This is a genomic window from Portibacter lacus, from assembly GCF_021533215.1.
Classification (GTDB): Bacteria; Bacteroidota; Bacteroidia; order Chitinophagales; family Saprospiraceae; genus Portibacter; species Portibacter lacus.
This window is the reverse complement of the sequence record NZ_JAJNKA010000017.1, coordinates 57,672-110,952: the sequence shown is the minus strand read 5'-3', so window position 1 is coordinate 110,952 and position 53,281 is coordinate 57,672. Positions and strand designations below refer to the sequence as shown.

At 36.3% G+C, this 53,281-nt stretch carries 40 protein-coding genes (1 of these 40 running past the window's edge); 20 read left to right on the top strand and 20 right to left on the bottom strand.

Annotation, left to right across the window (positions count from 1 at the left end):
- Positions 1-314 precede the first annotated feature (314 nt).
- The 16 genes from L2586_RS21940 to L2586_RS21865 all read right to left on the bottom strand — a co-directional run bounded on the left by L2586_RS21940 (position 315) and on the right by L2586_RS21865 (position 19,744).
- On the bottom strand, positions 315-866 hold the full coding sequence (locus L2586_RS21940) for a DUF420 domain-containing protein (RefSeq protein ID WP_235295108.1): 552 nt from the start codon (positions 864-866) through the stop codon (positions 315-317).
- Positions 856-1,368: a hypothetical protein gene (locus L2586_RS21935; RefSeq protein ID WP_235295107.1), complete on the bottom strand. Its 513-nt coding sequence runs from the start codon at positions 1,366-1,368 to the stop codon at positions 856-858. The genes L2586_RS21940 and L2586_RS21935 overlap by 11 nt, the downstream gene beginning before the upstream one ends.
- A gap of 199 nt (positions 1,369-1,567) precedes the next feature.
- Positions 1,568-1,999 carry a cytochrome C oxidase subunit IV family protein gene (locus L2586_RS21930; RefSeq protein WP_235295106.1) on the bottom strand — a complete coding sequence of 144 codons (432 nt, stop codon included), beginning with the start codon at positions 1,997-1,999 and terminating at the stop codon, positions 1,568-1,570.
- Between the two features lie 26 nt (positions 2,000-2,025).
- Positions 2,026-3,051 (bottom strand): cytochrome c oxidase subunit 3, encoded by a 1,026-nt coding sequence (locus L2586_RS21925; RefSeq protein WP_235295105.1) that lies wholly within the window; start codon positions 3,049-3,051, stop codon positions 2,026-2,028.
- A 16-nt stretch (positions 3,052-3,067) separates the two neighbouring features.
- The gene (locus tag L2586_RS21920) at positions 3,068-3,631 is read right to left on the bottom strand and encodes a cytochrome c oxidase subunit 3 (protein ID WP_235295104.1); all 564 of its coding nucleotides are present in this window, start codon (positions 3,629-3,631) and stop codon (positions 3,068-3,070) included.
- 4 nt (positions 3,632-3,635) lie between these two features.
- Positions 3,636-4,526 (bottom strand): heme o synthase, encoded by an 891-nt coding sequence (gene cyoE / locus L2586_RS21915; protein ID WP_235295103.1) that lies wholly within the window; start codon positions 4,524-4,526, stop codon positions 3,636-3,638.
- Positions 4,526-6,382, bottom strand: a complete 1,857-nt coding sequence (locus L2586_RS21910; protein WP_235295102.1) for a cytochrome c oxidase subunit I — start codon at positions 6,380-6,382, stop codon at positions 4,526-4,528. Before L2586_RS21910 ends, cyoE begins: the two co-directional genes overlap by 1 nt.
- A gap of 16 nt (positions 6,383-6,398) precedes the next feature.
- A complete protein-coding gene (locus tag L2586_RS21905) occupies positions 6,399-7,898 on the bottom strand; it encodes an OmpA family protein (protein ID WP_235295101.1) in 1,500 nt (499 codons plus the stop codon).
- 23 nt (positions 7,899-7,921) lie between these two features.
- On the bottom strand, positions 7,922-9,196 hold the full coding sequence (locus L2586_RS21900; protein ID WP_235295100.1) for a hypothetical protein: 1,275 nt from the start codon (positions 9,194-9,196) through the stop codon (positions 7,922-7,924).
- 9 nt (positions 9,197-9,205) lie between these two features.
- Positions 9,206-10,036, bottom strand: a complete 831-nt coding sequence (locus tag L2586_RS21895) for a c-type cytochrome (RefSeq protein ID WP_235295099.1) — start codon at positions 10,034-10,036, stop codon at positions 9,206-9,208.
- A gap of 41 nt (positions 10,037-10,077) precedes the next feature.
- Positions 10,078-10,599, bottom strand: a complete 522-nt coding sequence (locus L2586_RS21890; RefSeq protein ID WP_235295098.1) for a DUF3341 domain-containing protein — start codon at positions 10,597-10,599, stop codon at positions 10,078-10,080.
- Positions 10,599-12,425, bottom strand: a complete 1,827-nt coding sequence (nrfD, locus tag L2586_RS21885; RefSeq protein WP_235295097.1) for an NrfD/PsrC family molybdoenzyme membrane anchor subunit — start codon at positions 12,423-12,425, stop codon at positions 10,599-10,601. Before nrfD ends, L2586_RS21890 begins: the two co-directional genes overlap by 1 nt.
- A gap of 11 nt (positions 12,426-12,436) precedes the next feature.
- Positions 12,437-15,616, bottom strand: coding sequence for a TAT-variant-translocated molybdopterin oxidoreductase (locus L2586_RS21880; RefSeq protein ID WP_235295096.1), 3,180 nt, complete (start codon positions 15,614-15,616; stop codon positions 12,437-12,439).
- 39 nt (positions 15,617-15,655) lie between these two features.
- Positions 15,656-17,062: a c-type cytochrome gene (locus L2586_RS21875; RefSeq protein WP_235295095.1), complete on the bottom strand. Its 1,407-nt coding sequence runs from the start codon at positions 17,060-17,062 to the stop codon at positions 15,656-15,658.
- Between the two features lie 152 nt (positions 17,063-17,214).
- Positions 17,215-18,009: a thymidylate synthase gene (locus L2586_RS21870; RefSeq protein WP_235295094.1), complete on the bottom strand. Its 795-nt coding sequence runs from the start codon at positions 18,007-18,009 to the stop codon at positions 17,215-17,217.
- A 145-nt stretch (positions 18,010-18,154) separates the two neighbouring features.
- Positions 18,155-19,744 carry an alanine/glycine:cation symporter family protein gene (locus L2586_RS21865; RefSeq protein WP_235295093.1) on the bottom strand — a complete coding sequence of 530 codons (1,590 nt, stop codon included), beginning with the start codon at positions 19,742-19,744 and terminating at the stop codon, positions 18,155-18,157.
- 283 nt (positions 19,745-20,027) lie between these two features.
- On the opposite strand from L2586_RS21865, the gene folK reads away from it, so the two are divergent.
- On the top strand, positions 20,028-20,504 hold the full coding sequence (folK, locus tag L2586_RS21860) for a 2-amino-4-hydroxy-6-hydroxymethyldihydropteridine diphosphokinase (protein WP_235295110.1): 477 nt from the start codon (positions 20,028-20,030) through the stop codon (positions 20,502-20,504).
- Positions 20,491-21,132: a deoxynucleoside kinase gene (locus tag L2586_RS21855; RefSeq protein WP_235295092.1), complete on the top strand. Its 642-nt coding sequence runs from the start codon at positions 20,491-20,493 to the stop codon at positions 21,130-21,132. Before folK ends, L2586_RS21855 begins: the two co-directional genes overlap by 14 nt.
- A gap of 60 nt (positions 21,133-21,192) precedes the next feature.
- On the opposite strand, the gene L2586_RS21850 is transcribed toward L2586_RS21855, so the two are convergent.
- Together L2586_RS21850 and L2586_RS21845 are read right to left on the bottom strand one after the other, a co-directional pair.
- A complete protein-coding gene (locus L2586_RS21850; RefSeq protein ID WP_235295091.1) occupies positions 21,193-22,275 on the bottom strand; it encodes a PorP/SprF family type IX secretion system membrane protein in 1,083 nt (360 codons plus the stop codon).
- Positions 22,272-27,770, bottom strand: a complete 5,499-nt coding sequence (locus tag L2586_RS21845) for a choice-of-anchor L domain-containing protein (RefSeq protein WP_235295090.1) — start codon at positions 27,768-27,770, stop codon at positions 22,272-22,274. Before L2586_RS21845 ends, L2586_RS21850 begins: the two co-directional genes overlap by 4 nt.
- 171 nt (positions 27,771-27,941) lie before the next feature.
- Here L2586_RS21845 and sppA point away from each other — a divergent pair, with 171 nt between their 5' ends.
- Together sppA and L2586_RS21835 are read left to right on the top strand one after the other, a co-directional pair.
- The gene (gene sppA, locus L2586_RS21840) at positions 27,942-29,654 is read left to right on the top strand and encodes a signal peptide peptidase SppA (protein ID WP_235295089.1); all 1,713 of its coding nucleotides are present in this window, start codon (positions 27,942-27,944) and stop codon (positions 29,652-29,654) included.
- 323 nt (positions 29,655-29,977) lie between these two features.
- A complete protein-coding gene (locus tag L2586_RS21835) occupies positions 29,978-30,262 on the top strand; it encodes a hypothetical protein (protein WP_235295088.1) in 285 nt (94 codons plus the stop codon).
- A 129-nt stretch (positions 30,263-30,391) separates the two neighbouring features.
- Here the strand turns inward: L2586_RS21835 and L2586_RS21830 are convergent, their stop codons facing one another.
- Positions 30,392-31,687 (bottom strand): NAD(P)/FAD-dependent oxidoreductase, encoded by a 1,296-nt coding sequence (locus tag L2586_RS21830; protein ID WP_235295087.1) that lies wholly within the window; start codon positions 31,685-31,687, stop codon positions 30,392-30,394.
- A gap of 40 nt (positions 31,688-31,727) precedes the next feature.
- Here L2586_RS21830 and L2586_RS21825 point away from each other — a divergent pair, with 40 nt between their 5' ends.
- Positions 31,728-32,411, top strand: a complete 684-nt coding sequence (locus L2586_RS21825) for an LON peptidase substrate-binding domain-containing protein (RefSeq protein WP_235295086.1) — start codon at positions 31,728-31,730, stop codon at positions 32,409-32,411.
- Here L2586_RS21825 and L2586_RS21820 read toward each other — a convergent pair.
- Positions 32,401-33,489 carry a putative type IX sorting system protein PorV2 gene (locus tag L2586_RS21820; protein WP_235295085.1) on the bottom strand — a complete coding sequence of 363 codons (1,089 nt, stop codon included), beginning with the start codon at positions 33,487-33,489 and terminating at the stop codon, positions 32,401-32,403. The genes L2586_RS21825 and L2586_RS21820 overlap by 11 nt on opposite strands.
- A 95-nt stretch (positions 33,490-33,584) precedes the next feature.
- Here L2586_RS21820 and ggt point away from each other — a divergent pair, with 95 nt between their 5' ends.
- From ggt to L2586_RS21745, 15 genes are all read left to right on the top strand, one after another.
- The gene (gene ggt, locus L2586_RS21815) at positions 33,585-35,297 is read left to right on the top strand and encodes a gamma-glutamyltransferase (protein WP_235295084.1); all 1,713 of its coding nucleotides are present in this window, start codon (positions 33,585-33,587) and stop codon (positions 35,295-35,297) included.
- A gap of 124 nt (positions 35,298-35,421) precedes the next feature.
- Positions 35,422-36,249, top strand: coding sequence for an ion transporter (locus L2586_RS21810; protein WP_235295083.1), 828 nt, complete (start codon positions 35,422-35,424; stop codon positions 36,247-36,249).
- Positions 36,249-36,851, top strand: coding sequence for an HAD family hydrolase (locus L2586_RS21805; RefSeq protein WP_235295082.1), 603 nt, complete (start codon positions 36,249-36,251; stop codon positions 36,849-36,851). The genes L2586_RS21810 and L2586_RS21805 overlap by 1 nt, the downstream gene beginning before the upstream one ends.
- Before the next feature lie 40 nt (positions 36,852-36,891).
- Positions 36,892-37,422: a peptide-methionine (S)-S-oxide reductase MsrA gene (msrA, locus tag L2586_RS21800; protein ID WP_235295081.1), complete on the top strand. Its 531-nt coding sequence runs from the start codon at positions 36,892-36,894 to the stop codon at positions 37,420-37,422.
- Positions 37,422-37,784: a methionine-R-sulfoxide reductase gene (locus L2586_RS21795; RefSeq protein WP_235295080.1), complete on the top strand. Its 363-nt coding sequence runs from the start codon at positions 37,422-37,424 to the stop codon at positions 37,782-37,784. The genes msrA and L2586_RS21795 overlap by 1 nt, the downstream gene beginning before the upstream one ends.
- 322 nt (positions 37,785-38,106) lie before the next feature.
- On the top strand, positions 38,107-39,888 hold the full coding sequence (locus L2586_RS21790) for a histidine kinase dimerization/phosphoacceptor domain -containing protein (protein WP_235295079.1): 1,782 nt from the start codon (positions 38,107-38,109) through the stop codon (positions 39,886-39,888).
- Positions 39,889-39,894: 6 nt separating this feature from the next.
- Positions 39,895-40,650, top strand: a complete 756-nt coding sequence (locus L2586_RS21785) for a LytR/AlgR family response regulator transcription factor (RefSeq protein ID WP_235295078.1) — start codon at positions 39,895-39,897, stop codon at positions 40,648-40,650.
- Between the two features lie 187 nt (positions 40,651-40,837).
- Positions 40,838-41,266 carry a response regulator gene (locus tag L2586_RS21780; protein WP_235295077.1) on the top strand — a complete coding sequence of 143 codons (429 nt, stop codon included), beginning with the start codon at positions 40,838-40,840 and terminating at the stop codon, positions 41,264-41,266.
- Between the two features lie 87 nt (positions 41,267-41,353).
- Entirely contained in the window at positions 41,354-41,848 is a 495-nt protein-coding gene (locus tag L2586_RS21775) for an eCIS core domain-containing protein (RefSeq protein ID WP_235295076.1), read from the top strand.
- Positions 41,849-41,874: 26 nt separating this feature from the next.
- Positions 41,875-42,480 (top strand): hypothetical protein, encoded by a 606-nt coding sequence (locus tag L2586_RS21770; RefSeq protein WP_235295075.1) that lies wholly within the window; start codon positions 41,875-41,877, stop codon positions 42,478-42,480.
- A 131-nt stretch (positions 42,481-42,611) separates the two neighbouring features.
- Positions 42,612-42,836: a hypothetical protein gene (locus L2586_RS21765; protein WP_235295074.1), complete on the top strand. Its 225-nt coding sequence runs from the start codon at positions 42,612-42,614 to the stop codon at positions 42,834-42,836.
- A 208-nt stretch (positions 42,837-43,044) separates the two neighbouring features.
- The gene (locus L2586_RS21760) at positions 43,045-47,070 is read left to right on the top strand and encodes a T9SS type A sorting domain-containing protein (protein WP_235295073.1); all 4,026 of its coding nucleotides are present in this window, start codon (positions 43,045-43,047) and stop codon (positions 47,068-47,070) included.
- A 245-nt stretch (positions 47,071-47,315) separates the two neighbouring features.
- Complete coding sequence (locus tag L2586_RS21755) at positions 47,316-50,381, top strand: SusC/RagA family TonB-linked outer membrane protein (protein WP_235295072.1); 3,066 nt, start codon at positions 47,316-47,318, stop codon at positions 50,379-50,381.
- 39 nt (positions 50,382-50,420) lie between these two features.
- Entirely contained in the window at positions 50,421-51,989 is a 1,569-nt protein-coding gene (locus L2586_RS21750; RefSeq protein WP_235295071.1) for a RagB/SusD family nutrient uptake outer membrane protein, read from the top strand.
- Positions 51,990-52,076: 87 nt separating this feature from the next.
- Positions 52,077-53,281, top strand: the 5' portion of a protein-coding gene (locus tag L2586_RS21745) for a cytochrome-c peroxidase (protein WP_235295070.1). 163 nt of this gene lie beyond the right edge of the window; 1,205 of the gene's 1,368 nt are visible here — the first part of the coding sequence; its start codon is at positions 52,077-52,079; its stop codon lies off the right edge, out of view.

Below are 53,281 nucleotides of genomic sequence, written 5' to 3'. Positions count from 1 at the left end.
TGATAAGAGCCCGATAGAATTTTCAAGCCGCCAACAGCCCCTTATTGGGGTTTTAAAACCCCAATAAGGGGCTGTACTAGAAATAGTATTTAAATTATAAACTGTATTAAGAAAGGTAAGTCTACAATATAGTTTCGATTTGCATTTGTTGCATAGATAACATTTGCACCCAGTATTTTTACCTCTTTGTAGGTGAGTTTTTGTGCCTTCCATATTGTCTTTTGTAACCGGGTTTTCTTTTGTATTAGGACAATACTTAATGTGTTGATTATAAAGAATTTAAAATTACAATTATTAATACTGAAGTAATCTATCTATAATCCATAACACGGTCTTAGCATTAGATATAGGATAGGTCCCGTAATTGCTACATATAACCACATTGGGTATACCCATCTAGCCATTTTCTTGTGTTTTTCTACTTGGTCTGTATAACCTCTAATCAGCGTAAATAGTATAAATGGAAAAATTACACCCGCCAAGATAACATGTGATATAAGCAAGATAAAATAAACAATTCTTATGTTTCCTTCTTTACAAAAGTTAGTTTCCGGTGTTGTAAAATGATACAATACGTAGGACAGAAGAAACAGCGCTGATGTAATCACTGCAGCAAACATCATGTTTCGATGTGCCGTAATCTTTTTCTGTTTAATAAAAACGAGTGCGATGATCAAGAGAACTGCTGTCACGGCATTCATTGAACTATGAAACGCAGGTAAGAAACTAAAGTCAATTCCAATATCGAATTTAACTCGTCTCATTAACAATACCAGGCCGATAACAATAATAGAAACGATATAGGCAAGTATATTTAATTTCCTTGCTAATTGAACTTTAGGATTGGTAGTATTACTATTTTTCATCTTCTCTTTTTAAAACTATATCTTGTTCTTTTTCTCTAGGGATAATAATCGGTATATGTTGTATCAAGGCTTTAAAGGATATACTATCTAAGTCATAAAAATTCCTAATCACTCCTCCAGTATCTATTAAAGCAATCTCTTTCTCATAAGGAAAATCTCCTAGTAAAGTCATCCATTGCTTAGTGTTTTTATATAATCGGAGTGCTGCTGAGTCCGCTACAAATCCAATCATCTGAAATTCCTCCCTATGAGAAAATTCATCATACACTGGCTCTAATAATGACTTAGCTTTCATATTGTGTCCATCGAATATTAAAGTAGCCTTACCTTTTAAATCATTCAGGGAAACATTCGGATAATCAAAAGCTTCTAACTGCTCTTTAGGTTCTAGATCCTTTAAAGCATCCATTCTAAAGTTAAACCCTTTTATAAGATATAAATAACTGATAGCGGGAAATAAAACCAATAAAGCTAAAATTGAAATAATTCTTAATGCCTTCATCCTTGATTTTGATTAAGTAAATTGTTGACCATTTTATATAAAATATCTATAAATGTATCCCATTATACAATGCCCTAAATAGATAAAGGTTTACAAAATGCATCCCTTATATCTAAGAGATAGTAGACTATATAATTCTATTTCCAAAATTAAAAATTCAACTAATAAAAAAGCCATTCTTTTCAGAATGGCTTATATTTTATTGAAAATCTTCTTCTTTTAATATCCTGACATCCATACCCATTTGTTTCTGGCTGGAATCATCTATTTGCTCATTATTCTTATTCTTGATCAGTGTTCGTCTTTTATTCCAATCATTTCCTTCCCAAAAGAAAGCTATAATTGCCCACACCAATAAAAACATTGGCAGTAAAACTGTTTTTGACAAACCTGGAGCTTCATACTTCATGTGCATAAATTCATAAATAATGAAGTATGCTTTGTAGACCGATAGTACTAATATGATAACTGCAGTTAAAATAATTAACCATTTATAGTCTTCTGCACCACTAATAATATGCCCTTTACCTAATAAAGAAAAGAAAACTTCTATTAATGTAACAACTGCTAATAGTACTAATCCTTTTATAAACCGCCTTAATTGATTCTTCGTAACTTCTGGATCACTCATAATATATTATTCTTCTAATTGATCTTTTATAATAAGTAAAATACTAGGAAAACAAACACCCAGACTAAATCGACAAAGTGCCAATACAATCCTATTTTCTCAACCATCTCATATCCGTTCTTCCTTTTTTCATATAAACCACTTGCTGAATTAAGCATAATGATGATAAGGAAAACTACACCTGACAATACGTGAAATCCGTGGAATCCTGTTATAAAGAAAAATAAACCACCGAACGCCTTAGGACCAAACGCTTGCGTCTCTGTCTGTCCAGCCATATCGCCGTCAAGTATTCTGAATTTTCGCTGTATATAGCCCTTTTCTGAAATTTCATATCCAGCATAATCCCCAGCTGCCGTTTCGGAAGGTACGAATCCGTGAGATTCTCCGTGATCTTCATCAGCATGACTATCAGAAGCACCGTGTCCGTCATCTGCACCATGTGCGTCGTGTCCTCCGTGTTCATCACCATGTCCATGAGAAGCTACTTTATGTAATAGATAGCTATCACCTGCATCGAATGTTTCATCTGAAACAGATCCATCTTCATTCAGGTAAGCACCACTATATTCATGAGTTCCGAATGGATTCGTTGTTACGGTCATATGTTCCGTTCCTATAAGGTTCGTCCACTCCCAAGCTTGACAGCCTAAGAATCCTATTCCACCAAAAACGGTTAATAACATCCAAAAAACAACACCGTTCTTATTTTCTCTGTGACCTTCTTGTACCGCTCTAACCATAGTTACAGAACTTATGATCAAGAGAAATGACATAAACGTTACGAAAATAAGTGGTAAGTCCACTCCGTGTCCTAGTCCAACATTGTTGAAAGGCGCGGTTTTGAAAACAAAATCCGGAACAGGCCAAGTAGGCATACTAAACCTTAGTGCTCCATATGCAATCAAAAATCCTGAGAAAGTAAATGCATCTGAAAGCAAGAAATACCACATCATCAGTTTTCCATAACTGACTTTAAATGGTTGTTTTCCTCCATCCCAAGAATCTTCGTCGTTTTCGACATCGTGATGTACAGCTGCTTCTGTTGCCATATTAAATATCTAAAATTTATCTCGTCATTAATAAAAATACAAATAAATAGACCCATAACAGATCTACAAAATGCCAGTAATGCAATACCAACTGAAATCTATTCTTCCTTTTGTCTGAATATTCAAATGGTAAAGTAAAGGCATGAAGAAGGGCAACTATCAAAGCTGTAATTCCTCCTAATATATGTCCTGCATGAACTCCAGTTATAACATATAAAAATGAGCCTGAAGGATTAATCTTCATGTCCACTCCCATATTAAATAACATCATCCAAGCATTATATTGTAATATTAAGAAAGCTAATCCAAGTATAAAACTTAGCACTAGACCTCCTTTATATAATCCTTCTTTCTGGTTCTTGTAACCATTATATGCAACTTGTAAAGTCACACTGCTTAATAGAATGACAACCGTACTTACGATAAATAAATCCGGCATTCTAAACTCTAACCAATTACCTGCTGCCTGTCTTACAATGTACGCACTTGTTAAGGCACCGAACATCATAGTTATGCTGGCTAATGCTGTCCATAAGCCAAATAATTGTGGATTGATTCTATTCTTTATGCTTATTTCCATAACACTATATGATTGAACCGATATAATATGAAAACAATATTACCGGTAAGTAGATAAATGAACTAAACATCAAACGTAATGCTGATTTCCTATCAGCCATTTTATAAAATTTCCAAGCTACTCCTGCATATAAGATACCTGAAAAGGCAACAATAATAGATGGTATCATTCCCATTTCTCCTAAATAGAACGGTAGCATACCTAATGCTATTAGTGGTAATGCAGCGAAAAACGAGTACAAACCAATTTTAGGATCTAAACTCTGATCTTTAACCGGTAATAATTTAAAACCTGCTTTCTGATAATCTTCGAAGCCAATCCATCCTATCGCCCAGAAATGAGGTAATTGCCACAAAACTTGAATTCCAAATATGATTAAAGCTAAAGTACTAATGTGTCCTTCTATTGCGGCACCTCCAATAAGTATAGGCAATGCACCAGGCAGAGTTCCTATCCATACAGATACAGGTGAAAACCTTTTTAACGGTGTATATAAGAAAGCATATAATACCAATGATAACATTCCTAAAAATGCGGTCAGTGGATTAAACATTCCTAATATCGTAATTCCTACTAAACTCATCAAACCAGCAGCTAATACTGCTTCAGGTGATGTAATCCTTCCCATAACAACTGGGCGATCCTTAGTACGATCCATTAGTCTATCAAAATCTTTCTCTAGAACTTGGTTCAAAGCATTTGCTGCACCGGTGACTAACATGCCTCCGATAAAAAGCCCAAAAGCTCCGATCCACGAACGACCTCCTAGAATCAAATAAGCCATGACAGCTGAGAATACAACTGTTAAGCTCAATTTGAACTTTATAAGCAAACCGTAATCAACGATTTTGCCGCCTAGTGAAAAAGAATTATATGTAGTCTTGACTTGTGTCATTAATGTGATCCTTCTTGTGCTTTTTCTTCTTCTGTTAAAGGTATATGTTGTGGTACATAATCGATACCATCTTTACCATAATCATATGCCCATCTGTGTACTACAGGTAAGTTACCTTCCCAGTTGCCATGACCTGTATGTATCGGTGTAGTCCACTCAAGTGTAGTTGCTTTCCAAGGATTCTTAGTTGTCATTTTCTTACCCTTCCAAATACTGTAGAAGAAGTTAATCACAAATAATACTTGAGCTGCAAATACTACAATCGCTGCTATCGTTATAAATTGGTTCAATGCTGTAAAATCATCAAATGAATTAAACGTATTGAAACTATAATATCTTCTTGGTACTCCTGCTATTCCTAAATAGTGCATAGGCCAGAATACTGCATAAGCACCGATCATTGTAATCCAGAAGTGAATCTTACCCAATGTCTCATTCATGAATCTTGCATACATCTTAGGGAACCAGTGATAAATACCGGCAAACATTCCAAAAAACGCTGCAACTCCCATTACAATGTGAAAGTGAGCAACGACAAAATAGGTATCGTGCATCTGAATGTCAATAGCTGAGTTACCTAAGAAAATCCCAGTTAAACCACCAGATATAAACATTGATACGAATCCGATCGCAAATAGCATAGGCGTATTAAGCCGTATATTCCCCTTATACAAGGTCGTAATCCAGTTAAACACTTTCACCGCAGACGGTACCGCAATAATTAATGTAAAGACTACAAAGAAATTAGAAATAAATGGATTCACACCGGACATAAACATGTGGTGCGCCCATACAATGAAGGACAGAAATCCAATGGCCAGGATGGAAAAGACCATCGCTTTATAACCAAAGATTGGTTTTCTTGCATGTACTGACAAAACTTCAGAAACGATACCCATTGCAGGAAGTATAATAATGTACACTTCAGGGTGACCAAGGAACCAGAATAAATGCTGGTAAAGAATTGGACTACCACCTACATTAGGTAAAGCTGCTCCTTCTATAAATATTTCACTTAGAAAGAAACTCGTTCCTAACATTCTATCACAAATCAACATGAAGAATCCAGAAACTAAAACTGGGAATGATAACAATCCTAAAATTGCAGTTACAAAAAACGCCCATATGGTTAATGGCATTCTCCATAAACTCATTCCTTTTGTTCTTAAGTTTAGTACTGTTGTTATATAGTTAATACCTCCTAATAAAACGGAGACTACAAAAAATGTCAAACTCATTAACCACAACGTCATTCCTGTTCCAGATCCTGTAGATGCTTGTGGCAATGCACTCAATGGCGGATATGCCGTCCATCCTCCTGAGAATGGTCCTGTACTTAGAAACAAAGAGTAAAACATAATTACACTGGCTAAGAAAAAGAACCAGTAACTTAACATGTTCAAAAACGGTGAGGCCATATCCCGGGCTCCCAATTGTAGTGGTATTAATAAATTACTAAACGTTCCACTCAGACCTGCCGTCAGTACGAAGAATACAATGATCGTACCGTGCATGGTTACTAATGCGTAATAAAATTCAGGCATTAATGTACCAATACCTGTTGTTGCATCAACTGCGATCCATTTCCCTAAGAGTGGCTTAATCCATGTTAAACTTTCCTCAGGAAATCCTAATTGCAATCTGAATATAATAGACATTCCAGCTCCTATCAAAGCCCATACCATTCCTGTAATCAAGAATTGACGAGCAATGATCTTGTGATCCATGCTGAAAACGTAGTGATTTACAAAGTTGGATTTAAAATGGTCACCATGCTCATGTTCATGAAAATGATCATCAAATCCTTGCTCTTCTAATATGACTTCATCGTCATATGTTAAAACATCATTAGCCATCTCTATCTATCTTTAGCTATTGCGAAATAATTTTAAATTCTGTCCTTCTGTTCTGCTGACGTCCCTCTTCAGTCTCATTGTCTGCTACTGGTCGTGTCTGACCATATCCCTTAGCATTCATTCTTGAAGAATCTATACCATTATCTAAAAGATACTGCATTACTGCCATAGCTCTAGCTTGTGAAAGCTCCATGTTCTTAGCAGCATCTCCTGTATTATCAGTGTGACCTGATACTTCTGTAGTTATTGTTGTATTTTCCTTTAATGCTTTTATTACATTATCCAATTCGTATTTCGAATCTGCTGTCAAATTAGGAGATCCAGTCTCGAATGTTACATAATCAAGTCTTACGATTCTATCATCTGCATCTTCAGCTTTTAATGCTTCAATAAATTTAGCATCAAATTCTTTAGATCTATTAGCGATATCAATATCAAGTAATTGTCCTTTATAAGGATCTACATCTGAATTCCTAGCACTTGAGAAATAAAATGAATTCTGTTGTGCTTTCCACGCATCATATTCTTCCTGAGAAACGATTTCAACAACCTTTCTCATCGAATAGTGTCCTTTTCCACATAACTCAGCACAAGCCAACTCAAAATCGAAATTTTCCCATCTTGTTCCCGCTTCAGGATCCGCTGGATCTTGATCAACATTCCATTCTGGATATTCTCTTAATTGTTGTCTGTAATCGGCTGTTGTTATAGTAGGTGTAAATATGAAATAAGTAGGTAGTCCTGGTATTGCATCCATTTTAACTCTAAAGTGAGGCAAAAAGAAATTATGCAGAACATCTTTAGAAGTAATTCTAACTCTTACTTTTTTATCTACAGGTAGAACAATTTTATCAGCGATAAAATCATCGTGCGTCTTCACATCTGTAAAATCTAATCCTAGTGGATTTAAACCTGGATTAATCAATTGGTAATCTTTAGTACCAATCTTACCATCTGGACCAGGATATCTGATATCCCATGCAAACTGGTAACCTGTAGCTTCTATTTCTATAACATCTTCTGATGGATCAACATCAGGCATAACATCATTCCAAACAATTAATCCTTTAACAACAAGGAATGTCATGACTAAAGCTGGTATTGCTGTCCACACAACCTCTATCGTATTGTTGTGAGATACGAATGCTCCTACTCTGTTCTTATTATGTCTGTACTTGTAAGAATACCAGAAAAGTAAGATCTGAGTTAGAACGAAAACTATTCCCGTTAAAACCAATGTTACATTAAATAGATTATCTAAAGCCCAACCATGCTCAGAAGCACTTGTTAATGGCCCATATCCCAACATAGAATTTCTATAATAATATGCTGAACCTATACAAAATACTAGAAAAGCAATCATGAATATTACTAACCATAATGCAGTCCTATTATTTCCTTGTTCTTCAGCATCTTCTTCACCTCTGATTTTCGCTGAAAGTTCTGTAACCCGCCCTAGTTGAACTAGGATGATGAAGAGTAAAAGAACTATTAAAAATATTACTAAAGCAGTCATTTATATATTTTTTCTAACTTTAATTAAACGTGGTGATGTAAACTCTCCTCAAGAAAAGGATCATTTTTCGCCAATAAAGTATTCTTCGACAATACGGTCAGAGCTACAAATAAAAACAAACTCAAGAACCCTATCATTGTACCTATTTCTATTAAACCAGGAAGTGAAAACCCTGCTACAAATCCAGCATGATGTGCACCTTCGACTGTACTTTGTGCAGTATGAAGAATACCTGGTTTCAACATTAAGAAGAAATCCCACCAGTGTCCGAATATTAATATAATCGATACAAATACTAATGTTCCAAATTTTCTCTTCGTATCGTTTCTCATTAAAATGAAGAACGGTACTAAAAAGTTGATGATCAAGTTACCATAAAACATTACAGGATAATTATCTATTCTGTGTTTAAAGTAAATTGTTTCCTCTCCAACATTCGCATACCAAATCAACATATACTGTGAGAACCATAGGTAAGTCCAGAATATACTAAACGCAAACATAAACTTACCAAGATCATGAAAGTGCTCTGCACTAACATTTGCAAAATATCCTTTACCTTTTAAGTAAACTAATACAAGTATTGTTAAGGCAAGCATAGAAACAAACCAACTTGTTGCTGTGTACCATGCAAAAAGAGTACTATACCAGTGTGGATCTACGGACATTACCCATAACCATATTATTGCTGCACTTGAAAATCCAGCTATTGGTAGAAATGCAGCAGCCCAAAATCTCATTTTTCTGTGATGCTTAAATTCTGCATCTCCTCCATTTACATCTTCGTCTAATGAAAGTGATCTTAACTTGTATGCAAAAAATACCCAAGCTGCAACGATTAATCCTCCGATTACAACATACCAGAATGGATTCAAGAATGCTGATTTTCCATCTAATACTTCATCATAAGAAGCGGTATTACTAGGATCTAATAAACTAGTATCAGACCAGTGATATAGATGATGCCAATCAGCATAAATTCCTATTCCAATGATTAACATTAGGACTAAGCCTACTATTATAAATTGGGAGAATGCTTCCCATACTCTTTTAAAAACAGTGTACCATCCAGCCCAAGCCGTAATACAAACACTAATAAAGAATACAGCCATAAATGCTATTCCAGTAAAGAATACCGAATTATGGAGAAGATTTGACCAAAAACGTGGATGATGATCAAAGCCATCCATAAAAAATGATAGTGCCAAACATAATAAACCCAATCCCATTCCTATCATTAGGACAAGTCTAGATTTACCTGTAAATGTATATTCGTTCATTGTATCTACCTTATTCATATTTATTCATTAATGGTCTCCATTATGATTGCCTTCACTTTCATGATCTGTTCCTTCTGCGTGATCAGATTCATGTGCATCATGTGTTTCCATAATAGCATCAGCAATATGCTCTCCCGCAGGAATATCCACGGAGTTCAATGTATTTTCTAATTGCGAGTACTTCAGTTTCAGGTTTTTTGCTTGAAGAGACCTGATATAATGAATGACTTGCCATCTTTCTTCATAAGATAATTTATCCTTATAACTTCCCATCAGATTCTTACCATATTCGATAGCGTGATAGTATCTTCCATTACTTGCAGCTACAAATTCTTCTAATAAAAAATTAGCTGGTTGTACTGGGTACTTTCCTCCTTCATCTCCTGCAGCTGGGTTAGCATCTCTTACAAGATATCCACCTCCATCTCCAGCAGCACCGTGACAGATTCCGCAAAAAATATCGTATAATTCTTTCCCTTGAGCTAGACCTGCATCTGTAATCTTATAAGGATTATTGATAAGTTCATTACTTGCTCGAGTTCTTTCCTCTTCCGTATTACCATAATAGTAAGGAACTGCTCCATTTGCAGGAACTGAGATTTCATTATTTGAAGCAGTCATTGCTGTGCTACTAGCAGCACCTCTTGCGATGGTTCCTTTCACAGGAACACGAGGCTGAGCCATTTCATAATAATCTTCTTTACTTCCCCACGTATTATTATAGTAGTAAGCATACGTATTTGCTTCATATGCAATAGAGTGTGCCATATCAGGCATATACTCACTACCAGTATCCACATTACTAGGTTGCTGGCATGCATTTATAGAAATAAGCATGACTGCTATAACTAAAACCAAATATATTTTTTTGATATCCTTCATTTTAATTTCTTCTATCGTTATAGTGTTTTAGCATTTACCTCAGCAGCACCCGTTTCATTAAGTAACGCTTCTGCTTCTGCTTGATTTACTTCATGTATATCAAATGCTAGGCAAAACTTATCATCAGTAATTCTTGGATCAATGTAAGGATTCTCTACACCAGGTCCTAAGCCATTAATGATATAGTAAGTAACTACCATTCCTATGGCAGCAAACAATACTGTTAACTCAAATGTAATCGGAATAAATGCTGGAACAGCCCAATGTGGCTTACCACCATATATCTGAGGCCAGTCCTTAGTAAAGATCCAAGTCATTCCCAAAAATGCTGTTAATGTTCCAAGTGATCCAAATATGAATCCACCAATGTGCAATCTAGACTCTTCTAAACCCAATAATGGATCTAAGCCGTGAATTGGAAATGGTGTAAAAACATCCATAATTTTTAGATGTTTTTTATTGGCTTCTTTTACAGCACTTAGAAGCTCTGTTTCATCATTGTATAAACCGTATACGATAGATCTATTTTTATAACTCATTACTTCTTAGTTTTACCGCCATCTAATTCATCTTGCAATTTTTTAAGCTCATCCCATTTGCCTTCCGCTGCAAGTTTTGCCTGCGAAGACCATGTTGTAGGATCGTGTTGCTTAAAATTATTACCAGCATTTTCTAATATTGCCTTTAATCTTCCAACATCTGTATTAACTAAATCGATGAAAGTTGAAATGGCACTATTGTTTAATACTTCTTCTATCTTAGGACCTATGCCTTCTATCTTTTTCAAATCATCTTTTACAGAATCTTCTTTTCTAGATGAAGGAACATAAGTATTAGAAACTTTTGTCTTTTTGGCTTTTTCACCGCTATCCGCAACCTTCGTTACCGCAGCTGGAACATCCTCTACCGGATCTTCAGCATGTCCGTGATGATCTGCCTGAATATCATCTGAATGAATAGGATCATCATGACTATGTCCATGATCTGTATGAATTGCATTCGGTCCACAGTATTGATCTCCTGAAGATTTCAATATTGTTTTAACCTCTGCAATCGCTACTACTGGTGCTACTCTTACAAATATCAAATACATTGTAAAGAACATTCCCATTGTTCCGATGAAAATACCGATCTCAACCCAAGATGGAACATAAAAACTCCATGATGATGGCAAATAATCTCTTGCTAATGTTGTTGCAATAATTACAAATCGCTCGAACCACATTCCTATATTGATGATGATCGATAAAAAGAATGTCAGCCCAATATTTCTCCTCAGTTTCTTAGACCAGAAGAATTGAGGTGTAATTACATTACAGAACATCATTCCGAAATATGACCACCAATAAGGCCCTAGTGCTCTATTGAAGAATGCAAATTGCTCATATGGATATTGAGAATACCAAGCAATAAATAACTCAGTCAAATAAGCAACTCCTACGATCGTTCCAGTAACAAGGATTACCTTATTCATGGATTCGATATGCTCAATCGTAATATAGTCTTGAAGATTCAATACTTTTCTAGTAATGATCATCAAGGTCAATACCATCGCAAATCCAGAAAATATCGCACCTGCCACAAAGTATGGAGGGAATATCGTTGTATGCCAACCTGGAATCACTGATGTTGCGAAATCAAAACTTACTATCGTATGCACTGAAAGTACAAGTGGCGTCGCGATACCAGCTAATATTAATGACAATGATTCAAATCGTTGCCAGTGTTTAGCGGAACCTGTCCAACCGAACGATAATGTATTGTATATCTTTTTTCTAAAACCTTTCGCTCTATCTCTAACTGTTGCAAAATCAGGAACTAAACCTGTGTACCAGAATAATAATGATACGGTAAAGTAAGTACTAATCGCAAATAAATCCCACAATAGTGGAGAATCAAAGTTAGGCCATAATGGTCCTCTTGTATTAGGATACGGGAAGAAGTAGAAAACTACCCATGCACGTCCTACGTGTATCCCTGGGAAAAGTGCGGCACATAAAACGGCAAATATCGTCATCGCCTCCGCTGCTCTGTTTACTCCTGTTCTCCATTTCTGTCTGAATAAAAGTAAGATCGCAGAGATCAATGTACCGGCGTGTCCTATTCCGATCCACCAAACGAAATTAGTGATATCCCATCCCCAACCAATTGTTCGGTTAAGATTCCATGTTCCGATCCCATGCCATATAGTCCATGTGATGCAAAACAAACCAAAAGCAAATACACTAACTGATGTAATAAAAGCTATAACCCACGCTGGGCCTGGTGTTTTCTCTGTGGGAGAAACCAAATCTTCGGTAATGTCATGATACGACTTATGACCGGTAATTAATGGCTCCCTGATTCTTGATACAACTGAACTCATAAGTTAATTTATTAAGCGTCTAAAGATTCATCTCTGTTATGAACTTTCATCGTGTAGTTCACTGATGATCTTACATTTACTTCTTCTAATACGATATAATTAAGCGGAGATTCTAATTTTTTATTCAATGCTCCATCTTTATTATTGAAATCTCCAAATGTGATTGCTCCTGTAGGACATGACGTCTGACAAGCAGTCTTAACATCACTATCTACCAATCTTCTACTTTCTTTCTTCGCAGTCAACTTACCTTCCTGGATACGTTGTACACAGAAAGAACATTTTTCAATAACTCCTCTTGATCTAACTGTAACATCTGGATTTAATACCATTCTTGTTAAGTTATCAGCTCCAAATGGTACTTCTTCACCATTTAAACTTGGTTGATTAGCAGGGAATATATCCGCTGTAGTGTAATCTAACCAGTTAAACCTTCTTACTTTATAAGGACAGTTATTTGCACAATATCTAGTACCGACACATCTGTTATAAGCCATTTGATTAAGACCTTCTGAACTGTGGTTCGTCGCATTTACTGGACATACATTTTCACAAGGTGCATTATCACAATGCTGACACATCATTGGTTGATAAACTGCATTTGGGTTTTCTAAGTCTCCGTAGAAATATCTATCAATTCTTAACCATGTCATTTCATGGTGTCGAGTTACTTCTTTCTTTCCTACAACTGGAACATTATTCTCAGCCATACAAGCAACAGTACAAGCTCCACAACCGATACATGCATTCAAGTCTACGTGCATTCCCCAGTGGTGGCCTCTTGCATATAAGTCATCATGACCAGCGTAGATTTGCTCACTATTTAGGTGCTGAGCATGTTCTCTCTTATGGTGTAGTTCACTTAAGTTTTCCTTAAGATCATCTACGTGAGAATTATAAATAATAGACCTATCTGTTAAAGCGCCTTGGTAACCTTGCTTTACGATTCCATAATTAAAGGCAACTAATGCAGCTTCATCAGCATTTATAGTCTCTCCTGTATCTTTATCTTCTGCAGTTACACCCATTGTATGGTGGTACTGAACACATGAGAAGTGATCTTCTTTTCCTATTTTATCAGAAACTGAAACATCTGTTGCGTAGTAAGTTGCATAGTCCTCAGATAACCCGACTGCATCATTAATATCAACTCCTACTCCAGTTCCACATTTTCCTGCTACTGTTCTTCCATATCCTAATGCTAAACCAACAGTTCCTGGCATTTGCCCGAATTGTTGAATAACAGGAACTGTATATTCTTTTCCATTAACTGTTAAGGTAGCTAGATCTCCATCTTTAAGACCATTAAGACCTACCATTTTTCTTACTCCGTCAAAGTTAACAGGAACAGCAAGGTAATTCCCCCAAGAACATCTTGTAATTGGATTAGGCATTTCCATCAACCATGGATTACTTGCAAACTGTCCGTTTCCGATATTAACCGTTTCAAAAAGAACGATTTCCATTTCGCTGCCAGATGGTTTCGTGATACCATTAACTGCTGCTGATGCATTTCCTATAAAGCTAACTTCACCTGCTTGAGTATCGGCTACTGTTGTAACACCATCCGCTAGTAAGTTGTCTCTGAAACTATTGAAACCTAAATATTTAGATTGTGCTGCAAAAGCTGTTTTCTTCCAATTTGCCTGAACATATTCCATATAAGGTTGCTCAGAAGCTGCATTGTAATTTGGACTTTCTGACCAAACTAAAATCGAAGCTTCAGCTTGTCTTGTATCAAAAATAGGTGATATCGTTGGCTGAACTGAATTAATAATTCCTCTTTTCGCTTCTACATCTCCCCAGCTCTCTAATATGTGATTAACTGGAGCTACATAGTTACACAGTGACGAAGTTTCATTATGATCATACGATAATGCTATCGTATTAGAAACTTTAGCTAAAGCATCTGCAAATTGTCCTTTGCTAGCAGCATCATATGCAGGATTCGCTTGATTGACAATTAAAGTGTCAACTGATCCTGATTTCATTTCTCTTAATAATTCAGCAAATGCTTTATCATCACCCTGTCTTTGTAGAGACGCATTTTCGAATGATACTGTATTGCCAATATTTCCAAGAGATTGATTTATTGCGTTAACCAAAGTTTGCTCTGCTACATTATTACTAGCACTGATCACTATTGATTTACCTTGAGCACGTTTTAGCTCAGCAGCAACTTTAGTTAAAGCGGCTTGAGCTTTCGGATTTAATCCTGCTACTTTCCCTCCACTTCCTGTTACGGCATTATATAAAGCCAAGATTGCAACACCTTGTTCAGAAGGCTTTACTAAAATCCTATTATCTGCATTAGACCCTGAAAGAGACATGTGTCCCTCTACTTGGATATGTCGAGACATCGTAGGATTATTGGTATCTTGTATTTTTCTTTTCTTAGCGTATCCTGAAGCATATTCCACCGGTGAAATCCATGTTCCTAGGAAATCAGCATTGAAACTTACAACAACGTCAGCTTCTTCAAATTTATAATTTGGTATTACTCTTTGCCCGAATGATTGCTCGTTAGCATCTAGTAATGCAGAGCTTGAAACTGGATCATAAGTAACCACCTTAGCACTTGGGAATTTTGTTTTAAATTCCTCCAATGCCATTTTTGCAGATGGACTTAGTATCGTATTCGTCAAAATTCTGATGCTAGAAGAAGCATTTAATTTTGCTTTTACAGCACTGTCTAATTCAGACCATGAAACATCTTCACCATTAATAGTAGGCTTACGCAATCTGTTCAGATCATATAGATCTAGTACCATTGCTTGAGCTCTTGCTGATGTACCACCTTTAGTGATTGTAGAAAGACTATTTCCTTCAACCTTGATAGGTCTACCCTCTCTAGTTTTTACTAGAACAGAACAAAAATCACCACCTTTCACATAACTAGTTGCGTAATAATTCGCAATACCAGGAACGATTTCATCAGGTTTTATAACATATGGAATAGCCCGTTTTACTGGAATTTCACAACTAGCTGCAAGTGTAGCAGCTCCTAGCCCAAATCCTAAATACTTTAAAAAGTCTCTTCGAGTACTTTCTAAGTTAACAGCCTCAGGCTTGCTTCCCATTGTTTCTAATAGGTTTTCACCTGCGAACTCCTGTGATGCAGCTTTTATGAATTCAGGATCTTGCGTAAGATCTTTCTCACCAATCCATATTCCCTGTTTATCTTGCTTCATTTAGCTAAATATTTATATTGAGTATTACTCTATTTGCAATTAATAATGACATTTCTGGCATTCTAGCCCACCTATGTCTTCTACTGTTACACGGTCTCTGTCTCCACTTTTCAATTCATCATGGTACTGTTCGTATGCTTGATAATATTCGTTATCCATAAACTTCACCTCTGTCTGTCTGTGACAGTTGATACACCAGCCCATCGATAATGGTGAATACTGTTCTAGTACTTCCATTTCTTCTACCGTACCGTGACATTGCTGACAATCTACTTTTCCTATAGAAACATGTTGTGCATGATTAAAATATACATGATCAGGAAGATTGTGTATTCTTACCCATGGAATAGGTCCGTAAATTTTATCTTTTACATCATTAGTTAAAGAACTCTTGATATTTTCCCATTGCTCTTTCACTACCTTTTCACCTTCTCTATTAATTTCAGTCAAATCATTTTCTGAAACATAATTATCAGCTATCCAATCTGTAAATATCTCTTTGATACTATCTTCAGGCATTTCACTGTAATTATTAATATAAGTCCCTGAAGAAGGATTAAATCCTATAGAAGCATAAATTTTAGAAAGCTCTGCTGTTCCATAAGTTGAACCCACTTTAATAGCTGAATGACAATTCATACATGTATTAGCCGCTGGTATAACAGAGTGCTTAGATCTACGTGCTCCATCGTGGCAATATTGACAATCGATTTGATTGATACCAGCATGTGTTTCGTGTGAAAATTTAATAGGTTGCTCTGGTGCGTAACCTTGCTGACGACCTAAATTCACCGCTGTATTTACTGTTTTATAGCCACCTATAACAACTAAGGCAAATAAAACAAATGTAATAACACCTTTAGAGGTCAATGTTTCTACTATTGATTTTCTTTCTACAATTGCATCAGGATCATCACTCTTCGTAGCAATTACTCTAAGGTTACTTATTATTCTTGTAAGGATAAGCGCTAAAAATCCAAGCGCTGCAGCTAGTATATAATATATAGTATTCGATGACTTCTCTTCTACTACAACACCTGCACTAGGACCAGCTCCACCTGTTGCAGCAACAGGATTAGCAGCAACATTGATATAAGCCAATATAGACTCAATGTTATCATCAGTAAGATTAGGAAAGGCTGTCATAATAGCCTTGTTGTTTTCATTGTAAACTTCATTGGCTCTTGGATGCCCTGAAGCTATCAACGCTTGAGAATTTCTGATCCAACTATATAGATCCTCTCTTTCATAGTCTGCCCATCGTACTTCTACGTCGGCAAGTGCTGGGCCTGTTGCATCTGAACGCATATTTTTAGCGTGACATGATGCACAGTAATTCTTAAAGAGTGTTTTCCCCTCTTCAGCCGAACCCTGCGAAAAACCGTTAAACTGCATTGTCAGCAGAATAAAGGCAAGCAAAAATTTGATTTTCAATATATTACGCATAGCACTAATTTAGCCAGTATATTTTTTATTCTTATTATTGGTATATGGAACCTTATCTTGTGCGCAAAAATAGAATTAGTGTCTATTAAATGGTACTAAATCTATAATATTCGCTTTTATTTAGATACTTTCTAAATAAAGCATACAAGTCATCACACAGACACTTTTGCCTTTATATGTGGATCCGGATGATAATCAAGCAATGTAAAATCTTCAAATTTGAAATCAAAAATGGATTTTACATCTTCATTCAAAATTAATCTTGGTAATTTCTTCGGCTCTCGCAATAATTGGACAGCCGCTTGTTCTAGGTGATTGTTATATAAATGTACATCACCGAAATGATGAACAAATTCTCCATATTCTAATCCACATTCATGCGCCATCATCATTGTCAATAATGCATAAGAAGCAATATTAAATGGTACGCCTAAAAACGTATCCGCTGATCGTTGGTACAATAAACATGATAATTTTCCATCAGCAACATAAAACTGGAATAAACAATGACATGGAGTAAGCGCCATTTCATCTAATTCACCAACATTCCATGCATTGACGATTATTCTACGTGAGTCCGGATTATTCTTTATAAGGTCTATTGCCCTCTTGATTTGATCGACGGTCTCTCCATCCTTCTTTTCCCAACTTCTCCACTGTTTACCATATACTGGTCCTAGATCACCATTCTCATCTGCCCACTCATTCCATATGCGGACGCCATTTTCTTGCAAGTACTTAACGTTTGTATCTCCTGCTAAAAACCAAAGTAACTCGTGAATAATAGACTTAAGATGTAATTTTTTAGTGGTAAGCATTGGGAAGCCTTCCTGAAGGTCAAATCTCATCTGATAACCAAAACAAGACTTAGTACCTGTTCCAGTGCGATCAGATTTATCATTCCCATTTTCGAGAATGTGTTTCAATAGTTGGTGGTATTGCCTCATTCAGCAGCTCAAGTTAGTTGATGCACAAAAGTATGAAATAAATACAAATATGAAATTATTAAATATGAAGATTTTAATTATTAACTAAATCCATATTCAAATAAAAAAAGCAAGCTAATTGATTAGCCTGCTTTTTTATATATTTTTATGCTTTTTTTATCGCTTTCATATACCTCGCGAGCTCATCTCTGACTTTAGGTGCTAGGATTACTAATCCTATCATATTCGGTATCATCATTGCAAATATCATTGCATCTGAGAATCCAATTACAGAACCTAAACTAGCTGCTGCTCCTATGATTACAAATATACAGAACATGATCTTATAAATATATTCCATATTCTTAGATCTTCCAAATAAGTAAGCCCATCCTTGGTATCCATAGTATGACCAAGAGATCATGGTACTAAATGCAAATAGTACAACTGCTACCGTTAATACATATGGGAACCATGAAATTGCAGATTCGAAAGCGCCAGAAGTTAATAAAATTGCTTGTGCATCACTTAAACCAGCATTTTCTGCAGCTACATTTCCAGTAATAATCAATACTAAAGCTGTCATAGTACACACCAAAACAGTATCAATAAATGGCTCTAACAATGCAACCATTCCTTCACTTGCTGCATACTTCGTCTTAACTGCTGAGTGTGCGATAGAAGCTGAACCAATTCCCGCTTCATTAGAAAATGCCGCTCTTCTAAATCCTTGAACTAGAACTCCAACTGCACCACCTAATACACCTTCCGGACTAAAAGCTCCCTGGAATATCTGTACAAATGCATCACCTACCATGTTAAAATTGACAAAGATCACAAAGAGTGAAGCGATTACATATATAACTACCATAAATGGTACAATCTTCTCTGTTACTTTAGCGATTGACTTAATTCCACCGATAATAACAACACCTACTAAAATCGCCATTACTAACCCAAATAACCACCCTTTGCCATAAAGAAAAGAAGCTTCACCTCCTGTAATATTCTCAATTAACTGAAATGCTTGATTCACCTGAAACATATTTCCACCTCCAAGCGAGCCTCCTATTACAAAAATTGCAAAGACAACAGCTAAAACTTTTCCTAATCCTCCAAGTCCTACGCTATTAAGTCCCTTTTTCAAATAATACATTGGCCCACCATAAACTGTACCATCAGCTTCTATATCTCTATATTTTACACCTAGTGTACATTCTACGAATTTACTTGCCATTCCTAATAGCCCTGCAACAATCATCCAAAAGGTAGCTCCAGCACCACCAATTGAAACCGCAATAGCTACACCTGCAATGTTTCCTAAACCAACTGTTGCGGATAATGCAGCGGTCAATGCCTGAAAATGTGAAACTTCACCAGTTGAATTTTCTACGGCAATTGTTTCTATACTATCTCCACCGGGTGTCGGATCACCAGCTACATCATACGTTTCATGATGATCTAACTCATCATACTTTCCTCTTACAATATTAATAGAAGTAAAGAACCCTCTGACATTTATCAACTTAAAGTATATGGTAAAGTAGGTCGCTCCTAAAATAAGAGGGAATAAAACCCAAGGAATGTTCACATTTTCTGAAAACGGGATTTGATAAAATATCCCTTGTACAAACCAACCAGTTGCCCAACCAAAAGCTGCATCTATTTTCTCATCTATTCCTTGCTCTGCGGCTTCTTGACCTAGCAACATTAACGGTGCTAAAAGTAAGAACAATGCGGATAATTTCTTCTTCATAATTAATTAGAGGTTTTGTGAACAATTCCGCAATATCAAAAAAAAAAGCAATAATTTTATTATAAATCGGAATAATCTTCGGGTAATCAAATACATTGGTTCGATCTTTGAATATTAAAATTATGACCGCTTAAATGAAAATCAAATAATTAACAATGGGTTGAATTTTATTCAGCCCTTTGTTAATTATACCTATCATTTTATTTAGATCCCATCTAAAAAATAATTTTATTCTTTTTTATTTATAAAATATAAGGATTTCGTAAATATGTTATTTTTGGGGATGCATAAAGCTATACTTCATATAGGATCTAACATTGGGAACCGGCTGAAACACCTAGGTCTATGTAAGAAATTCATAGAAGATAAAGCAGGAAATGTCACTAAGACTTCTGCTATATATGAAACAGAAGCTTGGGGTTTAAAAGATCAAAAATCGTTTCTCAACCAAGCATTTGAAATAGAAACTGAATTAGATATCTACGAACTTTTAAGCAGTTGCCAAGAAATTGAAGTATTATTGCATCGAAAAAGAGATATAAGGTGGGGGCCAAGAACAATTGATATCGATATTATTTTTTACGACGACTTAATTCTTAAAAATGAAATCATAGATTTGCCTCATCCAAGAATGCATGAAAGAAATTTTGTGCTTTTTCCATTATCGGAAATTGTACCTGAATGGCATCACCCAATATTAAAAAAGTCAGTGGCAGAATTAAAAAATAATACTCAAGACGATTCTTATGTTTCCTTATAATTATATAACGATAGAAGGCAACATTGGCTCAGGTAAGACATCTTTCTGTAAGATGATGCATGAAGAGTATTCTTGCCGATTAATCCTAGAGCAATTCGATGATAATCCCTTTCTTCCTTTCTTTTATGAGGATATGAATCGCTTCGCACTTACGGTCGAATTGTTTTTCATGACAGAGAGAATGAAACAATTGCAAAAACATCTCTTATACCAAGACTTGTTCCATGATTTCACCCTAGCTGACTACACCTTTGTTAAGACACTTTTATTTGCACGTAAAAATCTAGCAGATGATGAATACAGGATTTTCCAGAAGTTATTTAATACGCTGAATAATTCTTTTCCGAATCCAGACCTGCTCGTTTACTTCCACAGAAGTGTCGACATTTTGCAAAAGAACATAAGTAAGAGAGGACGTGAGTATGAAAAGAATATTTCTGATGAATACTTGCTAAAAATTCAAAACTCCTATTTCGAATATTTCAGAAATATCCTGACATTTCCGGTTCTTATTATCGACTTGAATGATATTGACTTCGTTGCAAATAAGAAGAATTATGAGCACATAAAGAATTTACTAAAAAAGGAATATCTACCTGGTGTACATAGAATTTCACTGATTCTATAGCCTTAACTTTGCGAAAACATTTTTAAAGATTACTCGTTTCTCCTACTTTATCATTGGATATTAGAAAGTATGAAACTTATTTCCGTTGGTAATCTTACTGCTCTTATTTCTTAAATGAGGAATGGTATACCCTAACCTAAACTCCCACGCCCCCTTACTATTATTATATTTTGCCAATGATGAAACCGTGATATCGTAAGCTAATCCGAACCTGAAATTATTATAATCCGAATTTAATGTTAGAAATAATGATTCCATTCCTACTCCACCTTCATTAGATACCATTCTTGCAAAAAATCCAAAATCTATTGCAAATTCATAATCATCTTCATTATCCATCCCTATTCCTGAACCTAACAAAAACTGCAAAGATTTGCCTTGTCGGATGAAAATCGCCGATGGAGAAATCGAAAGCAAATCAGAGACTTTACTATGGAGGCTTCCATGCATATTATATCTTAAGGTCAAAGGCTCATTCCCATTCTCGAATAGGGAGATGTTCGGTTGTGTAAGGTGATAAATAGAAAAACCCAAATCAGCTGAAAGGCCTTCTTTCAAATTAGCATACCAAGTTAATCCCGCATTTAGATCAGCGAACATACCTGAACGACCATTTGTATTCGCCAAAATTTCGTCTTCCCTTGGATCTTTTGTTTCATCTACTGTATTAAATGCAGTATCAAATTGATTTCCAAACCAAAATCTACTCCAGTTCACACTCTTCTGTCCGCCTCCAAAAGCTGCACCTATTCCTATATAGTGCTCCCCTATTTTACTGTATTTGTCTGTTAATTTTTTCAAATAGCCAATGTTAAGGTGAGCCATATTACTTCCAACATGCCCCGTACCTCCTTTATCGCTTAGAATAGACAAACCATAGGTGAATTGGTCCGACTTGAATGAATGAGATCTGAAATTGGCTAGAACTTGAAACGTTCTTATCGGAAGTCCACCAGAAACAGAAGCCCCTTGCTCCCTAAAATTTAAATCGATATCTAAATCATTATTTTGAAGCGCCAGTAACGCAGGATTCAAAAGGTTCCTACTTTTATTCATCTGTGAGAATAACGCATCTTGTGCATGAAGATCTGATAAGATTGTCAATCCAAGTAAAATCAATGTATATTTTATTAGATGACTCATTTCATTAAGGTTGTGTTTCCTTCTAATGTATCATTAAATCCATTCTGATAGGTCACTTCTGCAAACCAATAATATAATCCAGATGGTAAAATTTCTCCTTTATAAACACCATCCCAACTTACATCCGATATAGATTCGCCTTCAGCTTCTGCAGTATAGACTAATTCACCCCAACGATTGTATATCTGAAATGAGTTTATCTCTTGAACACCTGCTGAAAAAACTTTTAGCTCATCATTTTCTCCATCGCCATTAGGAGTGAAAGCAGTAGGCACGAAAAATGGGCTATAATTTTCAAGCCGAATGGTAATAAAATCATTCCCACTACATCCATTCTCATCGGTTACAGCAAACTCAAAACTAGCTTCTCGTTCCCCTGTAAATATTGGATTAATACAAGTATTGCAACTCAACAAATCTATATTAGCAGACTTCCATAGCGCATCTAACTGACCAATATGATTATAGACTTCTGGCATAATCTGCACATTCTCACCAAAAGGAATCACGAGATCAGGGCCTAAAATAACAATAATTGGATCTGGTTCCGTGATAATAGTCTCTGGAAAAGTATCTACACATCCTTTAAAATCACTCACATACACCGTATAATTTCCTGCTTCTAAACTCGTAAATACATTGGTAGATTGAAATGCCTCTCCATCTATGCTATATCTATAAAATCCTGAACCGCCTTCAGCTTGGATTTCAATCTTTCCATTATTGCCATTATTGCAATTAACATCTTCGAATGTTAGCTCAACTCTGATAGGCTCATCTGGCTCATTGACTCTGGTGGAGTCGGTTAAAGTACAACCATTCGCATCAGTAACCGTAACATTATATTGCTCTGAAACAACATTCTCGATTGCTTTTCCACTTGCTTCATTGGTCCACATAAAAGTATAAGGTCCTGTACCACCTTGAACCACTGATTCCGCTCGTCCATCACTGCCTCCATAACAACTCACATCGATTACTCTAAAGTCCATATTTAAGGGCCTTGGTTCTTCTATAGCGAAACTGCTAAATCCGGTACATCCATTGCTATCCGTTATAGTCACCTGATAATTAGAACTAGTTAATCCATCAATTATACTTGATGTAGAGAAATCAACTTGACCATCCCATTGATAGGAAAAATTCCCACTACCTCCTACTCCCTCTATCTCTAAGACTCCATCTTGCTCACCAAAGCAACTTACGTTTGAAATATTCACCAGCCTTGCATCTACTGATTCAGGTGTACTAATTTCAATCACTTCTTGACCTGTGCACCCGAATTTATCTGTTAAAATAACTGAATAACTATTGCCACCTACTAAATTAAAAGCCTGAGTGGTCGTCTGTACAGGATTGGTATTCCACTTATATGTGAAGTTACTTATATCAGCAGAATTACTTCCATAAAACGCTTCTATAACTTGAGCACTTCCGTCATTGGTCTGAAAACACAACGATGGTGTATCTGAAAGATTAACAGAAATATTTTCAAGTTCTGAGACCGAAGATGAGGCAATAATCGTACAACTTCTTGAATCTGTTACCGTAACATTATAAACCCCTTTCGCTAAACTAACATTATTAGCTTGAGTAAAACCATTACTCCATTCAATAGTATAAGGAGCAGTCCCACCACTTGGTGCAACTGATAATTTCCCATTCGTGGTACCAAAACATATCGTATCAGGAATAGATATATTAGCTGAGAGCGCTTGAGATGGCTGCTCAATAAAGAAATCAAATGTTTCAGAGCAACCAGCTAAATCCGTATAAGTAACAAAGTAGTTTCCTGCAGGTACACCCATAATATTATTGGTATTCGCAGTAAAACCATTAGGCCCAGTCCAATTATATGTAAATGGAGGTCGTCCTCCAGATGCCGCGAAGAAAATCTGTCCTTTAGATTCTCCGAAACATGAGATCGGGAAAACAGTAAAATCTACCTCTATTTTCTTAGCTGGCTGTACCGTGAAGCTTGCAACTTTATTACAAGCATTACCATCTGTAATGGTAACAAAATATTCACCAGAACTTAAATTTTCGATGTTCGCATCTGAACTCATCATTCCATCAGGGCCATTCCATGAAAAGGAGTAAGGGATTGTGCCGCCTGAAATAACTAATTCAATTTTTGCATCCGTAGACCCTAAACAAGTAGGACCAAAGATTTTTTCTTCTATCAGAATCTCATCTGGAGATCCTATCTGGATACAAGAATCTAATTCACAAGATGTTCCGTCATTCAAGATAAAACAGTAAGTTGAATTAGGCAATCCCATCCTAGTAAAGGAAGTCGATCCATCATCCCACAAAATGGTCACATCACCATTAGGACTACTCACTCCATTTATTTCTATTTCACCAGCAGAACCATCATAGCAGATATTATCCACTTGAACGATAGAATAAACCATACCTAGAGGTTCTTCAATATTAAAAGTGCTAGTTTCTGAACAATTATTTCCATCGGTAACCATTAGAGTGTGTTCACCTTTAGTCAAGCCATCCACTGTTGAATTGCTGGATGAAACTCCATCCCATATGTAAGTATAAGGTCCTTCACCTCCTGTTACAGTTGCTGTCGCTCGTCCATCTGTCATTCCTAAACAAGAAATATCTTCTGGAGAAATGTCCAAAGTTAGCACTGCTCCTTCATCGATTGTAAATGGTTTGGGGATCTCGCAACCAAGAGCATCTGTAACAGTGACTACATAGAATCCTTCTGAAAGATTTTCATTAGAACTTTCTGTTGTTCCATCTTCCCACAAATAGGTAAATGGTCCATTACCAGAAACGATATTTATTTCAGCTTTCCCATTATTCCCATCTTTGCATAAAGGAGCAGTCACATCAACATCATATAAAAATTGCTCTAACATAGGAATATCCAATGTTCCGAAAGCTTCGCAATTGTTATCATCGGTGACTGTAACAAAATAAGTCCCTGGTGATAAATCTACGGCTACTTGGTCGGTCGTCAAATTAGACCATAAATAGGTGTATGGAGGAGTACCTCCGCTGACATTAAATGAACCTGTAATTTCACTTACCACATTACAAGCTTGACTCAACTTATAGCCGCCATTCAGAAAAAATTCATCAGGACCAGTCATAGTGAATTCTTCAGATCGCACACACCCTGTATTGTCAGTAACTGTATATTCATTTACCCCAATGGGTATATTCGTAAAATCTCCAGTTGTGTTGCTGACACCATTTATCTCGAAATTAAATGGTCCAGACCCCGTTGCTACAAGATTCACTTCTCCATCATTTCCACCTGGACACGTTACTTCATTAACTATATTAACAACAACAGTTGGTTTCGCACAAGCATCTGTTTCGCACTGAACCAGTGCTATTGAAGAATTGCAATCTTCACTAACTGCCATTATTTCTATATCGAAGGTCGTGCTACTAGATAAGGAGGTAAAAGTATAGTCCGTTTCAGAAGTCTGCATCCATGCGCCTCCGTCAATTCTGATTTCGTATCCCGTTGCATTTGCAATATCATTCCAGATCACCTCTATAGAATTTTGGCTAACTTGATTACAACTTATTATGGGTTCGTCTAAATTCTGAGCGACAAAAATCATCATAGACTCCTCTCTTTCACATCCATACGAATCAATAATCTTCAACGTAAATTCAGTGTCTTCTTCGGGCTCAACGGTTATATCCTCACAACTTCCACATAGCGTGGTGCTTGGGTTAGCTGTCCACTCATACGTTAAATCATAAAAAGACTTAAAGGTTATCGACCAGCCATCTAATATACCAGTAGCACCTTCAAAATCATCCAGAACTAATAATCTCCATGTCCCATTTGTTGGATTATCACCATCCCAAAGATCTGCCCATTCTCCCTCAGGCTTAAAATCTCCTGTATATCTTTCATTACTCGAAAAGATAGGGCCCACTAAGTTTTGCCCATTATTGATCTCAGTTATCGCATCTGGAGTAAAGCAAGTATTCTTAAAACTATCAACATCTGCAAAATTATTCGCTTTAAAACCATTATCGGTGCTAAGTTCTAAAAACTGCCCACCTGGGGAAATCAAATAAATATCTAAGTCCGTTAGATCTCGATGCTCGATCCCTTTAATACAAACCCGTTCAATACTATTAGCTGTGAGGATAGTCGGAATTACTCCTGAAACTTGAATATCTGAATAAACGGGTTCTAACTCAGGATCTATGTCAATTTTTGTTAGGTTTTCAAAATATGGTGATGGAGGCAATGTAAACCCTGGGTCTAATTCTGATTCTATCAAGTATGAATCTCCGCTGCAGATCGTAACGTCATCAGGAAGAATTGGTGCAAATAAGTCATCATCCCGAATCATAATTTCAAATCTTTTTCGATTGCAAAGATCTACTTGGATTTCAAAAACAATAACCTCATCACCTTCTGATGTCCCGTCTAAGTATGCTTCCAAAGGAACTGATACTGATTTAGATCCCGCTGGAATAATCAATTGATCAGGAATAGCAGGATAATCCACATCTGGGGTAGCCGAATTTGGCTCCGTAAAGAAATCAATATCAATAATATAATCTTCTTTAACTGTTTCAGGAAGGACAAATTCAAGTTCTCCTGAGCCACATCCTTCTGCCAAGCTACCATCTACGCTTAAGGAATTAAGCGAAACGGCTAAAGTCCCTGTTCCAAAACTTTTTGCTTCTAGAAAAACCACTGAATTCAGTAATTTATCCACCGCATCTGCAACACCAAGTTTGATAGTATACTCTTCACAAGGAATTACAACCACTTCTGCTGTAAACACGTCTAAATAAGCATTATGCTGGAAGTGTTCTGTGCCAATGGGAACTTCATTATAATATTCTTCGAAGGCTGCTGGACAATTAGAACTTCCTTGCCCATGAACAGTATTAATAGAAACTGGCATATCTGTAAAAGTTAAGCCTGTAGGATCAGATAATTCTGGAATCAAAGCAATATTCTTAGCGTCGTAATTCCCACCATCCGGATTCGGACCAGTAACAAAGAATCCAAATACATCATTCTTATCACAAATAAACTCAGGGTACTCTTCTGAAGCAAAAACGTAATTAAATCTCAAAGTATCAGAAGAAGGAATAAAACTGATGGTGTAAAGAGCGACGTCATTAACAACTTCATTCGCAATTGCTTCCAGATCTGGATCTTGGTCATTCGAATTAGACATCTGGTCGCCACTATCATTCAGCGTCTCATTTTTATTAGTCGTAGTAGAAACTTGACCAGTGGAAAGCACGATACCTCGCTCTAAGTTTATCTCTTCCATTCCAGACGAAAAATATCCAACAGATCTACTATCACCTTTATAATTTATACTCGTAACTTCTACACCGCTTCCTAAGAAAACGTTTCGGATTAAATTCTCTGGTGTATAAGGTTGCGTATTAGCATCTGTTATTTTTAACTGTCCGTTCAGGTCTGTTAAAATTAAGAGGAAGAATACTAAATATATAAGTTTACTTGGTTTCACTTATTTCACCATTAAATATAATAATACTTAATCTCTCGTCTGCTCGAGTTTATACTTTATCGATAGAACTTCACAAGATATATAAAAAATGTTTGTTGAATAAACATGATTTATAACGTATTTGTCTAAAATATGTAACATCTTGATTGGTATATCTTACATTTGTTAAACATGAACAAGTTTTTAAAAAACATACTTTCCTCCTGTTTAGGAAGTTTATTAGCTATAACAATAATTATCTTAACTACTGCGATAATTATTACTTCCTATACCTCAAAAAGCAAGCCTAATCAGAAAGGAATTCTCCATATTAACGTAAATGGTGCCGTTAGTGATTTCCAAAGCGGTGAATTTAATTTTGCTGATTTAAATTTCAATGAGAAAAAGTTGCACTTATGGGACTTAAGGAACAAGATCTTTGCCGCCTCAACTGATGATAAAATTAAGGCGATTTTCTTAGAATTCGATAATGCTCAGATTTCTCAGGAACTTACCATGGAGATTGCACAATATCTAACTGATTTCAGAAAAAATGGAAAGAAAGTTTTCTCTTATTCTTACTACTATAATCAGAATGCGTATTTACTTAGTTCTTATGGTGACCGTGTAATTCTTAATCCAAATGGAAGCATAGACCTTAAAGGTTACGCCATCTATTCTCCATTCTTTAGTAGCTTGTTAGAAAAATTAAATATTGACATCAATATATACTATGCTGGAAAATATAAATCTAGTACAGAACCGTATAGATTAAATGAATTCAGTGAAGAGAACAAATTTCAAACTCGTATCTATCTCAATCAATTAAAAGAAACCCTCTTGAATTCTATTTATGAAACAAGGGCCATTGACAAGGATATATTAAATGAGATTTTAGATGGTTCCAATTACTATGACGCAGAAATGCTTAAAAAAGTCAATATTATTGATGACGTCATGTATTTGGACGAATTTAAGCAGTTATTAAAAGACGAGTTTGAAACTAATGAATTCGTATCATTTTCTGATTATGAGATCCCGAAATCAAAAATTAAGCATCCTAAAAATGCAATTGTGTTTGCAGAGGGTGAGATAATTTGGGATGGAAGTGGTGTAGGTGTGAGTAATGGCAAGTTAGCTAAGACATTTAAGAAAATTAAAGAAGATGAGGATATCGAAACGGTCGTTCTTAGGATTAACTCACCTGGTGGAAATGGATACGCCTCTGATTTAATCTATCATGAAATTCAGGCTCTACGAAAAGATGGAAAGAAAGTTTATGCTTCATTAGGTGAATATGCCGCTTCAGGTGGATATTATATTGCCTCTGCATGTGATTCTATTTTTGCATCAGAAAACACATTAACGGGTTCTATAGGCGTTTATCTTATGCTACCTACGATTGATCGATTCTTAGAAAACGAATTACTAGTCTCCGTAGACAGCATCAAATCGAATAAAAATGCGATTGGATACTCTCCACTTATGTCAATTGATGCAAATGAAGAAAAAAAATTAATTTATCAGACAGAAAAATTATACCAGCTTTTTTTAGAGCGAGTTTCGGAAGGAAGAGGGATTTCTAAAGACAGTATTCATGAGCTCGCTCAAGGCAGAATATGGACAGGAAAAGATGCTTTAGGCAATGGATTAGTGGATGATTTAAAGTCATTAGATGAAGTTTTAGAAATGCTAAACAGCCGTAGTACGGGGATTCGCGTATATCCAGAGGAAAATGCAAGTGTATTAGATCAACTAATGGAAAATGGGGTTGGCAATTTTGCGGCATCTAGTAAAAATGAAATAAAATTTATCAATTCTCATATGATAGAATTCAATAATTTATTGAAGAAACCAGAACCGATGATGAGGCTAATAAAGGGTAGTTTTGTCACAATACAGTAAAAAAAAATTATTTTTTAAAAATTATATTGTATAATTGCATAAAGAAACACAACTTTGTGTCAGGATAACAATAAATGCTAAAATAAAGATTTAGCTTCAAGATAAAGTTTTTCATGGTGTGTTAATGGGTAGGATCTCGGACCTCTTTCCGTATTTCCTACCCTTTTTTTATGTACATTCGCGAACATTACCATTCATACAGTACGATATCATTTGCCTCGATTCGATAATAAACATCTTATTATTTCAATGATCATAGTGGTTTTTAAAGGGTAGCTCTATTATAGATTGTCTTTTTATTATACAAACTCTAAAAATCACTCATGAAATCCAACTTGAATTTTTCATACCTTCTATTTTTCGTATTAATCACACTTAGCAGTTGTAGCAAATTAGTTGATCCTGAAGGCTTAGAAAATAAACAATGTGAATTTAGTATAGATAAGGTAACACTGGATCCGGTATGCAGTTTCAATCCACGAGTGAATCCGACAGTTAATTTCCCTGTCAGAATTTTATACAACGGGCAAAATCTAGATCATTCAGAATTTGGCATCCTGTGGAGTTCTGATCCAGATTTTAAATCTAATGCGATCAGCATCTCCTAAGAAAACCTGCCTTTATCAGGAATTGTGACTGAAAGAAGCACTGACTGTATTATAGAAACCAGTATCACTAAAACTTACTGGGATTAAAAACAGCTTAATACGAAAAAGTGATTAGTAGTCAGCACCTATCTACTCTGGCTTCTCGTGCTTAACTTCATTATTCGAATTGATGATTAGTCTGAGGGATTGATCATAAGTCATGTAGTTCCAGATCCAATTAAAGAAAACAACAATCTTATTTCTAGTCCCGATCAAGGCATACAAGTGTACAAATAACCAAATAAGCCAAGCGAAAAATCCTTTGAATTTAAAACCGCCAATTTCCGCAACGGCCTTGTTTCGACCTATGGTTGCCATTGTACCTAGATCTCTATATTTAAATGGCTTTAACGCTTTGCCTTGTTGTCGTCTCTTGAAATTCAAAGCAAGATTCTTTCCTTGTTGAATCGCTGGTTGCGCAACTTGTGGATGACCGTAAGGATATTCTTCAGACATCATGCACGCTAAATCTCCAATAGCATAAATATCATCATAACCTTTTACCTTATTAAAATCATCTACTAAAATTCTATTTCTGCTGTTAAAGCTTTCTTCGCTGATTCCATCCATCCTACTGCAAGTCACTCCTGCTGCCCATATCAGCTTTCCTGCTTTAATCTTTCCGCCATCCTTAGTTATTACGAATTCTCCGTCATAATCCACCACCCTAGTATTCTTCTTCACAATTACACCTCTTTCCTTCAGATATCGTTCAGCGGTATTTCCATGTTTCGGATCCATACCTTGCAACAACTGATCAGAACCTTGAAGCAAATAAATATCTACTTCTTTGGCATCTAATTCTTTATAATCTTTAGGAAGGATATACTTCTTCATTTCAGATAAAGCTCCTGCTACTTCTACCCCTGTCGGACCGCCACCTACTATGACTATATCTAAGAACCACTGCCTTTTCTCAAAATCACTTTCTATAATCGCTTGCTCATAATCGCTGAGCATTGTATTTCTTAAATTTAGCGCTTGCCCCGTCGACTTGATTGTGAATGCTTTTTCTTCGAATGCTTTATTACCGAAAAAATTTGTCTTTGCACCATACCCCAATACTAAGTGATCAAAATTAATGTGTCCGATATCTGTATTAATTCGCTTCGCCTCTGGTTCTACATTCTGCACCTCTCCTATTCTGAAATAAATATTATCGAAGCGCTGAAAGGCCTTTCTAAACGGAAAACTAATAGAACTAGGTTCCAGTCCTGCCATCGCCACCTGATAAAAAAGTGGTTGGAATTGGTGGTAATTTCTCTTATCTACTAGTACTACCTGATAATTACACTTAGCTAATTTTTTAGCCAGCATCAGTCCTCCGAAACCACCTCCAACGATCACAATTCTTTCCTGATCAGACTCTGGAATATTTACGCGCATATTTTCTCTTTCTAGATTATTGAAGTAAAAATAACCTTTTATGTTTTGTCTGAAACATTTCGCAATAATTTATGGTTACTTCTATATGAAATCTGCTTTAATTCCAGTATTCCCGCTACCAATTGTCGTTTTTCCAGACGAAAATACCAATCTGCACATTTTTGAGCCGAGGTATAAACAATTGATTAATGAAGCTCATGCAAATGGGACAACATTTGGTATTCCTACATTTATTGAAAAACAAGATCTGTCATTCGGAACTGAAGTCCTTGTAAAAGAGATTGCGAAGATTTACCCTGATGGAAAACTAGATGTGAAGATTCAAGGAAAAAGAATTTTCAAGTTAACAAACTTCATACCTCGTATGAATGGTCGTTTGTATTCTGGTGCCGATATCCTTTTTGTTAAAAATGAAAGAAAAGGAAGTATTTCAAAAAATGAAAGAATTATCGAGTTGCTGAAAGACTTATACCTTTACCTTAAGATGCATAAGCCACTACCAAAAAGTGCTTTAGACTTTGATTCTTACCGAATAGGACATTACATTGGTTTATCCTTAAAGGAAGAACTAATACTATTATCAATTAACAACGAGGAAAGTAGACAAGATTTCATTATTACACACTTAGAAAGAATATTACCAGTACTCAAAGAAATGAATGCCTTAGAAAAGAAAATTCAGATGAATGGGCACTTTAGAAATATTATACCTCCTAATCTCTAGGCTCGAAATTAAGTCTCAATGAAAAGATGTGAGAATACAAAGCACCATTCTCTTCCCCTATCGCTCCTATATTAGTTAGTGCATAATCTACGCCGAATCGTCCAAGGTTCAATCCTAATCCAACATTAGGCTTTAAGGATAAATCTCTAGATCCGTTTACTTCATTAAGCGATCTTTCAACATCACCCAAACCAGCTCTTAAAAAAACCAGATTTTTATATCCTAATTCTGCTCCGATTGCTGGATCCAAGTTAAAATTCTGCCCACCTAGACCGGAAGCTCTACCATCTGTAGATAACCTCAAATTAGCTTCTACTGTATAAGAGATCATGGATTCACTTTCTTTATCACTATGATATGCAGCTCCTAAGGTTAGTTTAGGTAGTGCAATCTCAGTACTTGAACTAACAATTTCATTTCCAGTAGCAGCAAAAACTGCTTTTTCCTCTTCTGTAAAATTAATAGCCCATGTATTATAAGTTGTCGTAATATCTTGAGCCATTACCGCCCAGCTGAAATTCCTTGCTTCATAAATTAAACCTAGATCAGCCCCAAATCCCCAAGCATTAGCAAATTGGCCAATTCCTCTATTGATTATTTTAATGCTTCCACCTATACGCAGATTATCATTAATTATTGACCTTCCATACGATAAGAAGACCGCATAATCAACAGCTGAAAAAGATGTTACATCATCATAATTCACACTTCCATCTGGACCAATTAAATTTAATGTATATGGGATATTATCAATTCCGAATCTCACTACAGATAAAGCTCCATAGGATTTCGTATCTTCATCAAATCGCTTAACAATAGATCCATAATCATAATTCGCAATTCCAGCAAACCATTCTGCATGCATCGCATTCACTTGTAATGAAGTTTCTACATTCGTAAGCCCCGCTGGATTCCATAATGCAGCGGTTCCATCTTCCCCACTAGCTATTACAGCGCCCGACATTCCATGCGCTCTTGCTCCGGCACCTATATTCAAAAATTCATTGACAAATTTCTGTGCGGAAACAATTGTGGTAAAAAATATTCCAACAATTATTAGTAGTAAGCTTTTCTTCATTTATAATATCTATTGACTTGAGAAACGTAGGGAAATGCAAATATAGTGTGATCCTCAAACTTTCTTTATTACATTTACTAAAATAATCTGTATAAATGAAGAATCTTTTTTATTTCGCATGCCTTAGTTTGCTTTTTGGATTGAATAGTTGCAAATCTATCACCCAATCTAGTCCAGAAAGCATATATCCACTAAATAAATCCATTCAAGCTAAAAATGCAGCTGTTGTCACTGCACATTATGTGGCTTCGGAAGTAGGCAAAAGCATATTAGAGAAAGGTGGTAACGCTGTAGATGCAGCCATTGCCGTCCAGTTTGCATTAGATGTATGCTTTCCAGTTGCTGGTAATATCGGCGGTGGAGGTTTTATGATTTACAGAGAAAATGGCGGAGCGGTCTACACACTGGATTATAGGGAAAAGGCACCTCTAGCAGCAACTGCAGATATGTATCTTGATGAAAATGGCGATGCGGACCTTAACAAGAGCCAACTAGGCCATCTAGCAGTTGGTGTTCCTGGAAGTGTAGATGGAATGGTTCAAGCATATAAGCGCTTCAGTAAACTAAAAGACTGGAAAACCCTCGTTCAACCATCTGTCGATATTGCAAAAAAAGGATTTAAACTAACTGCATCTCAGGCTGCCTACCTTAATGAGACCAAACCAAAATTTGAAAAAGCGAATACCAGACCAAACCAGTTTTCTGATTCGAAGAGGTTCAAAACGGGAGAGTTACTTGTACAAAAGGATCTAGCCCGTGTCTATGAAGCCATCAGAGATAATGGCCGTGAAGGCTTTTATGGTGGCTGGGTGGCGGACTCTATCGTGGCAGAAATGAAACGTGGAAATGGTATTATCACATTAGAAGATCTTGAAAAATATCAAGCTAAGTGGCGAGAACCTGTTGCTGGATATTATGACGATTACAAAGTATATTCTATGGCACCACCGTCATCTGGAGGAGTATTACTAATACAGATGCTTGAAATGCTGGAAGACTATGATCTAAAGGATATGGGATTTCATTCTACGGAGTCCATCCACTTGATTACAGAAGTAGAAAGAAGAGCATTTGCAGACAGGGCAAAACACCTAGGTGATACAGATTTCTATCCAGTCCCATTGAAAGAAATGATGGATTCTTTATATGCTCGAAAAAGAATGATAGACTTCGATCCTAAACAAGCTTCTTTAAGCAGTCAAATAGGAGCTGGTGAACTCAAAGAAAGTGAACAAACAACTCATTTCTGCATTGTAGATAATGAAGGAAATGCAGTATCCATTACAACTACATTAAATGGAGGCTATGGTTCGAAAGTAATTGTAGGTGGAACGGGTATTTTTTTAAACAATGAAATGGATGATTTTAGCGCAAAACCTGGTACACCTAATATGTTTGGATTAATTGGAGCTGAAGCCAATAAGATCGAGCCTGAAAAAAGAATGTTGAGCTCCATGACACCTACGATTATCGAAAAGAATGGCGAGTTAGTAATGGTACTTGGTACTCCAGGTGGCTCGACTATTATAACCTCAGTCTTACAAGTCGCACTTAATTATATGGAATTCGGAATGGACGCCAATGAAGCAGTTCAGGCTTCTAGGTTCCATCATCAGTGGTTGCCCAATGTGATTACCTCAGAAAAATCAGCGATATCACCTGAAGTACTGAAGGAGTTAAATTCAATGGGACATGAAGTAGTAATTCGAGGAAAAATTGGAAGAATGGAAGCTATTATTAAAATGCAAGATGGTAGCCTTGATGCTGCCGCAGACACGAGAGGAGATGACCATGCAAGTGGATATTAACTCAATCATATGACATCCAGTTCAAATAAAATATCGACCTATCAAATCATTTTTAATGAAGCGAACAGTAGCTTCCAAAACAAGCATTGGTAATTTGGATAAATATTTGCAATAATCATTCTTGATGAAATCAAAAAAGCATAATAGTTTAAAATTTAAGATACACGAAATCATTTTCGAGGCGGATACACCTGCTGGGAAGTTCTTCGATGTAGCTTTATTGATTTTTATTATTGCTAGTGTTGTTGTTGCCTTAATAGAGTCGGTACCTTCATTGCACAACAGGTTCCCTAATCTCTTTTATATTTTCGAATGGATTTTCACCATTTTCTTTACCATTGAATACATATTACGATTGTATTCGACATTGAAACCGATAAAGTATGCCATGTCGTTCTATGGGATCATTGACTTACTAGCAATTCTACCTAAATATATTTCCATTTTCTTTGCTGGTACGAATTCTCTAATTGTAATTAGAGCACTTAGACTGTTAAGGATTTTCAGGATCTTTAAGATGGTTACTTTTGTCAGGGAAGCCGAAGTGATCAGTCAAGCTCTTTACAAATCAAGTCGAAAAATACTTGTGTTTTTATTCGCCATCCTTATGATCGTCGTCATAGTAGGATCGATTATGTACTTAGTAGAAGGTGGAGTTAACCCAGATTTCGATAGTATTCCAAGGAGTATTTACTGGGCAATTGTGACTTTAACAACTGTAGGATATGGAGACATTTCACCAAATACAAGTTTCGGTCAATTTATAGCCGCCTTCGTAATGATATTGGGTTACGCCGTTATAGCCGTTCCTACAGGAATCGTTACAAATGAACTTATGAACCCGAAAAAGGTTCAAGTAAATACACAATGTTGTATGCATTGCAGCAGATCAGGACACGATGATGATGCAACTTTCTGCAAGTATTGCGGAAATCTAATAAATGGTGAATAATGAATAATATTATAGATAACATTACTTCAGATATCAAAGGGTTAATCTTTGATTTGGACGGTACATTAGCGGATACCATTCCGCTACATTTGCAAGCATGGCAAAGCACAGCTCAAGAACTAAATTTCTATCTAACGGATGAAATGATTCTAGAACATTCAGGAACGCCCACAGAAAAAATAGCGGAAATGCTAGGCTCACTCCACGGATGGAATACGAATCCTGAAGTCGTTGCTGACACCAAGCGAAAATACTATTATGAGCATAAGGCGCAAGCGGGAAAAACTACACCGATTCAAAAGATCTTAGATATCGCTTATGAATATCATCATAAATTACCAATGTGCGTAGGAACGGGATCCACAAGAGATGGAGCGTTAAAATCGTTAGCTGATATTAACGCTACACATTTATTCGACATCATCGTTACCGCAGATGATGTAGATCACCCGAAACCACATCCTGAGACCTTCCTTAAAGCGGTGGATCATATGGGCCTAAAACCTGCTGAATGCATAGTCTTCGAAGATGGTGCAGCAGGTATTAAAGCTGCTATCTCTGGAGGGATGAAGCTCGTTGATGTTAGGCCTTGGTTAAACTAAACAATCTGCCATAAAAAGCGTTAAGATTAAAATAGATTTTATGGAAAAAGCAATTTTAGCAGGCGGGTGTTTTTGGTGTACAGAGGCTGTTTTTCAAGACATAAAAGGTGTGGACCAAGTTATTTCCGGTTATATAGATGGGCATGTAAAAAATCCCGGATACAGAGAAGTGTGCGCAGGAACAACAGGTCATACCGAGGCAATTGAAATCACCTTTGACCCTGAAGTCATATCGTTCGAAGAATTACTCGAAATATTTTGGACCACCCACGATCCTACTACACTTAATAGACAAGGAAATGATGTAGGAACTCAATATAGATCCGGTATATACTATCTAAATGCTGACCAGAAATCAATCGCTGAAAAATCGAAATCTGAAGTGGCTACTGCCATCTGGGATGATCCGATTGTGACTGAGGTCAAAGAAGCTACTACCTTTTACACTGCAGAACCTTATCATCAGAACTACTATAAAAGGAATTCGCACGTAGGATATTGTGCAGTTGTTATCGGCCCTAAAGTTGCGAAAGCTAGAAATAAATTTGCTCACAAAATAAAAGCATCCTAATGTCAGAATATAATAAATTAACACCAGAAGAAGAAAGAGTAATCCTTAACAAAGGAACAGAAAGGCCTTTCACAGGAGAATATGATAATCATTATGAATCTGGCACTTATGTCTGCAGACAATGCAACACCCCACTCTACAGATCTGAAGACAAATTTGATGCACGTTGCGGATGGCCAGCATTCGATGATGAGATCCCAGGTGCTATAGAGAAAGTAAGAGATGCTGATGGAAGAAGAGTTGAAATCATTTGCTCAAATTGTAAAGGACACCTTGGACATGTTTTTACAGGTGAAAGAATAACGGAGAAAAACACACGTCACTGCGTTAATTCCATCAGTATGAAGTTTATTCCAGAATAGCGTTGATGCTCATAAGGTATTAGATGGTAGTTTAGTCATTTCTATAAATTTTCCTGCTTTTTTTGAAATTAATAATTAAATTTAAAGTATTAGAATTTAATAACTCTAACTAAACACTTTAAGCAACCTGCATACATTAGCTTTAGTTCTAATGTATAACCAACTAACCAATATGACTATACCTCAGTCTAGGTCGATAAAGACTTTGAACTACTTCGTACGTCTATTCCTTACCGTTTTCATTCTCGTCTCATCATATATCAATATTCACGCACAGATTCAATCAAAAGTGGACTCTATTATCGGCTTGCAAAACCCACCGATGGATACTATACTTGCGTGGCTTGATAATCATATAGATGCAGATATAAAAGACTTTCGTCCTGTCTCAAATATGGCATTACAATATGCTTATGAGACGAAAGACCCCAATATTATAGCTGTTGCTCATGAACTATTAGCTAGTTGGCATGCGTACAACGGATTTTTCCCCGTTGATTCAACCTTATATCATAGTAAAAAAGTAGTTTACAATTACAGACTAGGTAGCGATAGCATTAAAGTTGCAAATGCGCTAAAAAGCCTTTCTCTAGATTATATAAACAATTCCCAAAATGAAGAGGCTTTAAAAATTATCTTCCAAGCTTTAAGAATATTTGAAGATAATAATGATCAGGCAGGAGCAGCTGGGGTTTATAAAAACTTGGCCTCTTTATACGCTTTCAGCAAGGACGGAGAGAAGACTATCGAATATGCCAATAAAGCAATTGCTATTTTGGAAAATACGGAGGATTACTACACCTTATCCATCACATATTTATATTTAATTCAAGGATATACACAATTAGATAAATATGATGAAGCGCTAGAAGCTGCCAAAAAATGCTTAGATATTTCCAAAGAAATTCCTGACCAAATGGGCATTCCACTAAGAGCACATAGTTGGAGCTATGAAACTTACATTAAAATGGGCGAATTCGACTTAGCTTATGAAGAAGCAGTTATAGCTTGGAATATTGCAAAGAATGCTGTAGGTGAAGAAAGGGCAGCTGGATATCGTTCTGAAATTGGCAACTCACTGATGCTTCAAGGAAAAGTTAGTGATGCGCTGCCGCATCTTAGAGCATCGGTTGATCTTATCGAAGCCCAAGAGACAAGAACTGCTTCTTTACCTTATGATTTACTCGCTCAGTGTTATGAAAAACTTGGTCAATATCAAAATGCATTAAAATATTACAAAGTCGTAGCTGATATTGACAAAAAAAATCTTGTAGCTCAAGTAGCAAACTTGAAATCGGAGAGCGTCATTAAGTATGAAACCGATAAAAAAGACCAGGAGCTTATTTTGCAGCAAGCAAGACTTAAACAAAAGACGACCGTTCAGATGCTTATGGCAGCTTTCCTAGGAATTCTTGCACTATCCTTATTTTTACTTTTTTCTAGTTTCAGAAAAAACAAAAAAACCAGTGAGAAACTCGAAATTAAAAACCAGGAAAATGAACTACTTCTTAAAGAGATCCATCATAGAGTAAAAAATAATCTACAAACAATCTCCTCTTTATTGAATCTTCAATCAGAATCAATAAAGGATGAAGCTGCTTATGACGCCGTGCAAGAGAGTAAAAACCGAGTTGCTTCTATGGCTCTAATTCATCAAAAACTCTATCAAGGTGAAAATCTCGCAGCTATAGAAATGAAAGATTATTTCGAAACGATAGGCAATGCAGTAAAAGAAAGCTTTGGCGAAAAAGTGGACAATATTAGTTTAGAAATCGAAATGCCCGAACTAGAGTTAGATGTTGACACTGCTGTTCCTATCGGTCTGATTACGAATGAACTTCTAACAAATGCTCTCAAATATGCATATCCAGACGATCTATCTGGCACTATTAAAATTAAAATGACTAAAACTACTGACAACCTTATTCAACTCGAAATTTCCGACGACGGTGTGGGGATGAATAATGAATCAGAAAATCAAGGATTCGGAACACTACTAGTCCAGTTACTTACAACTCAATTAGGTGGAACTTTAGAAAAAAAGCATTATAATGGTACTTCTATTATCTTGCTATTTAAAGAACAAGAAAAATCTGTTGCCTAAATCTAAATGAACAACGAAGCTCTTAAAATATTAATTGTAGAAGATGATATGATCATCGCAGCAGATATCTCCATGCAATTGATAAAAATGGGTTATCAAATCATCGGAATGTGCACCCGAGCTGAAGACGCGATAAAAATGGTTGAATCTAATTCACCAGATATCGTGCTTATGGATATCATATTAAGTGGAAAAATGAATGGCATCGAAGCGGCACAAATGATCCTGGATCAATTTCAAACACCGTTAATTTTCATGACCTCTAATTATGACGACGCAACCTTCCAAAAAGCCCTAAAAACAAAGCCATTTGCATTTATTGCTAAACCATTTCAGAAAACTGAATTAGAAAGAGCACTTAAAATAACTGCCAATCGTATCGCCGCTGAAAAAAATGAACAAGAACTACCTTCTAACGAAGCAAACAGTCATGTTTCTACGATGGAAGATCGACTATTTCTAAGGCATAAAGGAGAAATGGTTAAAGTTTTCATCAATGACATTCTATACGTTGAGGCCGATCGGAATTATTGCAAAGTCATCACTCGAGAAAAAGAGATTTTACTTTCAATCCCATTAAGCAAATTTGAAGTAAATCTTCCTACAAAAGATTTCATTAGAACGCACAGGTCTTACTTAATTAACATTAAAAAAATTGATGCGATTAGCGAATTTACGGAATACGTAAATATCTTAGGCAGACAGTTGCCGATAAGTAGAAGACTAAAAGATGATGTGATTAAGAGACTCAAGCTTATCTAATTTTATATTTCTAGGTCAATTTTAGAATTTTAGATTTTCGTATACTTTACATAATTGAAAAAAAATCTTTTCCCGTTTCTAAGTTTCACTAAATCCATACCGCTCGGACAGTGGTTCCAGCCATTGGGATAAAACGTCTAAATACTCCATTACGCAGAAGTAGTTTCATATCAACAAAAAAGAAACTATGCTTCGCTTCATAAATCCCAAACCACTTATCGTCACGCAACAACTAATCATTGCAGCTGATCTCTACATCCAAATGACCAAACTGAAATATGATATCATTGGAATCTGTAATTCTTCTATAGATGCTTTGCAAACAATAAAATTAAATGCACCATCCATAGTTTTAATTGATTTAAGCTTGAAAGGATCTATAGATGGCGCAAAGCTAGGTGCCCTCATTCAGAAACAATTCTCCATTCCATTAATATATCTTAATCCGGGAATGGATAAACAATCTATCAACCTTGCCATCAAGACGAATCCTGCTGCAATTTTGAACATCCCTTATGAAACAGCAGAGATGGAGAATAAAATCAATTATATAAATAAACAGCTGAATAAAGGCTCCATCAGATTCAAGCTAGAATCCTGTTTGGACATTGAGTAATACCACTCGGAAGATTATAAATACCACTCGGACATCCAGAACGTCTTAATAACCGATTCAATCTAAATTGTATAAAAATCACCCAAAATGACCAAAGAATATATTAAATCCAAAGAACCCAATGAATACCACCAAGGTTTCAAATTATCTGAAAGGGAAGGTAGAAGTTTCGCTCCACCACCATTACAATTAAAAGCTGTATATAACAGACAGGCAGAATCCACTTCACCTCAAAATAATAGTGCATTTCAATTAAAGAAATACGAAAATCAAACGGGCATGCCAGACCAATTAAAAACTGGAATTGAGAACATGTCAGGCTTTTCACTAAATGACGTAAAAGTACATTACAACTCACCTCAACCGGCTCAATTAAAGGCACATGCTTATGCACAAGGAACTGACATTCACATAGCACCTGGTCAAGAACAACATCTTCCACATGAAGCATGGCATATCGTCCAGCAAAAACAAGGTAAAGTTAAACCGACTAAGCAGGTCAATGGGAAACCTGTAAATGATAATACCAGCCTTGAGCAAGAAGCAGACACGATGGGACAAAAAGCACTTACCAACAAATAAATTTTATAACCGCAAAACAAATAATTATGGGACTATTTGATAAAACAACCGATAAAAAACAAGATTCAAGAGCTGCAGCAAATCAAGAATCCGAATCAGCTTCATTCAGTATGCAGCCTCCTGTGTTTCAATTAGTAGATAATCCATTATTCGAAGAAAATGAGCTTGCAGGTGAAATGCCTGATTTTGATGGAATATGGGGTGACCAAGAAGAAGAAGAAGAAGAAGTCCAAGAAGCCGAAGGTCCTGGTTTTATGGAAACTCAAAAATCTAAAGGAATAGCTAAGAAGGTTCGAAAATATGAAAAGCTAAATGAGAAAAGTAGTAAAGGAGGCATAAAAGGCAAACTTGCTGGACTTAGTTTAAAAGCTAGAGTAGGATTGAATAAAACAAAGGGAAAACTTGCTAAAACTTTTATGTCAGAAGATGGATTTAGTGCAAGAGGAGAGAAAATGAGAAATAGACTTAAATATGGTCAAGAATTATATGACAATACAGATAAAGGAAGGGCAAAAAAAGAAGCTTCAAAAGCTGGGGCTGAAGAACGTATGGCTGCTAAAAGAGAAAGAAACATCAATGAATTAAGAGAAATGTATGTTAAAGAGGCTGAAGAAGCAAATGAAAAAAGTTGACAAATTCCTTCAAAATCTTGAATCCTATTCTAAGAAAATTTAAACGCTTTATACTACTATTACCACAGGATTAACATTAAATGTAGCATGCAATACGCATTTATATGATGTGAAGTTAATAATAATTTCCAATGAAAATCCTCGACCAAAATACTTACAAGCAAATAGGAAATGCAACGCTAATATTAACGTTAACAGCATCGAATCTTATGTACAATTTAGATCAACTATGCCACCAGTATTTACACCTACAGCTAGTGGCATCAGAGGAAGAAGAAGAAATATATTACAACCCTGAAACGCATGATTTTGTAACTAGAATTATAGAAGCTAGATCATATGCTACTGAAGAATAGGATAGCTCTGATTCATATTTGCCACTAAGAATTTAACCTACTTAAAAAAACACCTACTTAATTAATTCAATGGGAAAGGAAAGAAGCGAAAAGAAATCATCAAACCACTCGGACACTAATCATTACCGTTCGGAAGATCAGTCCACTTATAGATAAAATATAACTGATCTTTCGGAAGAAATCTTTTCCTAATAAAACTAATCAAACAATGAATACACAATTCTACCCAATTGCGCGAAAATTACGAAACTTCGTAGCATTTATATTAACCCTTTTTATAGTAGTTCAAACGAGCGCTCAAGATCATCTAATATCTGGAGATGCATCAAATTATAATTCGGGTAATTCATATCCTGGCGCAACAGTAAATGGTAATTTAACTATTTGTTGTAATGCATTTAACTTGCAAGCATTAGGAGATAATGTTTGGGCTAATTTACAAACGATTACAGGAGATCTGATCATTACTGGGACTGTTAGTCTTGGAAACCTTAATGGCTTGCAACACTTGACATCTGTAGGAGGAAGTGTAATTATTCAAGGTAATTCGAATCTCAACAGTATTTCAAGTCTCGCCAATCTTCAATCGATCGGTGGTGACTTAACCATTGACGACAATAATTCTCTTGGAAGTTTGGCAGGTTTGGAAAATGTTGTGACTATTGGCGGAAGTCTTTATGTAAAGAATAATGCATCTATTTCCTCCTTTACTACTAATACAAATTGGACACTAGAATCTGTGCAAAATGTAGGCATTACTAACAATGCTAATCTAACCCAGATATTTTCATTTAATAACATCACAAACTTAAATAATTTATCACTGTCTAATAATTCGAAAATTACTTGGTTTGCACCTTTCCCTGCCCTCCAATCTGCAGCATCATTTGTCATTTCTAGCAATACACAATTAACTGGAATAGGTAGTTTTGCTAATTTGTCTTCTCTCTCTTCTTTAGAAGTTAGTGGCAATACTTCATTACAGACTTGTTGTAGTTTGCTCCCTCTAATGGCTTTATCCGGAGCTGCAACATACGTCAATACGAATGCTGCTGGTTGTGAAAGTGTTGCTGCAGTAAATGCGCCTCCTAGTTTTGACATCTGTCCACCTAATACAACCGTAAATACAGACCCGAATTCATGCGTTAATAGTTTTTCCTTTCGTCTTCCGATAGGATCTGACAACTGTGATTTCGATAAGGCTACTGTAAAAATTACACGAGGCGATGGATCCATATGGTTCGATGATGAATATGGCAGTCCTGGAAACACTTTTGATTATCCGTTAATTACAGGTACAAATACATTTGCATTTAAAGCGACAGACCATAATGGAAACAGCGCAACTTGTAATACGATCATCACTGTAGTTGATAACCAACCACCAAAGGCAATTAGCGGTTACAATTTCAATTTAGATAATTCAGCTGGTAGCAATTGTATGGGAACCTTCACTCCTCCAGCAGCTGGCTTCACCGATAATTGCGGAATTCTTGGCTTTATTTTATATATCCAAGGATCTCTTGGAACCTATATAGATTTATCTTTCTCTGCTACCGAGGTTCCTACTATTGACTTGGAAATCGATGATTATACTTACGAAATTTTAATATTCGATGATGTTGCACTACAATTTTCTTATACTGGCGCATTCTCGATCACTGATGATACACAACCAGAATGGGAAAATAATATTACAAGTAGAGTCATAGAGATAGAATGTGGTGAAGCAACCATCGCAGAAACACTCCAAGCTAATTACCCAACTGCATTAGATGACTGCTCAGAAGTTACCCTCACTATAGATGACCAGGACTTCCTTGTCTCACCTTGCGGATTAGATTTAACTGAATATGAGTTTATTGCTAGAGATGCTAGCAACGTTAACATGACCGCATTTCGTCTACATATCAATGAAGTAGATACGAAAAAGCCAGTTTTATCAGGTGTCCCAAACAATATTACCATAGGATGTAATGACCCCATTCCTGCCTTCCCAACACTTACTGCAATGGACGCTTGCTCTGGAAACCTAACATCACAAATTTCCTTTACCGAAATTCCTTCAATGGGAACTTGTGGAAATGGTCAAATAGCTCAAATATTATCCAGATCAGCAAGTGTTTCTGATGATTGTATCAATACGGCTACAGCACAATGGACCGTTACCATACTTAGTGATTTCTCATTCACCCTTGGAGATGATCAGTCCATTTGTAGTGGTACAAATCAAAACATCACCCTCGATCCTGAAGTTTTAGGGGCATCATATCTATGGTCTACCGGAGCCACTTCTAAAACAATTAGTGTTAGTCAATCAGGAACATACGCACTTACGGTTACAACAGATTCAGGCTGTTGCTATTCCGATGAAGTTAAGGTCAATATCGGAACAATTCCTAATATTTCAGCATCTGGAGGCACCCTTAATTGTACATCTGGAACCGTACAATTGAGCGGTAGTTCTACAACAGCTGGTGCTACATTCAAATGGACAGGCCCAGGAAATTTTAATTCTTCAAGCCCTAATCCAACAGTTGCCAATGCTGGAAACTATACCCTACTCGTCACTAGCCCACAAGGTTGCGAAAGCACCCAAGTGGTAAGCGTAAATTCAGACACAGATGTACCCAATGCAACGGCAAGTGGAGGAAGCCTAAGTTGCAGTACCACAAGCTTACAATTAAAAGGTTCCTCCTCTACCCCAGGTGTAAGTTACTCTTGGACCGGTCCTAATAATTTTCAGTCATCTAATCAAAATCCAACTGTTTCAAGTATCGGAACTTATACACTTACCGTTACTGGACCAAATGGCTGTAAAGCAATATCTACAACCGAAGTAATAGGTAATACTGACGTCCCTGCAATTTCCCTAATCGCAGACCAAATCAATTGTAACAATCAGTCAGTTAGTATTCTTATAGAAAGCGATGCAATTCTAGTATCTACGGAATGGACCGGTCCAAACAGTTTTTCATCATCTGAAAAAGAACCAACAGTTGATCTTCCCGGAACATACATTGTGACCGTAACGTCAAATAATGGTTGCGAAGTAGATTTCTCCATTGACATCGCTGAAGATCTTACTACTCCAGATATCAGTGCCGATGGCGGAACGATAAGCTGTGATGCGAATTTCGTTTCATTAACTTCCAGCTCTACAGACAATAATGCAACTTTCTTGTGGAGTGGTCCTGACAATTTCACATCATCTGCTATGAATCCAGATGTATCACAGCCTGGGACCTACCTGCTTACAGTAACTGGAATTAATGGATGCAGCACAGTAGATTCTGTAATGGTTATGGCGGACACGGACTTACCAAATGTTAGTGCACAAGGTGGAACCATAGACTGTAATAATGAAGAAGTAACGCTTACAGGTGCTTCTACAACTGCCGACATAACTTCTTCGTGGACAGGACCTAATGGATTCATGAGTGCTAAAGACACAAATGTAGTTTCTACTCCTGGCCTCTATACCTATACCATAGTATCTCCAGGTGGTTGTACTTCATTTAAAACTGTAGAAGTTATTCTAGACAAAAGCGATCCTGATTTAGTCATTTTAGAAGGAAATGTAGATTGTGAATCTCAAACAAGACAATTTAATATTTCCACTAATATTCTTACTGCAACTTATGAATGGGAAGGACCAGACGGATTTACTTCTGATCTACCTTTTCCTCAATATTCACTTTCTGGAACTTACTTTCTGACTATAACTGGTACGAACGGTTGCTCCACTTCGCTATCATTCGAAGTAGATGAAGACATTGCTTCCGATTGGGAAGTGATTACAGATGGGAGTAGTGCATCGATCAATATAATTTCGGGAACAGGACCTTTCACTTTTATATGGGGTAGCGAATTCGGATTGCAAGAAATTACAGACTTAGAGGAAGGACAACATAACGTAACGGTTATCGATGGATTCGGTTGCTCTCGAAAAGTACAATTTACGATATCTACTTCTAGCATTGATGAATACGGCAATGCTAGTAATATAAATATATTCCCAAACCCAAGTCAAGATGTTCTCCACATCAATCTTGGCAACCTAGATCTACCATTGAAATATACTATCTATAGTATACATGGCTCAGAAATAAGTTCTGGAGAAATAAAAAATCAAAGTAATTCTATACCTGTAGAAAGATATAAAAGTGGTATCTATTTATTAGCATTTAAAATGGACCAAAAAACGAAGGTTTTGAAGTTTATTAAAGAATAATTTAATATAACGATGTCATTTTTCAGAGGAAGTCATGGGTAGTGGCTTCCTCTTTTATATCCAATATTACCATTTTTATAACATATTTTAACATTTTCATTTATTCATGCCTTTAATTTTAATATTTAAGTTAATTTAGAATTATAATCACACTAAGAAGCTCTATGTGCCAAATTCTATTTGCCTATAACCTAGAGAGCTAAAATGTTTTACGAAATTTCTAACTACTTAAATATTAACTAAATATGTTAAGAATTAAACACTTAAAATTCATCTTTCTCTTATTCTACTCTTTTTCCTTAACTAGTATTATATCCGCTAATTCAGTTGAATTGGATAAAATATCCGTTAAAGGAATAGTAACAGACGATGCTGGTGAAGCGTTAATCGGTGCTACGGTCTTGGAAAAAGGCACAAACAATGGTACCATAACCGATATTGATGGATCTTATAATATTAATGTTGAAGAAGACGCAACGCTTGTATTCAGTTATGTTGGATTTAGAGATCAAGAAATACCAGTAAATGGTCAGACTGAAATAAATGCCTTACTTTCTCTGGATGCCGCCCAGCTTGCCGAAGTCGTCGTCACTGGATATGGTAGTCAGAAAAAATCAAATCTAACAGGTTCTGTCGGTGTTGTAAATGCTGAGACCTTAGAAGCAAGACCTATTACGAGTGCATCACAGGCATTACAAGGTCAAGTCAGTGGTGTGTGGATTAATCAGAATTCAGGAGAACCGGGACAAGATGGTGCTTCTATAAGAATTCGGGGTATCGGTACATTGAACAATCCTAATCCACTTATCCTTGTGGATGGAATCGAAGCTCCTTTTGATAGCGTAGATCCGAATGATATTGCTTCCATTACCGTTCTTAAAGATGCTGCATCAGCAGCTATTTATGGGTCTAGGGCTGCGAACGGTGTTGTACTAGTCACAACTAAAAGAGGTAAGCTAAATAGTAAGCCGACTTTTAACTACACAGGTTATGCGGGTAGCACTGAAGTAAACTCAACTCCAGATTATATCTGGAATTCGGAAGAATTTATGAAGTTAAGAAATAGAGCAGATGTAAATTCTGGAAATCAGGAATTATATCCTGCTGATATCATTAACAAATATTCTGGATCAGGAGCACCTAACACAAACTGGTTTGAGGCAATTCTAAAGCCAGGAAGAATACAGCAGCATAGTTTATCTGCAAGTGGAGGAAGTGATAAGACTAACTTTAATATATCATTAGGCTACTTAGAAAACCAAGGCGTTGTTACTGGCGTTCAAGGAACTCAGCGATATAATGCGAGATTAAATCTGGATACAAAAGTGACTAGCAGATTTGGGATGGGAGGAAGCTTTTATGTTAGCAGACAAGTTTCCGACCTCGATAACGTAGGCCAAGATGGTGGTGTACTCGCAAGAACTACCAGATTAGGACCTAATTTTCCAGCCTATGATAGTCAAGGAAGAATTGCTGATAGAGCAAGAGACATTGATGCAATTGAATTATCTACACCTAATATCTTAGCTGAAGTTCAAGCATTAAACAGATTATTAAAAGAAAATTTCTTTTTAGGAAATTTTTACGCAGAATACGAACCAATAGACAACCTTAAAATTCGTGGAACTTTTGCCGCTAATTTCAGACAAAATAACGATCAGAATTTTAATAGTAGAGTAGAAACATTTGATCATGAAACTGGAGAATTAGGATTGGTTTGGTTAGAAAATAGAGAACTAAATTTATCGTTCAGAGAACGCCTTCAGCTCACTTCTTGGTTACAAGCAACCTATGAAAAATCATTCGGCAATAACAATATGAAATTTATCCTAGGAGCGAATCAAGAAAGCTTTGACGATAAAGGATTTTCAGCAACAAGAAGTGAACTTCCAAGTAATTCTTTACCTGCATTGGTTACAGGTAATCCAGAATCATCTACTAACAGTGATTTTGCTGGTCAATGGGCCATCAGGTCGCTTTTCGGAAGAATTAACTATGATTTCAAAAACAAATACTTGCTGGAAATGAATGTCAGAAGAGACGGCTCATCAAGATTCGGAGCAAATAACAGATGGGCTACATTTCCATCTTTCTCTGCTGGTTGGGTGATATCAGAAGAGGATTTCTTCAACTCAAACGTGATCGACTTCTTTAAAATAAGAGCTTCTTGGGGCCAACTTGGGAATCAAAACATCGGAAACTATCCGTTTGCATCTTCTGTTTCTTTCAGTCCTGCTTATAACTTCGGTGGTACTATTGTTGGAGCAGCAGCTCAGACGTCACTTGGAAATCCAGATATTAAATGGGAAACCACAACACAAACTGACATAGGAGTTAACTTATCTTTGTTAAATGGTAAAATAAGTCTAGAAGGTGACTACTTCATTAGAAATGCTTCTGACATTCTATACGATCAAAGCAATCCTGGTGTTACAGGGGTTCGAACACCTACTACGGTAAACATTGCAGAAGTTAGAAATACAGGATGGGAAGGTTCTCTTAACTATAGAGAACAATTTGGTAAAGTTGGATTTAGTATCGGTGGGAATGTTACTCATGTGAAAAGTGAAGTATTAAGCATTGATCCGAGTTTAGCTGGTGAAAATGATCGGGTAATCGATGGTGCTTTCATTATACAAAGAGGGCAACCGATTAATGCGCTTTACGGTTTAAATGCAATTGGCATTTTCCAAACTGCTGCTGACATCGAAAACGCACCTGATCAATCTATATACGGAACTCCGACTCCAGGAGATCTACAATATGAGGATTACAATAATGATGGAAAAATCACAGAAGAAGATAGACATGTACTGGGTCAAGATAATCCAACATGGTTATACGGTATTAATATGGGAATAGATGTCGGCAACTTTGATATAGCTGCAATCTTCCAAGGAATCGCTGACGCACAAACATTTGAAACGGCTAGATTTTATGCTCCGTTTGCAAATAGTGGAGGTGCTTCGACAATCTGGAGAGATAGTTGGACGCCGGAAAATACAGATGCTAGCCTTCCTAAAATAAGAATAGCACAAGGTGGAATTAACAATAACGTAAATCACTCATGGTTTATGAACGATAGAAGTTATTTCAGACTTAAAAATTTACAGATAGGTTATAAGCTTCCAAAAAATTTAGTTGAAAAAAGCTTCGTAAATAGCCTAAGGATATATGTGAATGCAACTAATCTATTAACTTGGACTAACTTTATAGGATTTGATCCAGAACAAGAAGCAAGAAATACGAACGGTACAGCAGTTTATCCACAGCTAAGAATAATAACTGGTGGTGTGAATGTAAGATTCTAGGAAACGCTTCTATCATTAAATAATAATAAAGAAAAGACAATGAAATATATATATAAAATCAGTATTTTTTGTGCGGTATTAATGCTCAGTTTTTCATCATGCGATAAAGATTTTCTTCAGAAAACACCTTTAGATCAAGGTAGTGTAGAAGGTTTTTTCGAGACATCTGAGGATGTGGTAAGAGCCATTAATGGGATCTACGACGTTTTTCAAGGAGATATCTGGGGAGGAGCTTTCTATTGGTACAACCACAATTTTGACATCCTGACAGATAATGGTGTAGGCTGCTGTCCATGGGAAGGTCAATTTTCGACCATAGCGGAAGGAACACATAATGCCGGAACAGGTGGAATCATCAATAATAAGTGGGATTTCGGTTACGAAGGCATTTTCAGAGCAAATTCAGTTCTTGAAAATATTGGTAATGTCAATTTAGACCCAGCAACTGAAACACTTTACATTGCTGAAGTAAGATTTCTGAGGTCATTAATTTACCAAGAAATGGTCAATTTATTCGGTGACGTACCTTTAGTTCTTAAAGTATTAACTAGAGAAGAAGGACTAGCAGCAACTAGAACTCCTAAATCTGAAGTACTCGCACAAATCTATAGTGACTTAGATTTCGCGGAAGCTAATTTAGGCACAACTCCTACAAATGGGGACATTGGCCGGCCGACTAAACAGTCAGCAATTGCAGTAAAAGCAAGACTAAAAATGTACAATAAAGATTGGGCTGGCGCTGCTGCAGAAGCTAAAAAGATTATGGATATGTCTGCTGCTAACCCTGACCTTATTGGCTTAGTAGATAATTATGCGGATGTTTTCAGCCCTACTAATGAAAACAATAAAGAAGTTTTATTTGATGTACAATTTACAGGAGGTACACAAGGAGAAGGAAACTACTTACAAGTTGCACTTGCACCAGGACCTGAAGGAACACCTGGAAGTGGCTGGGGTTCCAACACACCTACTGACCAATTAGCAAATGCCTTCTATATGAAAGATGGACTTCCTTCAGATGAATCTCCATTATTCGATGCTGATAATCCTTATGAAAACAGAGAAGAAAGATTATATGCTAATCTACTAATACCAGGAGTATCGATGTGGAGAGGTAAGGTATTTGATTCTGCATTATCTGGATTCAGTCCTTTCTTCGCAATTAGAAAATGGGTAGATCCTGCAGCAACCATCGGAGAAGATGGATGTTCTTGCAATGAAACTAATCTTATTCTTTACAGATATGCAGATATCTTAATGATCTATGCAGAATCTATGAATGAATTAAATGGCCCAACAGAAGACGTTTATGCTGCTCTTAATCAGGTAGTCACAAGAGCAGGATTACCAGCAATAGAATCTGGATTAAGCAAAGATGAAATGAGAGAAGTAATTCACCATGAACGTCATGTTGAATTTCCATGGGAAGGAACAAGATATTTTGATCTAATTAGATGGGGAAAAGCTGCTGATATTATCCCTATCGTTACGCTATTCGGAGAATCTTTAGATGATAGAGTATTTGATCCAGCAAAACATACTTTATGGCCAATTCCGCAAAAAGAATTAGACCTGAATCCTAACTTAACGCAAAACCCAGGATACTAAAAAAATAAGTAAACAATTTGAAGTAGAGCACTCCTTAACTGGAGTGTTCTACTATTTTTCTTTATAAGAATGAAGTATTATTTAAGTATGAAACATAGCAAAATAATTTTCCTCTTTGCATTTACTTTGATTCTATTCTCATGTGACAAATCACCGATAAGCATTGAAGAAGAACCGAAATTCTATAGCACTCCAGATGAAGAATTAACTGATCTACTCTTAACTGCTGCCAATAACGAAGGCCTTTCTTACTTCGAACTACCAAACAGTCAAGACTTAAATGCAATTCCAGAAGATCCTAAGAACAAACTAACTCCCTCTAAGATAGAACTTGGCAAATTTCTTTTTCACGAAACTGGTCTTGGTACGAATCCCAAGAATCAAATTAATAGACAATCCTATTCATGCGCAAGTTGTCATCATGTCAGAGCAGGCTTTCAGGCAGGAATCAAACAATCTATCGGAGAAGGCGGAATTGGGTTCGGTCAAAATGGAGAAGCTAGGGTTATCGACACAGAATATGGATTTGACTTTCTTGATATTCAACCTATCCGAACGATGTCGATCGTAAATTCTGGATATCAGGAAGCGATCATATGGAATGGTCAGTTCGGTGGAACTGGAGTAAACAAAGGTACAGAAGATGCATGGGCTTTACGAAGCCCGAAAGAAATAAACTTCCTAGGATTTGAAGGGTTAGAATCTCAAGCCATCGCAGGATTAAAAATTCATAGAATGCACGTCTCAAAAGAATTAATAGAAAATCTTGGATATAAGGAATTATTCGACGAAGCTTTCCCTGACATTGACCCTAAAAATAGATATAATGATACAATCACTGGACTAGCAATCGCTGCCTATGAAAGAGTTGTATTAGCTGATCAGGCACCGTTTCAATCTTGGCTCAAAGGAGATCAAAATGCCATGACGGAAGATCAAAAAAAGGGTGCTATCTTATTTTTCGGAAAAGCTAATTGTGTGAAATGCCATACAGGTCCGGCACTCAACACTATGGAATTCTATGCTTTAGGAATGCATGATCTTAAGGGAGATGATGTTGCGCAAACCGTAGCCCAAGACTTCTTTACTTCTGCTGAAGGCAGAGGAGGATTCACAGGAAAAACTGAAGATTTATATAAGTTCAAAGTACCACAACTCTACAACTTAAAGGATTCACCTTTTTATGGGCATGGAGGGAGCTTTGAAAGTATTAAGGACATTATTACCTATAAAAACAATGGAATAGTTGAAAATCCTGTTGTCCCTAAAGAACATATTTATCCAGGCTTTCA

Excerpts from the sequence above, each read along its gene's own strand:
- L2586_RS21940 (WP_235295108.1), bottom strand. The coding sequence starts at position 866 with ATGAAAAATAGTAATACTACCAATCCTAAAGTTCAATTAGCAAGGAAA.
- L2586_RS21935 (WP_235295107.1), bottom strand. The coding sequence starts at position 1,368 with ATGAAGGCATTAAGAATTATTTCAATTTTAGCTTTATTGGTTTTATTT.
- L2586_RS21930 (WP_235295106.1), bottom strand. The coding sequence starts at position 1,999 with ATGAGTGATCCAGAAGTTACGAAGAATCAATTAAGGCGGTTTATAAAA.
- L2586_RS21925 (WP_235295105.1), bottom strand. The coding sequence starts at position 3,051 with ATGGCAACAGAAGCAGCTGTACATCACGATGTCGAAAACGACGAAGAT.
- L2586_RS21920 (WP_235295104.1), bottom strand. The coding sequence starts at position 3,631 with ATGGAAATAAGCATAAAGAATAGAATCAATCCACAATTATTTGGCTTA.
- cyoE (WP_235295103.1), bottom strand. The coding sequence starts at position 4,526 with ATGACACAAGTCAAGACTACATATAATTCTTTTTCACTAGGCGGCAAA.
- L2586_RS21910 (WP_235295102.1), bottom strand. The coding sequence starts at position 6,382 with ATGGCTAATGATGTTTTAACATATGACGATGAAGTCATATTAGAAGAG.
- L2586_RS21905 (WP_235295101.1), bottom strand. The coding sequence starts at position 7,898 with ATGACTGCTTTAGTAATATTTTTAATAGTTCTTTTACTCTTCATCATC.
- L2586_RS21900 (WP_235295100.1), bottom strand. The coding sequence starts at position 9,196 with ATGAATAAGGTAGATACAATGAACGAATATACATTTACAGGTAAATCT.
- L2586_RS21890 (WP_235295098.1), bottom strand. The coding sequence starts at position 10,599 with ATGAGTTATAAAAATAGATCTATCGTATACGGTTTATACAATGATGAA.
- nrfD (WP_235295097.1), bottom strand. The coding sequence starts at position 12,425 with ATGAGTTCAGTTGTATCAAGAATCAGGGAGCCATTAATTACCGGTCAT.
- L2586_RS21880 (WP_235295096.1), bottom strand. The coding sequence starts at position 15,616 with ATGAAGCAAGATAAACAGGGAATATGGATTGGTGAGAAAGATCTTACG.
- L2586_RS21875 (WP_235295095.1), bottom strand. The coding sequence starts at position 17,062 with ATGCGTAATATATTGAAAATCAAATTTTTGCTTGCCTTTATTCTGCTG.
- L2586_RS21870 (WP_235295094.1), bottom strand. The coding sequence starts at position 18,009 with ATGAGGCAATACCACCAACTATTGAAACACATTCTCGAAAATGGGAAT.
- L2586_RS21865 (WP_235295093.1), bottom strand. The coding sequence starts at position 19,744 with ATGAAGAAGAAATTATCCGCATTGTTCTTACTTTTAGCACCGTTAATG.
- folK (WP_235295110.1), top strand. The coding sequence starts at position 20,028 with ATGCATAAAGCTATACTTCATATAGGATCTAACATTGGGAACCGGCTG.
- L2586_RS21855 (WP_235295092.1), top strand. The coding sequence starts at position 20,491 with ATGTTTCCTTATAATTATATAACGATAGAAGGCAACATTGGCTCAGGT.
- L2586_RS21850 (WP_235295091.1), bottom strand. The coding sequence starts at position 22,275 with ATGAGTCATCTAATAAAATATACATTGATTTTACTTGGATTGACAATC.
- sppA (WP_235295089.1), top strand. The coding sequence starts at position 27,942 with ATGAACAAGTTTTTAAAAAACATACTTTCCTCCTGTTTAGGAAGTTTA.
- L2586_RS21835 (WP_235295088.1), top strand. The coding sequence starts at position 29,978 with ATGAAATCCAACTTGAATTTTTCATACCTTCTATTTTTCGTATTAATC.
- L2586_RS21830 (WP_235295087.1), bottom strand. The coding sequence starts at position 31,687 with ATGCGCGTAAATATTCCAGAGTCTGATCAGGAAAGAATTGTGATCGTT.
- L2586_RS21825 (WP_235295086.1), top strand. The coding sequence starts at position 31,728 with ATGTTTTGTCTGAAACATTTCGCAATAATTTATGGTTACTTCTATATG.
- L2586_RS21820 (WP_235295085.1), bottom strand. The coding sequence starts at position 33,489 with ATGAAGAAAAGCTTACTACTAATAATTGTTGGAATATTTTTTACCACA.
- ggt (WP_235295084.1), top strand. The coding sequence starts at position 33,585 with ATGAAGAATCTTTTTTATTTCGCATGCCTTAGTTTGCTTTTTGGATTG.
- L2586_RS21810 (WP_235295083.1), top strand. The coding sequence starts at position 35,422 with ATGAAATCAAAAAAGCATAATAGTTTAAAATTTAAGATACACGAAATC.
- L2586_RS21805 (WP_235295082.1), top strand. The coding sequence starts at position 36,249 with ATGAATAATATTATAGATAACATTACTTCAGATATCAAAGGGTTAATC.
- msrA (WP_235295081.1), top strand. The coding sequence starts at position 36,892 with ATGGAAAAAGCAATTTTAGCAGGCGGGTGTTTTTGGTGTACAGAGGCT.
- L2586_RS21795 (WP_235295080.1), top strand. The coding sequence starts at position 37,422 with ATGTCAGAATATAATAAATTAACACCAGAAGAAGAAAGAGTAATCCTT.
- L2586_RS21790 (WP_235295079.1), top strand. The coding sequence starts at position 38,107 with ATGGATACTATACTTGCGTGGCTTGATAATCATATAGATGCAGATATA.
- L2586_RS21785 (WP_235295078.1), top strand. The coding sequence starts at position 39,895 with ATGAACAACGAAGCTCTTAAAATATTAATTGTAGAAGATGATATGATC.
- L2586_RS21780 (WP_235295077.1), top strand. The coding sequence starts at position 40,838 with ATGCTTCGCTTCATAAATCCCAAACCACTTATCGTCACGCAACAACTA.
- L2586_RS21775 (WP_235295076.1), top strand. The coding sequence starts at position 41,354 with ATGACCAAAGAATATATTAAATCCAAAGAACCCAATGAATACCACCAA.
- L2586_RS21770 (WP_235295075.1), top strand. The coding sequence starts at position 41,875 with ATGGGACTATTTGATAAAACAACCGATAAAAAACAAGATTCAAGAGCT.
- L2586_RS21765 (WP_235295074.1), top strand. The coding sequence starts at position 42,612 with ATGAAAATCCTCGACCAAAATACTTACAAGCAAATAGGAAATGCAACG.
- L2586_RS21760 (WP_235295073.1), top strand. The coding sequence starts at position 43,045 with ATGAATACACAATTCTACCCAATTGCGCGAAAATTACGAAACTTCGTA.
- L2586_RS21755 (WP_235295072.1), top strand. The coding sequence starts at position 47,316 with ATGTTAAGAATTAAACACTTAAAATTCATCTTTCTCTTATTCTACTCT.
- L2586_RS21750 (WP_235295071.1), top strand. The coding sequence starts at position 50,421 with ATGAAATATATATATAAAATCAGTATTTTTTGTGCGGTATTAATGCTC.